The organism is Mycobacterium sp. E802, from assembly GCF_001666875.1.
Lineage (GTDB): Bacteria > Actinomycetota > Actinomycetes > Mycobacteriales > Mycobacteriaceae > Mycobacterium.
Genome location: NZ_LZJD01000015.1, coordinates 1 through 56741 on the forward strand (window position 1 = coordinate 1; position 56741 = coordinate 56741).

Here is a 56741-nt window from a genome sequence, read left to right on the forward strand (position 1 = left end):
AACGTCGAGGTCAAAACCATTCTCGACGCGCTGGCATCCGAGAAATCAAGGCACTAAGGCAAATGACCCAACTCGGGAGCCCCCGTGGCCCGAGGATGCATGGGAACGCGGCGTTGAGAAGATGCTGGCCTCGGGCAGCACGGAATTCACGCTGTTCGAACCGTGGCACCTGGCAGCCCCACCCATTGTGGACTTTCTCGATTCGACCAGGAACAGCTGATCGGCGCTCGTTGACGCACCTCGGAATCCTGCAAGGGCAGTTTGAGCGACAACCCGCGGGCAACTCCGTGCTACCCGAATCGTAGGTTACCTGCAGGCGACAGGTGGCACCCGTTTGTCCGGTTCCGATCGAACTCACCTCGACCGTGCGTACGGCGACTCGCCCCGCTTGTGTCTGCCGAGCCGGTCAGGACGGCGACGAGCCACGCGGGTACGACGTTGAAAATACGGCTCTACGATCTGGAAATGCTGCTTCCACCTCGGGGACCGTCCGTGTGGGCACAGTTGGGCCATCGGCGGCCCGCGGGGGAAGTGCGCTCAGGCCGGCAGTTCCAGCGGCTGGGGCTCGCCTTCCAGACGGCGCAGCCAGTCCTCACAGAACTGCAGCACCTCGGTGTGCCCCGCGGACATGCCCAGCGCCTGTTCCATCACCATCACCCGCGACACGCTGGCCGCCATGAACGTCCAGACGACCGGCGGTACCTCCGAGGCGTCGATGCCGTAACTGCCCAGGGCCGCCGTCATCGCCTTCGTCTGCTCGTCACGGAACATCTCGGAGTAGCGCGCGATCTCGGACCGCAATGCCTTGCGATGGTTGGCCATTCCCATGATCTCCATGGTCAGGCGCGTCGCACTGGGGTCGATACCCAGACGCCACAACGCCCAGAGCGGCTGCGGCGACTTCAGGGCCCGAGCCTGGATCGCCAAACCCTCCTCGGCACGCCGGACGAAGACCGCGAGAAACAGATCGTCCATCGTGCGGAAGTAGTAGTGCACCAACTGGGGTTTGAGACCGGCCCGCTCGGCCACCCGGCGGGACGTCACCGCAACGTATCCCTCTTCGACCATCAGCTGTTCGGCGGCGTCGAGCAATACGATCCGATTCTTCGCGTCCGGCGCCCCGATTCTTCGCGCCGATGCCATACCCGGTCCTCCTCACGGACTTTCCCCGACGACGTCGGAGCGATCGTAACCGCCGCTCCGCCAGGTGATCTTGACCCCGACTCTAGCGTCATGCTAAGCAGGTGCTCAGCAATTTTCGAAAATTCTTCGCGCGGTGCAGCCCGTCGCGAAACCACCGCAGCGCATCTCGATTTCGGAAGGCAGTGCACACGATGACCGACACCGGCACAACCGATTACGACACCGTCGACTATTTCACCGACCAGTCGCTGGTGCCAGATCCGCACCCGTACTTCGACCACCTGCGCAGCAAGTGTCCGGTGGTGACGGAGCCGAACTACGGCGTCATGGCGATCACCGGGTTCGAGGAGGCCACCACGGTCCTCAAGGACACCGACACCTACTCGTCCTGCATCGCGGTGGCCGGCCCGTTCCCGCCGCTGCCCTTCACCCCGGAGGGCGACGACATCACCGATCAGATTGCCGCGCACCGGTCACAGATGCCGATGTTCGAGCACATGGTCACGATGGACCCGCCCGAGCACACGGATGCCCGTTCCCTGCTCAACCGCCTGCTCACGCCGAAGCGGTTGAAGGAGAACGAGGACTTCATGTGGCGGCTGGCCGACCAGTGCCTCGATGATTTCATCGCCGACGGCAAGTGCGAGTTCCTCAGCGCCTACGCGAAGCCCTTCTCGCTGCTGGTGATCGCCGACATGCTCGGCGTGCCGGAGGAAGACCACGAGGAATTCCGCACGGTGCTGGGCGCACCGCGGCCGGGTGCCAATGTCGGCTCGCTGGACCACACCGACCTGGTCAGCGAGAACCCCCTGGAATGGCTTGACGAGAAGTTCATCCGGTACCTCGAAGACCGGCGCAAAGAGCCCCGCGACGACGTGCTGACGGCACTGGCCACCGCGAACTATCCGGACGGTTCCGTCCCACCGGTCATCGAGGTGGTGCGGTCGGCCACCTTCTTGTTCGCCGCCGGCCAGGAGACCACCACCAAGCTGCTCTCGGCGTCACTGCGGGTGCTCGGCGACCGCCCGGACATCCAGCAGGCCCTGCGCGACGACCGCAGCCGCATCCCGGTCTTCGTCGAAGAGGCATTGCGGATGGACGCCCCGGTCAAGAGCCAGTTCCGGCTGGCCAAGAAGAACACCAAGCTCGGTGACATCGACGTCCCCGCCGGCACCACCATGATGGTCTGCCCGGGTGCGGTGAACCGCGACCCAGAGCGATTCGAGGACCCGCACACCTTCAGCCTGGATCGCAAGAACGTGCGTGAGCACATCGCGTTCGGCCGTGGCGTGCACAGCTGCCCGGGCGGCCCGCTGGCCCGCGTCGAGGGCCGGGTGTCGCTCGAGCGGATCTTGGACCGGATGGCCGACATCGCCATCGACGAAGAATTCCACGGCCCGGCCGACGACCGTCGCTACACCTACGAGCCGACGTTCATCCTGCGTGGCCTGACCGACCTGCACATCACGTTCAAGCCGACGCGCTGAGCCATCTCGCACGACGAATAGCATCCTCGGCCCGAGCGGCCGAGGATGCTATTCTCTGCGCGAGAGAATCTTGCTCTCATAGTTGAGTGCGAGATTCCGATTCTGGCTCGAACAGGACGCGATCAGTTCTATAGTCAGCCGAACAGCTGAATCCTGGAGGGACGCGGTGAAATCCGGCTTGCTAAGCACTGTCATGGGTGTCGTCCTGGCATCGGCGACGATCACGGTGGCCCCGCCGGCATCGGCGTCGATGCCGTTCGGCAACTATGAATTACACATCCCCGACCGCCGGGATTTTCACACTTGGGTGATGGCGGCCCTTGCCCCGTGTCGTGGCGAGAACAACTCGAAACGGCACGACTGTCTCAACGTCGGGCTCATCCCCCGGCCGGTCGCCAAGGCCGCGCAGCCCACGGGTGACGCCAACCTGGTCGACGGTCGCTACACGTTTACCGTCGATGATCCCTTCGGACTGCGCTGTGGCGACATCTATTACGGTCCCACCATCCCGACCCACGACGTCTACAGCTGGGACGCCAACACCTTGGCCGGGGAGATGGTTTCGACCTTCGACGTCGGATGCGACAACGCTCCCGGCGGTTCCTTCACCTACCCGTTCACGCTCACGAGGATGTGACCGATGCGGCCTGAATCAGCCCTCGCCACAGCCGCCACCGCGCTGACGTTGCTCGGCGGGGGGTTGGCGACCGCAGCCCCGGCTGTAGCTGACGACCCGATCTTGCACCACGTCCGTTACACCGTGACGGCAGACGCTCCATTCTGGACCACCATCTACTACCGCGACGTCGACCCACCCAGCTGGTCCGACTACAGCCACAACCCTTACGAGTTCAGCCCCCGCGCCGATGCGGACGTCGGGCCGAACCAGCCGTGGGTACACGACACCACTCTGGCCGATCCGAATTCGTGGGCGATGGTCACTGTGCAGAGCGGCGACGCACCGAACATCGCCCCTCCGACCTTCCACTGCACGCTTGAGGTCGACGGCACGGTCGTCAGCACCAACAGCGGCAACAAGGGCGCTCTGTGCTCGTTACGCAACTGGTGAGCCCAGACCGAACACCAAAACGCCTGAGCCCGCCCCACGGCTCAGGCGTTTTGCGTAGTTATGGAAGAAATCAAGTATCCCCACGGCGCCACAGCACGTCGCCGCTCATCGGAACGCAGGTGAGGAACAGACCGTCCGGAGCCTGAGCAACCATGTTCAGCTCGGTCGGGCAGGGACTGTTCTCATCTCGGATACCCGCCATCGGCGGAGACCGGAACCAGCGTGGCTCATACCGCCGTGGCGAGCCGCAGAACACCAGCCGGCCAGGCCGGATCGAGGGTCCGGCGACCGCAACTCCGAATGCAAAGTAGGTGGTGTTGTCGCAGGGTGCGCCCAGCACCACGTTCGGCCTGATACCCGGCACGCAAAACGCGTCATTACAGGCTTGAGGTCCCGCATTCGCCTGCGGGGCAGCCAACATTCCGGCGACAATAGTCGAAGCAGCCGTCGCCGCTACCATCACACGCACCATGTCACTTTCCCACACTTGAAAACTAAATTCTCGAACTCGGAGAATATTACTTCATTCAGAACACACTGAGTCGCAGGCGGAATCGGGTCACCGTCGACGTCCACCAAATCCGACGGGGCGACTCGCTCGCGACTGATATTCTCCTATTCTGAGAATCGCACTACCCCACCAGAGGAGTTGTTGCATGCCGGCAACCAAGAGGATTGCGGCCGCGGCGGTAGTCGCCTCGGCGACGATGGTCGGCTTCGGCGCAGCACCGGCTGAGGCCCAGGCGGACTGGGGCATCAACGGAACCTTCGCCACATCGGTCAACGGTGATTGGGCGAAAGTCAACGAACGCTACGAGGACCAACCCTCGGAACGTGCTACGTGGACCATAACCACCCAGTGCACCTCGCCTACCGACTGCGCCGGAACGGTGAACAGCGACCAAGGTTGGTCCGCGCCGATCTACACCACAAACGGTCTCTATTACGTCAAGCGGGCGTTGCCAGAGTGGCGGTTCTGCGCCGACGGCACTCCCATCGCGGGTCTCCAGATATACAAGATCTATCCGGTGGGTTTCGACGGCCATTACGACAGCGCTTCCGACGAGTACACCGGTGAGCAGCAGACCACCGGTCCGAGCGGATCTTGTGGCCGCAATCAGTGGCCGGCCATCCGCGCACCGTTCTACATGAAGCAGATCTAGCGGAACTCACTCCGCCAGAACGCAAAACGACACCAGAACCGGCCACAGGCAATGCCTGTGGCCGGTTCTCGTCGAGGCCGGTCAGATCGGCAGCATGTCCTGCCAGGTATCAGCCTTGGCGGCCAGGCCAGTCTGCTTGTAGAGCTTGCCGTCCTGGCCTTGGTACTCACCGGTGCGGGGGTTGTACTTGCTGATGGCCAACGAAGGGCCGGTGGATTCGCCACCGGAATATGCGGCGGGCGCAGCGCCTGGGTCCATCGGCGACCCGGCAGGCGGGCCGTGGGGTACTGGCACTTCCTGCGGGAGATCTGCGGGAGGCACTGGAACGACATTCAGGTCCGGAGCTGGTGCCGGGGCTTGGCCCGGGACCGGAGGTTCGGGGAACGTCACCGGGCCGGGGGGCAGCGCACCCGGGCCCATCGCCGGGAAACTCGGGGGCTGTTGCGGTTGCGGGAGCGGCGCATTGGGTCGCACCGCCACACCCGGCGGGAGCGCTGTCCCGTCAATCGGCCCAAAGGTGTTGTCGTCCACTTCCACTCGTGAGTCCGGTGGAATTCCCTGCGAGACCAAGTTCGGATCAAAGGGGTAGGGGCCGAGGGTGTGCTGACGCTGCGCCAGGGGTTGGAAACCCTTGGGGTCGTTGCACAGTTCCACGGTGGGGGCGCGCTTACCCGGATGCTCCATGCATGGATAGTTACGAGCACCACGCACCGCGATCGGAGAATCCTGCGGCAGTTTGCAATAGATGTTGTCCGGAGTGTCGATGACAGACTCATCGGTCGGCGCCCGCCACGCCGACGGTGGCAGGAATCCGACGGTGCATGAGTTCGGATCGCCTAAGCCCAAGGAGAATTCGCCGTCGGGCATACCCGCCGGGCTGTTGCCCGGCAGATAGGTCTGTGTCTGAGCCACATAGGGCGGGAAGAGAACTAGCACTTGCTCGACCGATGCGTGGTAAGTCACCAGCACCTGGCCGAGGGTGGTCATGTTGGCCAGCAGCACCGGCAGGGTGGGCTTGATCTGATCCAGCAGACGAGAGGTCTCCTGCGCGAAGCCGGGGCCGTTCTGCAGGACCGACCGGAACTGCGGGTCGTCGTTGACCATCTGGCCGGTGATGCCGGCCAGACTGGCGGCCCAGGTACGGATCGAATCACTGGTCTGTGCCTGGGCATCCAGGAACGGACCGGAATCGTCGATCAGCTGGCGGGTCTGGTCGGAAACCTTGTTCGCATCGTTGGTGATGGTCGACGCCGAATCGAGCAGCGAACCGAAGTCGTAGCCCGTGCCGTTGAACGCGTTGTACGACTCGTCGAGCAGCTTGCTAAGCGAATCTTTCGGAATGGTATCCACCAGGGCACTGAGCTGATCCAGCATCGGACCGACCTGCTGAGGCACCTCGGTGTCGTCCCTGCGGATCACCGAACCGTCCTCCAGATACGGACCAGAAGCAGTGCGGGGCAACAGATCCACATACTGCTCCCCCACCGCCGACATGCTGCGGACGGCAGCGTGCAGGTCGGCCGGGACTTTCGGGGAGCGATCCAGCGACAACGTCGCCTCGGCGCCATTCTCGGTCAACTCCACTGCGGTGACTTTGCCGATCTGCGAACCGCGGTAGGTCACGTTGCCGAACTGGTACAGACCACCGGTCGAGGGCAGCTCCATCTTCACCGTGATGCGGCCGATGCCGAGCAGGGTGGGAACCTGCATGTAGGCGAACAACATCACTGCCACACCGACCACTGACGCGATGGCGAACAGAATCAACTGAGTTCGGATGAAACGCGTAAGCATTTATCCGCCACCCCCTGTCGTCGGAGCTGGTGGGGCTGCAGGAGCCGGTCCCGGCGAATTTGACTTAGCTGCATACGGGCCGGCGAAAATCGAGCTCGGCTGGTCCGCAGGCACCGAGGGCGCCGGTGCGCCGCCAGCCACCGAGAGCGGTTGCTGCGGGACCACCGGGAGCACCGGTCCTGCATACGGCGGCGGCGGGCCTGCCGCAGCCGTATCGAGAGGCGCCGACGCCGGTGCCGGCGGGAACGCGTCCGGCGGTGGCGGGGTCACACCCGTCTTGAGCGGGTCGTAGGTGTAGTTCAACCAGGACGGGTCGCCCGGCGCGGGAACCAGTTCGGCGTTCTCCTGCTCCCATCGCGTGCCGAGCATGAAGCTGCGCTTCAACCGCGGGATGGTGAGGTCGATAGTGGCGAACAGGTTGAAGTAGTCACCGCGGATATCCCGGTCGATGAAGCCCTGGGGGAACGGATAATGCGCGGCGAACTCGAGAACGGCGGGCAGTTCCGGTCCCACATCGGCCAGCGCCGCGATCGCCGGTTCCAGGTTGCGCAGGTTGCGCACCAGATCCTCCTGTGACTCGTTGGCCAGCTTGTTGGCCGTGTCACTGAAAGTTCCGAGTTTCTGCAGGGCGGTGGTCAACCGGGGACGTTCCTGGATCAGGACATCCATTGCCGGCGGGATCTTCTCCAGCGCACGGGTGATGACGTCACGCTGACCGGCGAAGGTGGACGCCAACCGGTTCAACGACTGAATCGAGTTCACGATGCTGTCGCGCTGCGTATCGAGCGTTCCGACGAACGTGTCCAACCGGGTGAGCAGGTTGCGGAAGTCGGTGTCACGGCCGTTGAGAGCGGCACTGAAATTGTGGATGATCTCGCCTGCCTGGCCCAATCCGCCACCGTTCACGACGGTAGCGAGCGAGGACAGCGTCTGTTCGGTGGTGGGGTAGGTCGAGGCGTTGTTCAGGGGGATCGTCGACCCCGGTGGCAGGCTGCCTGCCGCCGCCTTGCCGGCCGGCGGTTTGATGGCCAAGTGCATCGAACCCAACAGGCTGGTCTGTCCGATGCTCGCGACCACATTTGCCGGTACCACCACATCCGGTTTCACCGAGAATTCGACGTCTGCATGCCAGTCTCGGACCGACATGCTGCGCACGCTGCCCACGACGACGTCGTTCATCATCACGGGCGAATTCGGTTCCAGCGTCGCCACATTCCCGATCTCGACGTGATAGACGCTGGACTCCGGCCCACGGCCCACCGCACCGGGGAGCGGCAGCGAATTGACGCCCTGGAAAGCGCAACCGCTGACCGTCAGTGCAACGCATGAACTCGCGGCCAGCGACGACCGCAACCGTTTTCCGCTGATCATGCCGGTGGCATCCCTTCTGCCGGAAGCGGCGGTGTATCCGACGGAGCAGGCCCGGCATCAGGGGCCGGTCCGGCCGCCGGCGCCAACGGAGCCTCGGCCGGCAGCGGCCCAGGCGCGACAGCCGCCGGATTGAGCATGTCCCGCAGCGAGGACGGCACATTGGGCTGGACCACCGGCGGCGCACCCGGAAGCATCTGCTGGGCACCCGGGGGCGGTGTGCCCGGGGGACGGCCGGTGAACGGCGGCGGCGGGGTCGGACCGGGCACATAGGCGGACTGCGACGGCGGAATCGGAATATCCGGTGCCTCTGGGCTTCCGCCACCGCCCCCGGGGGCCAGGCCCGGCTCCGAGTAGACAATGTTTTCCGGGTTGGCCGACGGTGCCAGGTACGGCTGAATCGGGAACGGAACGTTGTTGAAGCTCAGCAGTCGCAGGGCGGGGCCGAGATACTGCGCGCACAGTTTGGCGGTCTCGGGTGCGGTCGTGTTCTCTACCGCTCCGATGGCACCGCAGATGAACTGGACCGGGTTGGAGAAGCCGTGCAACACGAACTGGCCCACCGGGCTACCGGTGTCGGGGTTGTAAATGTTGTACGCGTTGACCAATGCGTTGGGCGTTATATGCAGCAGGTTCTCCACGTTGATCTTGTTGTCGACCAGAATCTGCGTCACGTTGGCCAACCGCTGCACCTGCTCAGAAGTCTGGGCGCGGCTGCCCGCGACGAACCGCTGCACCTCGACAACCGCGGTCGACAGTTCGGTCAACGCTGCATCCAGATCTGAGCGGCTACCGTCGATAACGCTGGTCAGCGTCGCCAGTCGATCCTGGAAGGAGACCACCTGAACGTTGCTGTCACGAAGCGCAGTGACGAAGACCTGCAGATTCTTGATGACATCGACGATGTTGCCGCTGCCCTCGGCGAGGATCCGTGCAACCCCCGACAGCTGAGAGATGGTGTCGTGCAACTTCACCCCGTTGCCATCCATGGCATTGGCAGCGCTGTCGATGAAACGTGACATCGAGGTGCCATCCACCCCGCTCTTCGGCCCCAGTTCGGTGGACAGGCGCATTAGCTGCTGTTTGACCTCGTCCCACTCGACCGGGACCGCCGTGTCATCGAGTCCGATGACCGCGCCGTCAGCCATGGCCGGCCCCTCCGACCGATAGGGCGGCGTGAGCTGCACGTAACGAGCGGCGACCAGGTTCGGCGCGACGATGATGGCCTGCGCCTCCGCCGGAATCTGCACACCCCGGTCGACCCCGAGCGTCAGCCGGGTCTGGGTGCCCTCTGGCTCGATCGACTTGACGGTGCCGACCTTCACCCCAGACACCCGGACGTCGTCACCTGGATAGATACCGGTGGCCGAGGTGAACAACGCGGAGATGGTGTTCTGGCCGAAGAACCTCTGCCGCAACAACACTGCGGCCCCGACCACCAGCAGCGCCACCAACGCCACCGCGAGCCACTTACCGAGACGACGACGGTTCATCAGCGCGTACCTCCGGGAATACCGTTGTACGGGAACGGGAATTCCGCTCGCGGCCCTGCGTTGTCGGGCGGTTGTCCGGCATCGACACCGCGCCGGAACCCGAACGCATAGTCCATGAAGGGCTGCAGCGCCGCCTGGCTGATCAAGAGGTTGGGCACGAAGGCGTTGTAGTACGGACCGTTGGCCAGAGTTTCGGCCTGGGCCAGCCAGAACTTCTTCATGTCCGGAAGCATCTTGTTGATGTTGTCGCGGTTCTTCTCCAGGATCTCGGTCACGCGGTTCAACCGTTCCAACGTCGGCGCCAATTCCTGTTCGTTGTCGGCGACCAATCCGGTCAGTTGCCGGGATACCGCGGCGGTGTTGGCCAACAGGTCCACAATCGCCTGGCGTCGGTCGTTCAGTACGCCGAGCAGATCATTGGCGTTGAGAATCAAGGTGTTCAGCTGCTGACTGCGTTGCGAGAGCACACCTGTGATGTCGGCAGCGCTCTTGAGCAGACTGGACAGACTCTCGTTTCGACCGTTGATCGACTTGGACAGCCGACTCAGACCGTCGAAGGTCGGCCCGAGCTTCGGCGCCAGCTGGTCGATGGTCGCCGACAGGGTGTCCAGCGACTGGTTCAGCGACGCGGTGTCGGTACCGGCGGTATTGGTGGTCAACTCGCTGACCGCATCGGTCAGCGAGTACGGCGACGAAGTCCGCGAGGTCGGGATGACGTCGGTTGACCGGAGCGTTCCACTGCCATCGGACTCCAAGGTGAGCACGCGCTCACCCAGCAGGGACCCGGTGCGGATGTGCGCGGTGGTCAGTGACCCCAGCGAGTACTTGCCCTCGGTGGTAAAGGTGATGAGCGCGTCACCGTTCTGCAACGAGATACCGGTGACCGAGCCGACTTTGATTCCCGAGATGGTCACATCGTTGCCGACGGAAATGCCGCCGGCCTCGGTGAACAGCGCCTGGTGACGCACGGAGCTGGCCCACTGCGTCAAACGCTCGGGCTGTAGTCCGACGGCGATCACCAACACCATCAGCACAGTGCCGATGAAGCCGGCCTTGATCAGGTTAGATTCGCGGTACTTAAGCATCAGGGCTCTGCGCACCTCCCGCCTTCTTGTTTGATCCAGGGGAAGACTGCGGTCCGACCCTGAAGATCACTGACGCGCAAGTTGATTCCGCATACGTAGTACATGATCCAGCTGCCGTATGCCCCGAGTCGCGCCATCTTGCGGTAGTTGTCCGGGCCCTTATGCAGACCTCGATCAAGGACAGCTTTGTTGTCATCGAGCAGTGGTGCGAGTCGATTGAGCTGATCGACGGTGCCGGCCAGCGGCGGGCGCGCCTGCGTGAGCAGGCTGGCCATCGATGCGGTGCCGTTGTCGATGGACGTGATCGCTTTTCCGATCGGATCACGGTCCTCGGACAGACCGCTCACCAACTTCTCCAACCTATCGATGGTGGCCGAGAACTTGTCGCCGTCTTTGTTCAGCGTGCCGACCACGACGTTGAGGTTGTCGATGAGCTGCTGGATGATCTCGTTGTTGTCACCAAGAGTGTTGGAGAACGACGAGGTCTTGCCCATCAGCGAATCCAGGGTGTCCCCCTGGCCCTGAAAGATGTTAATCAGCGAAGAGGTCAGCGCGTTGACGTCCTGTGGATTGAGTCCCTGGATCACCGGACGCAGGCCTCCGAGCAGCAGATCCAGATCCAGAGCGCTCTGGGTCCGGTCCACGGGGATCTGGGAACCAACTGCCAACAGTCGGGTCGAGTCTGGCGTGTCGAGCAATTCCAGGTAACGGTCGCCCACAAGGTTGAGATACCGCACGGCGGCATTGGTTCCGGTGGTCAATGCGACGTTGCGGTCGGTGTCGAACTCGACCAACACCGACTTGTCCGGTTGCAGCGACACACTTTTGACCGTGCCGACCCGAACGCCGGCGACACGCACGGAATCGCCGGACTCCAGTCGAGAGGCATCCTTGAATACCGCCGAGTAGGTGGAGTAACTGCCACCGCGGTACTCCGAGAACGTCATGAACAGGAACGCGGTGAGTACCGCCATCACGACGGCGAACGCGCCGAACTTCAGCAATGTGCTTCTGCCGCGTTTCATCCCGGTTGTCCGATCTGTGCGGTGTTGCGCGGCGGACCATCCAGCGGACCGAACAGCAACTGCTTGAGGCCGTCGGAGTTGAGCAGGATGCCCTGGTTGCCGTACTGCCAGGGGTTGGCATTGGTGTCGGTGACAAGGTATTTCGCCCGATTGCCGAAGCCCACGTTGGGCAGCCCCATGCAGTGTGGTCCACCCTTGGCCGCGACCTTGGGTAGGTTCTGCGGATAGCGGTAGCGCTCCACACCGAGAGTGAACGCCAACTGGACGACGATGCCCGGATCCATTGCCGGCGGTTGGTTTTTGACCGTGATCATGCCTTGTAGCGCGCACCTGAGCGCCGGCGAGTACTCGTTGAGCAGATCGGTAGTCGGTACCAGCAGGTTCAAAGTCTTACTCAGCGCCGGTTGGTTGCTGCCGATGACATCGTTACCGACGTCGGCCAGACCGATCATGCTGACCAGAAAGCCGTCGAGATTCTTCTGCTCGTCGACGATGGTGTCGCTGAGCTTGTTGGTGTTGTCGACGGTTTTGAGCAGGTCCGGAGCGGCATCGCCGTAGGCGTCGGACACCGCAGCCATGGCATCGATGTCACGAGACAGGTTCGGCAGGCTCGGCTCCAGCTTGTCCAGCAGAGCCTCGAAGTCGGTGACGGTCTGGCCCATTTTCTCGCCGCGTCCGGAGAAGGCCGACGAGATGGCCCCAAGGGTTTCGTTCAGCTTCACCGGGTCGATCTTGTCGAGCACCCGCGTGAGCTGCTGGAAGACCGTGTTGATCTCGACGGTGACGTGGTCACCCTGGAGCACCCGCCCCGCCTCGATGGTGCCTTCTGGATTGCTCGGGGGCACCAGGTCGACGAACTTGGCGCCGAACACCGTCGAGGACGCGATGTCGGCGGTGACGTTCGCCGGGATCAGGCGGAGTTGAGAAGGGTTCATCTCCAAGTGCAGCGCAGCCCTGCCGTCCGGCAGAGACTCGATCTTCCCGACTTTCCCTACCTGGACGCCACGCATCTTGACCTTGGCATCCGGGTTCATCACGAGGCCCGCCCGATCGGAAATCAGGGTCAACGGGACGGTCTTGGTGAAGCTCCCCCGGAAAAGCGCGACGGACAGCGCCACGATCAGGCCGATCACGACGACGGTCGCCAGGCCGGCCAATGGTCTGGTCGACCCGCGGGCGCCGAAGCTGCGGCCGGGACGCGCCGCCACGGGCGCTGCGGTACTTGTGGTTTCGGACCGGTGAGCCGGACCGGGACCAACGTTTCGTGTCAACTCTTCTCCCTAACCCGACAGGTTGAAGTTTCCGTTGGAGCCGTAGACCGACAGTGACACCAGCAGGGTCACCGAGACCACGACGATCAGCGAGGTACGGACGGCGTTGCCGACGGCCACTCCCACACCGGACGGTCCGCCCGAGGCGAAGTATCCGAAGTAGGTGTGGATCAGCAGGATCGTGAGCGCCATCAGGATCGCCTGGAGGAAAGACCACAGCAGGTCGATCGGATTGAGGAATGTATCGAAGTAGTGGTTGTAGAGGCCACCGGACTGTCCGAGCAACACCACGGTGGTGAACTGCGACGCCAGGAACGACAGGATCACCGCGATCGCATAGAGCGGCGTGATGGCGATCATGCCGGCCACGATGCGGGTGGACACCAGGTACTCGACGGGCCGGATGGCCATGGCTTCCAGCGCGTCGATCTCCTCGTTGATGCGCATCGCCCCCAGCTGGGCGGTAACGCCGGCACCGAAGGTGGCGGCCAGGCCGATACCGGCCACCACCGGCGCGGCGATGCGCACGTTGATGAACGCCGACAAGAACCCGGTCAACGCCTCGATGCCGATGTTGCCCAGTGACGAATAGCCCTGGATGGCGAGCACGCCGCCGGTGGCCAGGGTCAGGAACCCGACGATCACCACGGTGCCGCCGATCATCGCCAATGTGCCTGCGCCCATCGAGATCTCGGCGATCAGCCGGATCAGTTCCTTGCGGTAGTGCATGGCCGCGTGCGGGGTGCCGGCCAGCGCCTTGAGATAGAACAGCGTGTGATCGCCGATCCGGCCGAGCGTCGACACCGGCTTGCTGAACTGCCGGGTCACCCGCGGATAGTTCGTCCTCAGGATCGTCATTGTGCCCATGTTCGCCGCCTATCCCGACGTCATCCGGATACCGATGGCCGTGACGACCACATTGATCACGAACAGCGCCATGAAGGCGTACACCACGGTCTCGTTCACCGCGTTGCCCACCGCCTTGGCGCCGCCGCCGGTGATCGTCAGCCCGCGGTAGCAGGCCACCATGCCGGCGATCAGCCCGAACAGTGCAGCTTTCACGCACGAGATGATCACCTCGGGCACACCGGTCAGCAGCGTGATACCGGCCGCGAACGCGCCGGGGTTCACGTCCTGGATGAACACCGAGAACACGTAGCCGCCGAGGATGCCGATGATCACCACCAGGCTGTTGAGCAGCAGCGCCACCAGGCCCGAAGCCAGGATGCGCGGGGTGACCAGGCGCTGGACCGGGTTGATGCCCAGCACCTCCATCGCGTCGATCTCTTCGCGGATGGTGCGGGAACCGAGGTCGGCGCACATCGCCGTGGCGCCGGCGCCGGCCACGATCAACACCGTCACCATCGGCCCCAGCTGGGTCACCGCGCCGAACGCCGCACCCGCGCCCGACAGATCAGCCGCACCCAATTCCCGCAACAGGATGTTCAAGGTGAAGCTCACCAGAACGGTGAACGGAATCGCCACCAGCAGCGTCGGCGCCATCGACACCCGGGCCACAAACCAGCACTGTTCCAAGAACTCCCGTCCCTGGAACGGCCTCTTGAAAATGAACCGGATGGCGTCCAGCGACATCGCGAACAGGGCACCGACGGCCTGCATCGGACCCGACAGGTTCCGTGCCAGCGATACGCCGGTCGACCATTTATCTGCCATTGGCGAGTGGTCCCTCCAGGCTTGTGGCTGCGGACACCGCAGTCGGTGCGCCGATGTTAGGTGCTCCAGTGCGCGGGTGCTCGAACGGGTCGATTACATGCGTGCTGACCTCTGGCCCGAGCCGGGTCATGCCGCAACCTCCGACTCAGCGCGTACCAACCGGACGGACGGGAAGGCGAAGCCGCCGATATCAACCGAGGCATGCTGAGCCGCAACAACTTTCAGATACAAAGCCGCTCGGGATGCGGTGGGGCCGCCCTGGATCGGCAAATACGGGGTACGTTCGGACATCTGACGCACCTCCCGCTTTCTCTGGAACATCTTCACATCACCGGACCTACCGGTGATGCCGGACAGACTTGTCCATTCGACCGCCCCCCGACTGACCGATGCTATCGGACTCGGCAGTCCTCGCGAGGGCAAATACCGCAGAACTTGCTCAGCTGGTTGACAATTCGGGCGCAGCCCGTCGACCACCGGTAGCGGATGACCGTGGGCTGCGCGGCAGGCAGCCCACGGCGAGCGGTTTCCGGTGGAGGCGACGATGGACATGGCGACGACGAACTTAGGTGACGGCGCCGGCGGTCTTGAGTTCGATGATGCGATCCCAGTCCAGGCCGAGTTCTACCAGGATGTCGTCGGTTTGTTCGGCGAATCCCGGTGCCGGGCCGGTGCTCGGCGCCGCGACGTCGAATTGCACCGGGTTGGCCACCAACTCGAGTTGGCCGGCCTGCACCAGGTATTCGTTGGCCCGGATCTGGGCGTCCTGAGCGGCCTGCAGCGTGTCCTGCACCGGAGCCCACGGACCGGCCAGCGTGGCAAATCGCTCACTCCACTCTGGCAAAGTCCGCTTCTTCATCGCCTCGGTGAGGATCTCGACCGCGTCGGGCGTGTGCTCGGCGAACGATTCGGCAGTGGCGAATCGCGGATCGTCGATGTAATGCTCCAGGTCCATGTGCCGGCAGACGTCGGCCCAGAACTTGGTCGGTTGCATCATCACGAACGAGATGTAGCGGTCGTCGGCCGTCCCGTACAACCCGACCAGGGGGTTGATCGGCGAGCCGTGGACACCCGGTGGCGGGGTCACCATCAGCTGGTTCAGATGCTGGGTCAGGGCCACGGTGTGGCCCATCGACCACAGGCCACTGCCGAGCAGCGAGACGTCGACGATCGACGGCTCACCGCTGCGCTCGCGCTTGAGCAGCGCGGCGGCGATGCCACCGGCCAGGTTGGTTCCGGAGATGGTGTCGCCGTAGGCCGGCCCGGGGGGCGCGATCATTCCCGGCATACCGGCCGGGGTGATCGTCGCGGCGGTTCCGGCCCGGCACCAGAAGGCGGTCATGTCGTAGCCGCCCTTGACCGATTCCTCACCGCGGGGACCCAACGCACTGCCCCGGGCGTAGATGATGTTCGGGTTGACGGCGCGGATGTCGTCGACGTCGATGCCGAACTTCTGCCGGTGCCCCGGCAGGAAGCTGGTGAGGAACACGTCGGCCTTCTTTGCCAGTTCCAGCAGGATCTCGCGACCCTCGGGCACCGACATGTCCAGACCGATGCTGCGCTTGCCCCGGTTGGCGTGCTCGATGTTCGGGTTGGGATCGCCCTCGACCTTGAGTGGCCCGGTCTGTCGTAACCCGCGCTGCGGGTCGCCGGTCACCGCGTGCTCGACCTTGATGACGTCGGCGCCCCACTCCCCCAGCACGGCACCGGCCGAAGGAACGAAGCCGTACATCGCCACCTCGAGGACCCGAATGCCGGCCAGCGGGCCGTTACCAGCGCTCATGACAACACCCGGGCGAATGTCTTGGTTTCCATGAACTCCTCGAGTCCTGCCGCACCCATCTCGCGACCGATGCCGGACTGCTTGTAACCGCCGAACGGGCTGTCCGGGCTGAAGTAGTTTCCGCCGTTGATGGAGAACGTCCCGGTCCGGATCCGGCGGGCCACGGCCAGCGCCCGGTCCTCGCTGCCGAACACCGCGCCGGACAGCCCGTAGATCGAGTTGTTCGCGATGCGCACCGCGTCGTCGTCGTCTTCGTAGGCGATCACCGCCAGCACGGGCCCGAAGACCTCGTCCTGGGCGATCTCACTGTCCGGATCGACATCGGCCAGCAGGGTGGGCGTGTAGAAGAAGCCGGGGTCGACCTTCTCGCCGCCGGTCACCAACGTCGCGCCGGCCTCGACCGCGCGCTTGACCATGCCGTCGACCTTGTCGCGCTGCTTCTCGCTGATGAGCGGACCCATGTAGGTCTTGGGATCGGTGGGGTCGCCATACCGGACCATCGCGAAGTTGTTCTTGATCAACTCGACGATCTCGTCCTTGTGTTTGGCCGGCACCAGCAGGCGCGAGGTCAGGGCGCAGCCCTGACCGGCGTGGGTGACCATGCTGAATGCCGAGAACAGCGCGGCGCTGTTGAAGTCGGCATCGTCGAGGACGATCGCGGCCGACTTGCCGCCGAGTTCCAGGAACACCTTCTTCAAGGTCTCGCTGGCGGCGGCCATGATGCGTCGGCCGGTCGGGGTGGAACCGGTGAAGGTGACCATGTCGACATCGGGGCTCGTGGTCAGCACCGCGCCGACTTCCGGGTCGGCACCCGACAGTACGTTGACGACGCCGGCCGGGATGTCGGTGTGATTGGCGATGATCTCGCCCAGCGCGAGCGTGATCAGCGGGGTGTCGGGGGCGGACTTGAGCACCACGGTGCAGCCGGCGGCCAGTGCCGGCGCCAGCTTGGCCAGCGCCAGCTGGTTCGGATAGTTGTAGGCGATGATCGCCGCGACGACGCCGCCGGCTTCCTTCTCCACCCACCGGTGGTGCTGCATGCCGCGACTCTCGATGTTCCCGAGGTCTTCGGTCAGCGGGTAGGTCTTGAGCAGGTCCGCGTAGTACCGCACGATGTCGATCGGCCCGTCCAGTTGCGCACCGGCACACAACGCGGCGGTGGCGCCCACCTCGGTGGTGGTCAGCGCGGCGAGTTCATCGCGGTGCTCGACGAGCGCGGCGTGCAGTTGATCCAGGCAACGGATGCGTAGTTCGGTGTTGGTGGACCAGTCGGTGTTGTCGAACGCCTGGCGAGCCGCAGCGACCGCAGCCTCGGCATCGGCCACCGTGGCATCCGGCGCATGGCCGAACACCTCACCGGTCGCCGGGTTGACGGAAGGAAACGTCCGCGGCGTCTCGCGCAGCTCTCCGCCGATCAACAACTTCCGGTCAGCCCGCTGTTCTTCCGCGATGGTGGGCGCTTCCTGCATCATCCTCCTCAGGGGATTCCCTAGTGTGATGGAAACTGCATTCTCATCACCGGCGAATCATACATTCGCGCGATGAGAACTCAAGTGAAAGATAGATTGGCTAGTCATGCCCCATTCGGTGCAGATCAGGCCCCTGAGCCGCGGGTGTGCAGGTTGTACACAGATCTTGCGGTTCACACCAGTCCGAGAGTACGGTTCTCATAATCGGAAGGATGATTCTTGAGCCATGAGAAAGCCCGGCACCGCCCGGCGACCGGAGAACTGTCATGAAGAATGCCGTCGTCACCGGAGGAAGTTCAGGCATCGGCGCGGCCATCGCCGCCCGCTTGCGCGCTGACGGTCTCCATGTCGCGACCCTTGATCTGCAGGCCACCGACGACGAGTTCGCACACGTCGCCGATGTGACCGACCGTGCGGCCGTCGACTCCGCGCTCGACGCCATCCGCGCTCAGCTCGGTCCCATCTCGGTGTTGGTCAACGCCGCCGGCCTCGACTGCTTCAAGCGCTTCAGTGACGTCTCGTTCGAGAAGTGGCAGCAGATCATCGACGTCAACCTCAACGGCGTCTTCCACTGTGTGCAGGCGGTACTGCCCGACATGCTCGAGGCGGGCTGGGGTCGCATCGTCAACATCTCCTCGTCGAGCACACATTCGGGCCAGCCCTTCATGTCGCCGTACGTCGCGGCCAAGTCCGCGGTGAACGGTCTGACCAAGAGCCTGGCGCTGGAACTCGGCCCCAGCGGCATCACGGTCAACGCCGTGCCCCCGGGCTTCATCGACACCCCCATGTTGCGCAAGGCCGAAGGCAAGGGCTTCCTCGGCGACACGGACAAGCAGATCGAGCAGACCCCGGTGCGCCGCATGGGCAAGCCCGAGGACATCGCCGCGGCCTGCGCCTTCTTCATCTCCGAGGAAGCCGGCTACATCACCGGTCAGATCCTCGGCGTCAACGGCGGTCGTAACACCTGACGCGCACCTGCGCACGACACATCCATCAGCGAAAGGACAATTGTGGGAAGCAGCGTAGAGGGCCGGGTTGCCGGGAAAGTCGCCTTCATCACCGGTGCCGGTCGGGGTCAGGGCCGCAGTCACGCGATCCGGTTGGCCGAAGAGGGCGCCGACATCATCGCCGTCGACATCTGTAAGAACTACGACACCGTCGGCTACACGATGGCGACGGCTGAAGACCTCGAAGAGACCAAGAACTACGTCGAGAAGACCGGCCGGCGCATCGTCACCGCCCAGGCCGACGTCCGTAACGAGGCCGAACTGCGGGCCGCGCTGGACGCCGGTCTTGCCGAATTCGGCAAGGTCGACATCGTCGTGGCCCAGGCCGGCATCGCCGCGATGAAGGGCCAGCCCGCCATGCAGGCCTGGACCGACGGCATCAACACCAACTTCGTCGGCACCATCAACGCCATCCAGGTCGCGCTGCCTCACCTCACCGAGGGCGCGTCGATCATCGCCACCGCGTCGGCCGCGGCCCTGATGGACGCCCACAGCAAGCCCAACCCGGGCGCGGATCCGGGTGGCATGGGGTACATGATCTCCAAGCGCCTCATCTCCGAGTACGTCCACGCCCTGGCCACCGAGTTGGCCGTGCGCGGCATCCGGGCCAACGTCATCCACCCCACCAACTGCAACACCAACATGCTGCAGAGCGAGCCGATGTACCGCTCGTTCCGGCCGGATCTGGAGAACCCGACCCGCGCCGACGCCGAGCCGGTGTTCGGGGTGCAGCAGGCCATGAAGGTCAACTTCATCGAACCCGAGGACATCAGCAACGCGGTGCTGTGGCTGGCCTCCGACGAGGCCCGGTACGTCACCGGCATGCAGCTGCGTGTCGACGCCGGCGGCTACCTCAAGTGGTACGACTACCACGTGTGATGTCGCATCCACTGAACCGAAAGGACTTGGTGTAGTGAAGGTTTCGGTCGACGGCAGCCGCTGTCAGGGCCACACCCTGTGCTCGATGATCGCACCCGATTCGTTCGTCCTCGACGACGTCGACGGTCACGCGTCACCGGTGTCCGAGGTGGTGCCCGCCGATCAGGAGGACGCGGTCCGCGAGGCCGCGCATTCCTGCCCCGAGCAGGCCATTGTCATCGAAGATTGACTCCGACCGATTACCAAGGGAGACAACGCCGTGAGCATCGACGAGAGTGTCGTGCCTGACGACGAGCGCAAGAAGAACAACTACCACTTCGACCGGCACACACCGGAATACCGGCTGCAGTTCGAGAAGATCACCGAGGAGATGCAGTCCCGCTGCCCGATGGCCTGGACTGACACCTACGACGGTCACTGGGTGGCGGCCGACAGCAAGCATGTCTTCGAGTTGGCCCGTTGCCCGGTGGTCTCCAACCATCACGACATCAGCGGTGAGACGCCCTACCAGGGAATCACGATCCCGAAAGCCAGCCGTGCCACCGTCGTCCGCGGCGGCATCCTGGAGATGGACGAGCCCGAGCACAGTGCCTACCGAGGGGCACTGAACCCGTATCTGTCCCCGGCTGCGATCAAGCGCTGGGTACCGTTCGTCGACGAGATCACCCGCGCCGCACTCGATGAGCACATCGAGTCGGGCCGCATCGACTTCGTCGAGCACCTGGCCAACGTGGTGCCCGCGGTATTCACCCTGGCCATGATGGGCATCGAGCTCAAGAAGTGGAACGTCTACAGCGAGCCCACCCACGCCTCGGTGTACACCCCGGAACACTCCCCCGATCGCGAGAAGATCAACGAGCAGCACCGCGAGATGGGCATCGACATCATCAACAACATGATGGAGATCCGGGAGAACCCGCGGCCAGGTCTGGTCAACGCGATGCTGCAGTTGCGCATCGACGGGGAACCGGCGCCCGACATGGAGATCCTGGGCAACCTCGGCCTGGTGATCGGTGGCGGGTTCGACACCACCACCGCGCTCACCGCGCACGCCCTGGAATGGCTGGGCCAGCACCCGGATGAGCGCACCCGGTTGAGCAATGAGCGGGCCACGCTGCTCGACCCGGCCACCGAGGAGTTCCTGCGTTTCTTCACCCCGGCTCCCGGGGACGGACGCACGTTCTCCGACGACGTCGAGGTCGAAGGGCAGCAGTTCAAGCAATACGAGCGGCTGTGGCTGTCGTGGGCGATGGCCAACCGTGACCCCTCGGTGTTCGAGAAGCCCAACGAGATCATTCTCGACCGAAAGGGCAACCGGCACTTCAGCTTCGGCATCGGCGTGCACCGGTGTGTGGGCTCCAACGTGGCCCGCACGGTGTTCAAGTCGATGCTCACCGCGGTGCTGGACCGGATGCCCGACTATGTGTGCGATCCCGAGGGAACGGTGCACTACGACACCATCGGCGTCATCCAGGGCATGCGCAACCTGCCGGCCACCTTCACCCCGAGCAAGCCGCTCGGCCCGGGTCTCGACGAGACCCTGGAGAAGTTGCAGCGTATCTGCAACGAGCAGGAACTTGCCCGCCCGATCACCGAGCGCAAGGAGGCCGCCGTCATCGACTGATGCGGCTCACCTGTTTTTGCGAGGACGCCTTGCGCGACTGCCGCCTGTTAACCTCGAATGAGGTCGGGTCCGGCAATCGTGCAAGGCGTCGCCATTTGAGGCGACCAACCTGGGGGTTTTCACACATGATCACATCGTCTCGGAAGTATGTCGTCGGCGCGCTCGCCGGACTGGCCCTGGCCTTCCCGTTGTCGACCGGCGTGGCCTCGGCTCAACCCGACTTCAGCGCCGTCGTCAACACGACCTGTACCTACGACCAGGTGATGGCGGCGCTCAACGCGCAGCGCCCGGACCTGGCCCAGCAGTTCAACACCTCGCCGTTCGCCCAGGGCGCGCTGCGCAACTTCCTGGCGTCCGGCCCGGCCGAGCGCCAGCAGACCGTGACCCAGTTGCAGGCCAGCCCGGCGGCTCAGCAGTACTTCGGACCGATCAACATGATCGCCAACAGCTGCAACAACTACTGAGCCGACGCGGCCTGACACTCGAGGTCCCGCTAGCGGGGTTGGTTGGGCACGCCTGGGAAGAGTTGCTCGGTCGGCCCGACGGTCACCCACCCGCCCAGCTTGGTGACCAGGTGCGGGGCGAAGACCGACGCGTACACCGCGTGGCCGACCACGATCACGGCGATCACCGACACCACAGCCGAGGCCGGCCGGGTTTTCGTCACCTTGTCGGCCCAGATCTCGATCACGTTGCGGCCCTGTGAATCGGTGCGGCCCAACAGGTACGTGAACACCATCATCTGCACGCCCATCGCGATGGCGTCGTAGATCGGATACTGGTTCTTGGTCCCCTCCCACAGGCCCAACCCCTCGATCACGTAGCCGTAGTAGAACAGGCCGAGCCGCGCACCGATGATCGCGTTGAAGACGAATGCCCAGCAGAACCCGACGGCGAAACCCACCGCCAACAGCGTCTGCGGCCGGCGCAGGTTCCACTTCGCGCTCACCCGCCGGCCGAGTGCAGCACCGATGATGGCGGGGAGCACGAAGTACCCCATGTAGCCCACCGGGACCGCCGAGGGCAGCCCACCCCAGGTGAGGTTCAGCGGCCACCACGACGGCATCCGGGGTAGCTCCGGCGGAAACTGCGCGTACATCGCCCAGTCGTACGGTGCTTCGATCCAGGAGAACGACAGCGCCGAGATGCACAACAGCAGCAGCGGGTGCAGACGCCCACGCCGGACACTCAGATAGATGCCCACGGCCAGGAATCCCAGGCCGCTGACATACGCGAACGTCACGCCGGCGTTGATCAGAAACTGCACGTTCATGCCTCGGCCTCCGACGCCGCCCCGGACCGCGGCGGGGTGCGACGCGCCTCCGGATCGAAGTACAACACCAGACCGACGATCAGGACGATCAAGCCAAACAGGGTGCCCAACATGATGATTGCGCCCACTGCCACCTCCGGGGATTCGATGTTCGAAATGGTCAGGTCTACTGAGGACCGTTGGGCCACTTGAGTAGTGAGCCTGCGTCGACGCGGATGTGCTGACCGGTGATGTACCTGCTGTCGTCGCTGGCCAGGAACACCCCGAGGTTCGCCATGTCCTCCGGTTCGATGTAGGGAATCGGCATGGCCTGGAACAGATTGAACAGCGGCTCGGCGTCTTCGCGAGTGGCCGTCTTGCCTGCGGCCTTGAGATCGGGGCGAAACACCCCGTACATGCCCTCGTTCTGCAGCAGGTGGGTGTTGCAGTTGGTCGGATGGATCGCGTTGACCCGAATCATCCTCGGCGCCAGGTGAAGACACATCTCGTCGACGTACTCCATCACGATCCGCTTGCTCCAGCCGTAACCGGCACCGCCCGGGCCCATGTCGGGGCTCGTGGTGGTACCGCGGATCATGCCGGCCGTGGATCCGGTGACGATGATCGAGGCGCCGTCGGGCAGGTGCGGAATCGCCACCGCCACGGTGTTCATCACCCCCAACAGGTCGACGTCTGAGGCGTCGATGAAACCCATCGGGTCGGGGTTGCCCATCGCCATCGGGAGGATGCCCGCGTTGGCGACCACGATGTCGACCTTGCCGAGGTCGGCGATTCCGGCCTCGATGGCCTCACGCAGCTCGTGGCGTTCGCGGACGTCGGCCACCCGCGCGACGACACGACGGCCGAGTTCCTTGACCTTGCGTTCGGTCTCGGCCAGATCCTCCGGTGTGGCCAGCGGGTAGGGATTGGTGGGGATGTCGCGGCAGATGTCGACCGCGATGATGTCGGCGCCCTCCTTGGCCATGGCGACCGCGTGCGCGCGGCCCTGCCCGCGGGCCGCGCCGGTGATGAAAGCGACCTTGCCGTCGAGCTTTCCGGTCATAGTGTGCTCCTTGGTGTTTGCGGCTCAGCCGAGCGGAGTGAAGGTGATGTGCAGTTCGGCGAGACCGCGCATGATGAACGTGGGCTCGTAGGCGTAATTCCGGTCGTCAACCGGCCCGTGGTGTTCGGTGGAGATCGTGATGTCGCTCATCCGGTCGAGAATCCGGTTCAGCGAGATGCGGCCCTCGGCTCGGGCCAGCGGTGCTCCCGGGCACGAGTGGACGCCGCGAATGAAGGCGATCTGTTCGCGCACATTGGCCCGATCGGTCTGGAATGTGTGGGGGTCCGGGAACTTTCGTTCATCGCGGTTGCACGCACCGGGCAGCACCATGACCGTCGTTCCCGCCGGCACCTCGACGTCACCGATGCTTGTCGTCCGGCTGGCCATTCGGAAGTGGCTCTTGACCGGGCTCTCCAGGCGCAGGGTCTCCTCGAGGAAAGCCGGGATCTTGCTGCGGTCGGCACGCAGCAGATCTTCGAAACCGGGGTTGTCGCCGATGAACCGCACTGCCGAGCTCACCAGCTTCGTCGTCGTCTCCGTCCCCGCGGCGAACAGGAACGTCGACAGGTTCATCACGTCTTCGATGTCGGGTGTCGAACCGTCCTCGTATTTGGCTTGCGCCAACCCGGTCAACACGTCCTCACGCGGGGCGCGTCTGCGATCCTCGATGTAGGCGTAGAACTTCTCGTTGAGCCACTCCAACGGATTGTGTGTGGTCGGCGCTTCCTTACCGAGTTCACCGACGGTCTCCCCCAGGGCGAACGCCGCCTTGAACTCCTGGTGATCTTCGGCCGGCACACCGAGAAGATCGGCGATCACCAACAGCGAGAACGGCTTTGCGTAGTCGGCGAGGAACTCGCAGCCGCCCTTGTCGAGGAATGTGTCGAGCTGCTGGTCGGCCAGCCGCCACATGAAGTCCTCGTTCTCCTTGAGCCGTTTGGGGGTGATGAGCTTGTTCATCAGCCCACGGGTACGGGTGTGCAGCGGCGGGTCCTGCGAGGTGATGTGTTCACTCATCGGGACTGCGAGGCGGTGCTCCTCGATCAGGTCGGTGACGTCGTCGCTCTCCCCCGGCCCGAACGGCAGCCCCGAGAACGGCCCCGCCACAGAGTTGCAGGACGAGAACGCGGGGTCCTTGTAGACCGCCAGCGCCTCCTCGTACCCGGTGACCGCCAGCACGTTGAACGGAGTCGCCTGGGTCACCGGGCATTTGGACCGTAGGTGATCGAAGTAGGGGTACGGGTCGGGAATCAATGCCGGGTCAGTGAAAAAGTCGATGGTCTCGAAGTCGGTCATCTCAAGCTCTCCTGGTCACTTTTCGTTGGCGAGCAGACAGAGATGTCCCCCGAGGCACGGCGTGTCGCGTACATCTGTGTCTGCTCGCCGGAGTCGTCATCCGAACAGAACCGGCAGCGAAGTCGGCGAGCGGAACACCTGCCCGCGGATGTGGGGATCGTCGCCGTCGGGGTCCATCCGCAGATTGGGCAGCCTGTCGAGCAGAAGGTTGACGGCCGTGCGCATTTCCAGCCGCGCCAGATGCATACCGAGGCACACGTGGACCCCATGTCCCCAGCCCAGATTCGCCTTGGCGGTGCGGAAGATGTCGAACTCGTCCGGATTCTCCCACCGGTCCTCCTGCCGATTCGTCGAACCGAGCATCGGCATCACCGAACAGCCCTCGGGGATGTGGACCCCACCGAGTTCGGTGTCGCGGGTGGTGGTGCGGGTGATGGTCAGCAAGGGCGGGTTCCACCGCACCGCCTCCTCGATCGCCTGGGGTAGCAGTGAACGGTCGGCGCGGATCGCATCCAGTTGTGATGTGTCCGAGAGCAAGCCGAACAGCAGGTTGCCCAATGACCGATACGTGGTCTCCACCCCGGCCGGCAACAACAGCCGCAGGAACGAGAAGATCTCGTCGTCGGTGAGCTTCCCGCCGTCGATCTCGGCCTCCGCGAGGAGGCTGATCATGTCCTCTTTCGGCTCGGCGCGGCGGGCTTCCAGTATCGGCGCGAAGTATTCGCACAGTGCCGCTGCCGCCGCCAGTCCCCGCTCCGGGTTCATGATCCAGCTCAGCAACGAGATCGACCACCGTTGGAACTGCGGGTAGTCCTGTTCGGGTAGGCCGAGCAGGCCCGCGATGATCCGGCTCGGATAGTCGAACGTGAACTGCTTGACCAGATCCGCCTTGCCGTCCGCGGCGAATTTGTCGATGAGTTCGTTTCCGACCCGGCCGACGAGCTCGTCTTCCCAACGGGCCAATACCTTCTGCGAGAACGCCTTCGACACCAGCGACCGCAGCCGGCCGTGCACCGGCTCGTCCATCCCGAGCATCACCCGCTCGCCGAGTACCGGTCCGAAGGCGGCGATCACCCCGGACGACGAGAACGTCAGATTGTCCCGCAGCATCTGCTGGGCGTCCTCGTAGCGGTAGACGATGAACACGGGTTTGCCCGCTTCCCCGGGCATCGCGGACATGTCGATCCGCTGGACCGGCTCCTCGCGTCGAAGCCTGGCCAGTTCGGGATAGGGGTCGCGCACATCACCGGATACCGCGTCGTCGAAGGCGCCGAAGTCCTCCAGGTCGTCGAAAAGCTGTTCCACGCGTGAACTCCTAGAGTGCTGGTATCAGATCGCCGGGTAGGCGACGGACTTGACCTCGGTGTACTGGTGAAATCCGGCGAGGCCGTTCTGCCGGCCGACGCCGCTGTCCTTATAGCCGCCGAACGGTGTGTCGGCGCCGTACCCCGCGGTGCCGTTGAGGCCGATGAACCCGGCGCGAAGCCGACGCGCCACGGCAAGCGAACGTTCCAGCGAGCCGGACATCACGTTGCCGGCCAACCCGTATGCGCTGTCGTTGGCGATCCGTACCGCATCGTCTTCGTCCTCGTAGGGAATCACGGCCAGGACCGGCCCGAAAATCTCCTCCTGGGCGATCGTCATGGCGTTGTCCACATCGATGAAAAGCGTTGGACTGACCCAGAATCCCTTGGCAAACTGTGCCGGGGGCTCCGTGCTGCCGACGAGCATCGTGGCGCCTTCGTCGACACCCTTTCTGATGTAGCCCAGGATCCGGGCCTGCTGTTTGGCCGAGATGACCGGCCCGCAGATCGTGGCCGGGTCCTGCGGGTCGCCGGCGGCGATGTTCTCGTAGAGGCCTTTGAGGATCGCCACGCCGTCGTCGTAGCGCGAGCGTGGCAACAGCATCCGGGTGGGTGCAGCGCACCCCTGCCCGGCGTGCATGAGTGGTCCGATCCCGATCAGACAGGCGGAGGCGAACGCCGTGTCATCCAAGTCGTCCAGGACGATGGTGGCCGACTTGCCGCCCAATTCGAGGAACAGCCGCTTCATCGTGGCGGCGCCCTTCTCCATGATGCGTTTGCCCACCACGGTCGAACCGGTGAACGAGATCATGTCCACTTTCGGTGAGAGCGTAAGTTCTTCGCCGACCAGGTGATCCGAAGCCGGCACGACGTTCACCACACCGGGTGGGATGTCGGTGCCCTCGGCGATGAGCCGGCCCAGGCGGGTGGCGTTGAAGGGCGTGTCCGGTGCGGGTTTGAGCACCACGGTGTTACCGGTCGCCAATGCCTGACCGAGCTTGTTGAGGGCGACCTCGAAGGGAAAGTTCCACGGGGTGATCGCGCCGACCACACCCACCGGCTCATGCCACACCTTGCGCGTGGTGTTCACCCCGGTGACGGAGACGACGGTGTCGCCCAGATCCGTTTCCCACGGGAAGGTGTCGATGAGCCGGGCCGGGTACTTGAGGCCGTCGGCGAGCGGAGCGTCGAGTTGCGGTCCGTGGGTGACGGCCCGCGGGGCACCGACCTCGGCGATGAGCTCCTCACGCAGCTCCTCCAGCTCCCCCTCGATGGCCTCGTGGAGTTGTTCCAGGCAGCGCTTGCGGAGTCGACGGTTGGTCGACCAGTCGGTCTCGTCAAACGACCGACGGGCGGCGTCGATCGCCCGGTGCATGTCGGCCGTCGAGGCATCCGAGACCTCGCCGAGGACCTCCTCGTTCGCCGGGTTGATGTTGGTGAACGTGCCGGCCTCACCGTCGACGAGCTTCCCGTCGATCAACATTCGCGTTTCGTGGGTCGTCGACGCGTCAGGCATCGGTGGTGCTCCCTTGCTGTGGTGGGGCGTTGCGCGACGCGCGCCGCGCCGCCAGGGCCGCCAACCGGGTCAGCACCGGCTGCGGAAGTGCCTTGGCGGCCAGCACCATTACTTTCTGGGAGGTGGTCAACGGGTAGGCGCCCCCTCGCATGCTGCCGTGGCGCGGGATACCCATCATCAGCCGCGTCATCTGGTGCAGTCCCGATGGCGGAAGTAACCGGTTGGCGATCAACAACATCCGCGCGTCCGGGCCAACCGCGGTCTTGGCGAACGGCTTTGTGCTGTCGAGCGCCTTCACCAGACCTTCGGCGAACTTCTCGGGTGGTCGCGCGGCATGCTTCATCATGGCCCGGCCGCGCTTGTCCATCGTGTGGTGATGGCGGGCGTAGGGCCCCCCCAGATCCCGGTCGTCGGTGGTCCCCGCATCGGTGATGATGTCGGTGTCATAGGTTCCGGTGACCAGGACGCTGACGCCGATCCCGAAGGGCGCCACCTCCCCCGCCATCGCTTCACCCCACCGCTCCAGCGCGCCCTTCACCGCCGAATACGGTGCGGTGGCCGGCATTCCACGCACACCCGCCGCACTGGAGATGAGCACGATGCGGCCGTGCCCGGCTTCACGCATGGCGGGCAGCAGCGCTTTGGTCAGTGCCACCGGACCCAGAACGTTGGTGGCGAACATGCGCTCCCAGAGATCCGACGACGTCTCCTCGACCATCCCGGCCGCCGAGATGCCGGCGTTGTGCACCAGTGCATGCGGTGCACCGACGGTCTCATCGATGGTCTTGGCGGCGGCTGCAATCGACGCCGCGTCCGTCAGATCGAGTTGAACACCGACGAGCCGATCGTCGGATTCACCGACTCCCAGGGCTTCGCGCAGTAGCGGCATACCTTTCTCCGGTGAGCGCATCGCCGCGACCACGCGCCATCCATCGCGGTACAGGCGCACAGTCGAGGCGAACCCCAATCCGCGCGATGCGCCGGTGATGACGGCGGTTCTGATCGGGTCACCCATTCGCGTTCTCCGATGCGCACCGGTCACCCTTCGAACCCACCTCGACGTCGAGGTCGGCGAACGGCCCCTGCTGCCAGGTGGCCCACTTGCCGACCGAGTACGGCCCCTCGGCACCATTTGCGCGGTAGTAACCCTGCGGGTCATAGACTTTCGCCTCGGGATAGGGCCACGGGCAGGCGACCGCGGTGGCCGCGCCGCTGGCCTTGATCACCCAGAACCAGCTGCCGTAGGCGAAGTAGGCGACGTTGATGATCACGAACATCACCAGGAAGGTGCCCAGCACCGGCTTCTTCGGGAACAGCCGGGCCTTGGCGGCGAGCTTCTCCGCGACCGCCTTGCCGGTGTCGTCGCGGTAGCACAGCACCGCCGCCGGAACCATCACGAAGGTCACCGCGAGTGACTCCCAGATCAGCGGGAACTGGAATGTGGTGCCCGGGAACAGCGATCCGAACGGGATCACCTGCGAGTAGATGTACAGGCCGGTGCGCACCAGGCTCACTTCGAGGATGGCGTCGAAGATGAAACCGATGACCAGGGTGATCGAGCCCAGGCTGACCAGCGGGTGCCGCGAGACGAATGAGGTGGGGCCGTACTTGGCTTGCAGCTTGCGGAGGATCCAGATCGCCGGGAAGAACGGGGCGAAGTAGAACGCCACGTAGCCGAACACGATGAACGGTTCGACCGTCGGGGACAACATGATCAGCGGCCAGTTCTCCGGCCAGTGGATCAGCTCGGGGTTGTAGACCGCGAACGGCGCCCAGTTCATGATCGGGTCCTGCCACACGATCAACGTGGTGCACAGGAACATCAGCATGATCGGGCTGCCCGGGTCCCGCCGCCAACCGCGGACGAAGATCACCACCAGCACGATCAACAGGATCACCGTGCCGATCTGGTGCACCCACAGCCAGCCGTCCCAGCCGAGCAGGAACTCAACCGGGCGGGGCCGGCCCTCGACGTCGGGGTTGGCCACCCGGGGGTGCACCTCGGTGCGCGCGAATGCGATGAACAGGCTGAAGAAGGAGATGAGCGCGAAGGCGCCGGCCCAGCGTCCCCAGTTCGGACCCTTACGGGGCGCCTTGCTGTTCTGGGTGCCCGCCGGCGTCACGACGCCCGGCGGTGCGGCCTTCTCCGTGGTCATCGGGATTCCTCTCCGAAACGGTCGACCAGGTGAGAGTTCACGCCGTCTTCGTCGAGGGTGCGGGCCACCAGATACCCCGCGCCCATCCAGGCCCGGCGGGTCCACTTGCCCAGGGACACCCGGGTGCCGGGGGCACCGGAGGCGGCCGGCATCATCTTCACCCGCTCGAGTGCCTCCTTGACGCCGCGCGGGCTCAGGGGATGTGCGTCGGTGAAGGCCCGGACCAACGTTGCTGCCACATCGTGGTTGACCACCGATACGCAGTACTCAGGACGACTCCCGTTGTACCGCTTGGCATATCGGTCCAGCCAGGCCTGCCCGACCGGGTTGCCCTCGTCGTACTGGTCGACCCCGATCCAACCCAGGAACGCCCGCCACATGATCGGGTTGACCCAGGCGTTCTGAAATGCGGTGGTGGTGAAGCGCGGCGGATCCCAGTCGACGGCCTCCAACGCCGGATTGATGAACACGATGCCGAAACCGAAACCGAGGTGCACGATCGCCTCGGCCTTCGCCTCATGCAGCGTGCTTACCGCGGCGTTGATGTCCTGGGCGGTCTGTGCGATCGCAGCCTCGGCGACGATCCGAATTCCCTTGCGGGTACAGGCGGTCCGCAGGTTCTTCAGATAGCTTTCGCCGATCAGGTTCTGCTCGACCAGTACACCGATCTCGGTCAGGCCTCGCTTGGCGACGAGATCCGCCAGAAAGATCGGCTCGTCGGTCATCGATCCCTGAGGGAAGGCGAACGTCCACTCGCCCAACCAGTCGTCAGTGCCGGTGACGCTGACCGCCGGCACCTTGAAGCGTTCCTCGATCGCTTCTCGCAGCGGCACACAGTTGTCGGTGATGTTCGGGCCGAATACCACCAGGCAGCCTTCGTCCACCAGCTCGCCATATGCGTCGATGACCGCCTTGACCGAACCTTTCGGCAGCCCCTCGACCTCGCGGTAGATCATCTGCACCGACCGGTCCATCAGGCCCTGTTCAACCGCCTCTTCGAACACCAGGTCAAAGGTCCGGGTGAACGACGCCTTGAGTTCGTCCGGGAACCCGGGCGGCAAGGTGAAATCCATCAGATAGCCCACCTTGATGGGCTCGGCGGTGCTCTCGTACGACATCTGACCTCCGGTAGCCGGCGTTCATCGCGGGCGCATCACTGAAACCTAATATTTGTTCTGAACCTAAACCCGGTCGGCCGGCGCGTCAATCACCGACGGCCGATCCACCGAGGTAGACGTCGATCAACTCGTGGAGCCCGCGGCTCACCGCGACGTCGTCGGTCAGTGGTCCGGCGACCGCCACCCGGGCGGCCACCGCCACCGGCAGCCCCTCGGCGATCAGCCGCCCGGCGGCGATCAGCACTCGCGTCGAAGCCACCTCGCGCAACCCACCGGTCTCCAGGCGCCGGATCGCCTGTCCGAACCGGACCAGCTCGGCCGCCGTGGCACCGTCGACGCCCGCCTCGTGGGCGATGATGCCCTCCTCGACATCGGGGGCCGGAAACCCGAACTCGATGGCCACCATCCGTTGCCGTGTCGAGTCTTTGAGGTCTTTGAGCACGCTCTGGTAACCCGGGTTGTACGACATCACCAGACCGAAGCCGGGCGCCGCATCCAGGGTGATGCCGAGGCGCTCGATGGGCAACTGACGGCGGTAGTCAGAGAGCGGGTGCAACACCACGGTGGTGTCCTGTCGCGCCTCGACCACCTCGTCGAGGTAGCAGATCGCGCCCTCGCGCACGGCCCGGGTCAGCGGCCCGTCGACCCAGACCGTCTCGTCGCCGCGCAGCAGGTAGCGGCCGACCAGATCGGCGGTGGTGAGATCGTCGTGGCAGGAGACGGTGATCAGTGGCCGTCCGAGGTCGTGTGCCATGGCTTCGACAAAGCGCGTCTTGCCGCAACCGGTCGGACCCTTCAACATCAGCGACAGCCCCTGGCGGTATGCCGCCTTGAACACAGCCTCCTCGTCACCGACGGGCTGGTAATAGGGACGTGCGTTCGGAGCCTGCGAATCGACCCCGTTCTGATAGGCGAGCCCGGATTCGTTGGCCATAACGCACCTTTCGTCGTGTCCGCCACGTTGCGGCACTTTCGCAGCGTAACCGGAACAGATGTTTGTTTCAAGCCCTTACAGCGACGTGTGGTGCTGCGACGATGTTCCCAATAAGCTTCTGGCGCTTGGTATCACGACACAGCTTCGGCTCAGGACACGCGGCGGCGAACCTCGCCGGAGCGGATCGCCGATCGGAACATCGGCCCGATGACGCCGGCGAGTTGGTCGGGGCTGGAGATGGTCGCGTGCGCAGTGCTACCGAACACTCGGCGCAGTGACTCCACATCGGTACTGGCGCCGATCGTCAGGCAAACGCAGCCGGTGCCACGACGCCGCGCCTCGCTCAGGGCGCGACGGGCATCGGCGGCGCCGTAAGCCCGTTCGTAGCCGTGGTCGTAGGCCAGTCCGTCGGATAGCACGACCAGCAGCCGGCGCGAGGTGCCGCCACGGTCCTCCAAGACCGCCGAACCGTGCCGGATGGCCGCCCCGAGCCGCGAGTACGCCCCCGGCTCCAGACTGTTCAGCCGTCGGAACACCTGCGCATCCAGGTGGTCGTCGAACCGCTTCACCGGCACCATGGTCACCGCTGACCGGCCCTGGGAATAGTAGGCGTACAACGACACCCGGTCCCCCAGATCGTGCAGCGCCACCATCAAGTGCGCGACGGCGGTGCGCTGCTGTTGGTGCACCGTACGCCCGACCGTGCCCGGTTCCGCCGTCGAACCCGAGACGTCCAGCAGCAGCAACACCGACAGATCCCGCCGCCGGCGCAGGCTATCGAGGTACACCGCCTCGTCGGGCACGGAGCCGGCCCGCACTTCGACGCGCGCCTCCAGAGCGGCGTCGATGTCGATGTCGTCACCCTGCGGCTGGCGATGCCGCCGATGCAGGCCCATGCCGAGGCGGGCCAGCGGGCGCCGCACACTGATCGCGTCCTCGATCTGCTGGGTGGCGTGGGGCTTGATCTCCGGGTCGGTCTCACGAACGGTGCACCAGTCGAGTCGATAGACGCCACGTTCGGCGTTCCATTCCGGGTACTTGATTCCCTCGGTCTTCACGTCGACGACATCCTCGGTGGCCACCGAGGCCAGCGACGACACCGCATGCAGTCCGCGTCTGGTCGAGTTGGTGCGATGCGTCGGGGAGTCCGCGCCGGGAGGGCCGCTACCGTTCGCTCCGGCCTTCCGCGCCGAGGACAGAAGCTTTTTCAACCATTTGCCGATGGCTCCCCCGCCACCGACCGGACTGGAAAACAGATCGGGATCATCGGAGTCGTCCCAGTTGTCGGGGTTGTCCTCGTCGAGCTGTTCAAGCTCCTGGCGGCCTTGCTTCCGCGGCACATGACCCACCGACTGTTGGCTCTGCTGCCTGGTGGCCGCGGCGTACACCTTCTTCGCCTGAATTACCCCGAAACTTGCCGGCGGGTCCGGCAACGCGTCGTTGCCGCGAGCGATCAGCAGGGACGTCGCAGGCGAGTCACTCCGCTCGCCGATGCTGCGATTTGGCAAGGCGCCCAACATGTTCGGCAACAGCGCCGCATTGGCTGACAGCGCCCGGTGCGCCTCCACGGCCAGATAGCGTTTGGCGAGTTTACGGCGTCGGCGGAGGCCGCCGACCACCTCTGGAGCGAGGCTTCCGGCCGCAATCAGCGAAGCCTGCACCGCCACCGATTCGAGCCGCGTCCGATCAGCGGCGGCCGGATCGACGAAGATCGTCTGCCCATCGGTCCACGCCGGCGCACCCGCAGCGGCCGGGGCCACCGCAACCGGACGGCCCGCGAGCGCTGACGCCAGCATGCCCAACCCGGAGTGCCGGCCATCCCCGGCGTCCCCACCGTCTCCGCCGTCAGCCACCTGACACCTCCGCGCCCACCTCCGGACCACGTTGACCAAATATCTGTTCCACCGTAGAGTTCGGCTGCACCGGAGTCAATGAACGATCCGGGAAGTCAACGGGTAAGGGCTACACAGTGATCGAGTTCAACGAACAGGTCGCCGTCGTGACCGGCGCCGGTCGCGGCCTGGGCCGGGTGTACGCGCTGGAACTGGCTCGGCGTGGGGCTGCCATCGTGGTCAACGATCTCGGCGGAACGATGACCGGCCACGGCGCGGACGCTGCGGTGGCCGATCAGGTTGTCGAAGAGATCACGGCGGCCGGCGGTACCGCGGTCGCGTCCTACGATTCGGTCGACAGCGCCGAGGGAGGCGAGGCGATCGTGCGCACGGCGGTCGAACGATTCGGCCGACTCGACGCGGTGGTGAGCAATGCGGGCATCTTCAACAGCATCCCGTTCGACGAACTGACGCCCGACGACTGGCGACGCATGTTGAGCGTCCATCTCGACGGCGGCTTCTACCTCACCCAGCCCGCCTACCGCGTGATGAAGCGACAAGGCTACGGCCGGTTCGTGTTCATCGCCTCGTCGGCGGGCATGTTCGGCCAACATCTGGAGGCACACTACGCCGCCGCCAAGGCGGGCCTGGTCGGGCTGACCAACGTGATCGCCCTCGAGGGTGCTCCACACGGCATACTGGCCAACACCGTGCTGCCGTTCGCCGTCTCGCGAATGGTCACCGAAACCTTGGGCGATCCGAAAGTCCTTGAGGACAACGGCTTTTTCAGGTCGATCCGGCCGGAACTCGTCGCTCCGTTGGTGGTGTACCTGGCCAGCCGCGACTGTAGGTCCAGCCACCAGAACTTCTCGGCCTGCGCGGGTCGCTTCGCCCGCGTTTTCATCGGCTTGGGTCGGGGCTGGATGGCACCTCCGGACAGCGACCTCAGCGCGGAGGACATCGCGAGGCACCTTTCGGAAGTGTCTGCGACAGAGCCGTTCACGATCCCCGGGTCGATCTACGACGAGGTGTTCGACGTGACCGAACGGCTCGGCGTCACCTGACCCGGGCGACGGCTCCACGGGATCCCCGGCGTACCAGCGCTGTTCTGGTAACCTCTAACCAAATATTGGGTCGGACACCCAAATCGCATGACGGGAGCCAGCAATCATCGTGGAGCCGCTGTGGGCCGTCCCCAGGTGACGCCTGGGGAGCGTAAGACGCTCAAGCGCACCCCAGGTCGCGCAATCGACGCTGGCTCCGCAGCTGAGGATCGGACGCGCCGGACCGAGATTCTCGAGACCGCGGCCACGTTGATCGCCACGTCGGGCCTGCGCACGTCGCTGCAGGAGATCGCGGATGCGGCAGGCATCCTGCCCGGCAGCCTGTACCACCATTTCGAATCCAAAGAAGCGATCCTGGTCGAACTGCTCCGGCGGTACCACGATGATCTCGATCGCATCGCCGAGACGGCCCAGAAGCGGCTGGACGGCCCCGATCCGGCCTCGCCGTTCGACCGGATCGCCATGATCGGTTCCGATATCGCTCGATGCGCGGTCGCCCACCGGGCCGCGCTGCAGATGTCGTTCTACGAGAGCCCGAGCTCCAACCCGGAGCTCATCGCGCTGGCTCAGCGCCGCCCGACCGCGACGCTGGAGGCCATGCAGCAGACCTTGCGGGCCGCGCGATGGGCCGGTTACCTACGGTCCGACGTCGATCTCGCGGTGCTGGCGGACCGGATCAGCCAGTCCATGCTCCAGGTCGGTCTCGACGTCATGCGCCACAACGCCGCCCCGGAGAAGGTCGCGACCCTGCTGTGCCGGATTCTTCTGGAAGGCTTGTCCACCGGCGACCCCAGCGACGCCGAACTCGACGCATCCGTGCCGTTCAGAGCGGCCGACGCCGTGGTGCGGAGCTGGACCGAGGAGACCGCCTCCGAAGCCGACGACAAGACCGCCCATATCCGTGCGGTGGCGCGGGCCGAGTTCGGCCGGCGCGGCTACGAGGGTACGACGGTGCGAGACATCGCCTCGGCAGCCGGCATGGGCACCGGTACGGTCTATCGGCTCATCGGGTCGAAGGACGAACTGCTGGCGGCCATCATGCAGTCTTTCGGAGAGAAGATCGCCGTCGGCTGGACCGAAGTCCTCGGGTCCGAGGGCACGACGATCGAAAAGCTCGATGCGCTGAGCTGGATCCACACCAACGCGCTGGACCAGTTCGGAGACGAGTTCAGGATTCAGCTGGCGTGGATGCGCCAGTCGCCGCCGGACACGCCCAACCCCGGCTGGCTGTTCATGCAACGCGTCAAACAGGTCAAGTCACTTCTCGCGGCAGGGGTGAAGTCCGGCGAGATCAGTATCGACAGCCCGTCGAACGAGACGCTGGCCCGGTCGGTGATCGGCGTGGGCTGGATCCCGGAGAACATCCTGCGGCAGTTGGGCACCCGCGCATCGCAGATCCACGTACGGGACACCAGCCTGCGCGGTGTGATCGCACGGTAGCTGCCGACTAGTCGAAAGCGTACCGCGGCAACGTATTCGGGATATCGAGCGAGCTCAGCAGACCGGCCGGCGCATCGACGACATAGGGGATGGCGTTGACCACCCGCATCGCGGTGGCCGCCATCGCCGCCCGGCCGGCACCATGCCCTTCGTCGGCGCCGAGGTTCATCGCGCAATGGATGTCGGGTTCGCCTTCGATGTTCACCCGGTAGGTGGCGTCGAACTCCGATGCGGGCCAATCGGGTGCGACGTCGCGGGACATCCGGATGATGTGCTCGATCACGATGGCCTCGCGTCCATTCACCACCCCGGCCGCGCGAGTGCGCACCGCCCCGCAGGTCCCCGCCTCGATGGTGCCGAACGCCACCTCGATGTCGTGGTCGGTGAGCTGCCGGTCGAGTGTGCCGCGGACCTCGGACAACTCGGCGCCCATGGCCTCGGCCATCAGGTATATCGGTGCCTGCCAAGCCATCTCGATAAAGCCGGGCGTCTTGAGCATCGGTTCGAAGTCCAGCGGACGGCCAAAACCCATACCGTCCATCATCACGTCGGCCACCGGGTAGTGATCGTTGAGGGAAACCTCGGTGACCGTAAGGCGGTCGATCTTCTTCGATTGGGTGGCCAGCGTCAGGGCCAATGCGTCGGAACCGAAGCCGGGAAACACACCCGAGGCGTAGAACGAACAGTTGCCCGTCTTGGCCGCCTCCTCCAACTCGTCGCGCCAGGCGGCCGAGTAATACGCCGGCGGATAGATCAGACTGGTCGATGTCGTTGAGACCACGTTGATGCCGGCCGCCAACAACCGCAGGTAGTCGGGAACCGCGGCGGCATCTCGGTCCGGCCCGCTGGCGGTGTAGACCACGCAGTCGGGCCGCAGGGCGATCAGCGCGTCGGCATCATCCGTGGCCGTCACACCGAGTGGATCACGCCCGGCCAGGACGCCGGCATCCTGACCGACCTTCGCCGCCGAGTGCACCCAGACGCCGACCAGTTCGAGATCGGGTCTTCCGGCGATCGCGTCGACAGCGATGGACCCGACACCCCCGGTCGCCCACACGACGATGCGCAACGGTCGATTCATGTTCGGCTCCTCGCGTTTACGTTTGTGCCGTCGCGGTGACGGCCCGTTCCAGATAGGGCCAGGCCATGTCGGGCGGCACCCCACCGCACAGCGGTAACAACGGCAAAGGTCTGCCCTCGCGAACAAAGCCGACCGCCTCGTCGGCCGTCAGGATCCGATATGGGCCGTCGGCCTGCCGCAGCGTTGCGACGGTGTCGGCACGAGAGATACTCGCGACCGAATCGTCCCCGTGCCGGTAAGCGGCTGCCGTGATCGCGTCATGAAGAATGAAGGGGCCCAGCTCATCCCATGCCCGGTCGACATCGTCTGCGACGAACACCGCGGTCGGGGTGTTCGGCACGGGAAACTGGACCAGTCCTGGTTCGTGTCCGTTCGCGCGACATTCCGCGTCGTAAAAATCCTTGAGTTCGGGCGCAGCGACCTGCGAGATGAAGCCGAGTCCGTGCCGTGCGGCCCGGCGCGCCGCGGCCCGGGTGCCACCCGCGACGAGCATGGTGGGACCCGCGGGCGTCAGACATCCGGGTGTCACCGTGATCCGGCGTCCCTCGTGTTCGACGGTCTGCCCGGTGAGCAGACGTAGCACCAGCGCCAGCCGCTCGTCGGCCAACTTGCCGCGGATGCTCATGTCCACGCCGAAGTGTTCATACTCCTCGGCGCGGTGTCCGATCCCGAACGCAAACCAGACCCGGCCCCGGCTGATGATGTCCAGGGCGCAGATCTCCTCGGCCAGCCGGACCGGATCCCAGAACGTGATCGGCACTGCGGCAAGGAGAATCGCCAGCTGCTCGGTCCGGGCGGCGATCGCCGCGGCGAGGACGTGGGGCGCAGCGAGATGTCCGTCGGCCGTGCCGTGGTGTTCGGACAAGACCGCCATCACCGCACCCCGCGTCTCGGCCCAGGCGCACATGTCGATCGCGGCCCGGTAGAGGTCGGCGGTCGGGGTGTGCGGCGCCCGCAGGTCGAAGCGCATGGTGAACACCCGCCGACTCTAACCTAACGTTTGTTCCGCCGTCATTTCTTCGCCGAGCAGACGTAAACCCCCCTATTTCAGGCCGGAAATAGGGGGGTTTACGTCTGCTCGCGCAGGAAAGGTCAGCGCCGGGGCAAGCCCAGCACCTGGGTGGCGATGATGTTGCGCTGAATCTCCGAGGTGCCACCGGCGATCGTGCCGCCGAAGCTGCGGGCGTACCGCTCGAACCAGCTGGCGAAGTAGTGGTCGAGGTTCATGTGTGCGTACGGCCCACTGGTGGACGGGTGGATCAACCCGTCCGGCCCGGCCGCGGTCAGTGCGTTCTCGAACGCGTTGCGCTCGGCTTCGGAACCGAACAGCTTCAGCACCGATACCGAGGCGGTGTCCGCCTCGCCGCGCGACGCCTTCGCCAGCGCCGCGGACCCCATGGCGCGCAAGGCCTGATAGTCCATGATCGTGGTCGCGTACTGGTCGCGTTCCAACTCGGTCTTCGGGTGGAAATCGGCCAACATGTTGTCGATACGGTCGGCGAACCCGAGCCACATCATCGTGCGCTCGTGCCCGAGTGACCCGTTGGCCACGCCCCAACCGCCGTTGAGCGGGCCGACCAGGTTCTCGGCCGGCACCCGGGCGTCGGTGAAGAAGACCTCGTTGAAGTCGAGGTTCTCCTCGCCGGTCATGTCCGCGAACGGCCGGCACACCACGCCGGGGGTGTCGGTCGGGATGATCAGCACGCTGATTCCCTTGTGCTTTGGCGCATCTGGATCGGTACGCACGAAGGTCAGCAACCAATCGGCGTCGTGGGCGCCCGAGGTCCACACCTTCTGGCCGTTGACCACGAACTCGTCGCCGTCCCGTACCGCGCGGGTGCGCAGCGAGGCGAGGTCGGAGCCGGCGCTGGGCTCGCTCATCCCCAGCGAGGCGGTCTTCTCACCGCGCAGTACCGGAACCGCCCAGCGTTGCTTCTGCTCCTCGGAGCCGAACGTCAGTAGTGAGGCCGCAATGATGTTGACGCCCTGGGGATTGAAGCTGTGGTAGATCCGGCGCCGGCAGAGCTCATCCAGGTGCACGAAGGTCTGCACGACGGTGGCGTTGCGGCCACCGAACTCGGGCGGCTGGGCCGGCAGCAGCCAGCCGTTGTCGAACAACAGCCGCTGCCAGTCGCGCGCCCATTGCGGCATGTGCGACACGGAGGTGGGCCGCTCCAGCGTCTGGGCTTCTGACGGCAGGTTGGCGTCGAGGAATGCGGAGAACTCGGCGCGGAACTCCTCGACGTCGGAGTCGTATGTCAGCTGCATGTCACAGTCCCCTGTAGGTGGTGCGGTACTCGGCGGCGATCTGCGCGCGGTGCTCGGCGGCGCCGCCCAGCAGCAGCTCCCCCGACTTGGCCCGCTTCAGCGCGAACTGCACGTCGTTCTCCCAGGTAAAGCCCATCGCGCCGAACAGCTGCAGGCCGTGACGGAAGACGACCGCCTGGCATTCCCCGGCCGACGCCTTGGCCATGGCCGACGCCAGCCGCCGCCGCGGATCGTCGGCGGCGATCGTCAGCGCCGCGAAGTAGGAAAGTGCCCGCGCCCGTTCGATCGCGACGTGCATGTCCACGGCCTTGTGCTGCACGGCTTGGAACGACCCGATCGCCACACCGAACTGCTGACGCTGCTTGACGTGCTCGAGAGCGAGGTCGAGCACCCGCTGGCAGGCGCCGACCATCGTGATCGCCATCCCGGTCAAGGCCAGATGGCGCGCCTTCTCGAGGTCGACGTGCACGCGGTCGGTGTCCTCGACGTGCACACCGTCGAAGGTCACCTCGGCCACATGCAGCACCGGGTCGAAGACCGCGGTGCGACGGGCGACCGCCTTGGCCGCGTCGACCAGGAAGACCCCGGCATCGGTCACCACGGCCAGGTTCTCGGCCCGGTCACCGTCGAGCACATGGTGGGCGGTTCCGGTCAGCACCCATCCGGCGGTATCCCGGTTGGCCGTCACTCCGCTGTACACCGCGGTGCCGGCAGTGCCGGCGTCGAAGCGTTCCCCCGCCAACGGCGCGTACTGCGTCATCGTGGCCAGATACGGCGTCAGATCGGTGGCCCGGCCGAGTTCTTCCAGCACGATGGCCAGTTCGACGGCGTTCTCCGAGTCGGTGAGCTCGGTCCAGCCCTGGTCGATATAGCTCTGCCACAGCGGTGTCGGGTCGACACCCTGCTCGGCCACCTCGCGGACCAGCGTGGCCGGGCACTGCTTGGTCACCGCATCGCGCACGGTTTCCTGCCACAACCGCTGATCGGCATCGAATTCGAGAAGCACCCGCCGCCTCCTGCCGCACTGTCAGATTCGAAAGGAGAATAGCATTCTCCTCCGACGTCTCGACGTTCTCCCCAGGCAAGTATCGGTTCTCCCAATTTCGGCGCCGGGCATCCGACCAGCACCGCCGCCGACCTGCAGCGAAGTGCTTAAGTTGTCCGAGAACAATGTTCTTGATATCGAAGAATATGGATCTAGACTGGCGGTGAGGTCCGGCGGCACGCGCCCGTCGCCACCGACCGTGCGTTCCGGACGAACATCGGAGGAAGTTTTGGCTTTGAAAGACCCGGCCCAGCCCGACGGGACGCAAACGCCGCTGATCGATGCGAGCGTGCACATCTTCTTCGGATCAAACAAAGACCTGCGGCAGAACTTCCTCAAAGAGCCGTTCGCCAGCCGCGGTTTTCCCGACTACGAGATGAACTGGTACGGCGCACCGGGTGGCGAATATGCCAAGGGCACCAAGGGACCTGACCGTCAGTATCCCGGCTCGGATCCGGACATCGCCGCACAGCATCTGTTCGTCGACCGCGGCGTCGACCTCGCGATCCTGCACCCGATGACCCGCGGCATCATGCCCGACCGTCACCTCGGCACCGCGCTGGCCGCGGCGCACAACGCGATGATGGTGCAGCGCTGGCTCGAACACGAGACCTACGGCGACCGCTTCCGAGGCACCATCCGGGTCAATCCCGACGACATCGCCGGTGCCCTGCGCGAAATCGACAAGTACAAGGACCATCCCCGCGTGGTGCAGATCGGCATCCCGATGCAGTCGCGCGAACTCTATGGAAAGCCACAGTTCTGGCCGTTGTGGGAGGCGGCCGCCGCGGCGGGGCTGCCCGTGGCCGTCCACATCGAGGGCGGTGCCGGAATCCAGTTCGCGCCTACCCCGTCCGGCAAGACCCGGACCTATGAGCAGTACCTGGGCTTCATGGCGCTCAACTACATCTATCACCTGATGAACATGATCGCCGAGGGCGTATTCGAGCGGACCCCCGAGCTGAAATTCGTCTGGGCCGACGGGGCCGCGGATCTGTTGACGCCGTTCATGTGGCGGATGGACTGCTTCGGACGACCGCATCTGGAGCAGACGCCGTGGGCGCCCAAGATGCCGAGTGACTACCTGCCGGGCCATGTCTACTTCGTCCAAGGCGCGCTCGACGGTCCCGGTGACGTCGACTTCGCCGGGGAGTGGCTGAGTTTCACCGGCAAGGAAGACATGGTGATGTTCGGCTCCAGCTACCCGCACTGGCAACTGAACGAGCCGACCATCCCCGGCGCACTGAGTGCCGAGCAGCGCGAGAAGTTGTTGTGGCGCAACGCCGCCGAGCTGTACGGCCTGGAAGACGCGCTGACGACCACTGCCGTTGCGGCACAGTAACGCCTGACCAGGGAGGTAATCATGTCCGTAACGACGAATCCACGGGTGCCGGCACAAGAGCGGATCGCGATCCGGTGCGTCGACTCCGACGTGCACCCGATGCCGCGCCGCGGTGAACTACTCGACTACATCCCCGAACCGTGGCGCAGCAAGTACTTCCTGAGCCACAAGGTCGGCGAGCAGATCTACTACGACGCACCTGATTACGCGCACGCCTACGCCATGCGGGTCGACGCGTTTCCGCCGGACGGGGAGTTTGCCTGCAGCGATCCCGACATGGCACTGCGTCAGCTCATCATGGAGGCGGGCTCCGACATCGCCATTCTGGAGCCGACGCACTCCGAGCACCGGCTCAGTGAGGCCACCGCGGCATACTGCACCGCGGTCAACCGTTGGCTGGCCAACCACTGGCTCGATCCGCACAACAACTGGCATGAACGTTGGCGCGGGTCCATCTGCATCGCCATCGAGGAACCGCAGAGCGCGGTGGCCGAGATCGAAGAGTGGGCCGAACATCCCTTCATGGCCCAGATCCTGATGAAGGCCGAGCCGCGGCCGTCTTGGGGGGATCCGAAGTACGACCCGATCTGGGCGGCGGCCACCAAGCACGACATCACGGTGAGCTGCCATCTGTCGCGCGGCGAGTTCGAGACGCTGCCGACGCCGCCGGTCGGATTGCCCAGCTACAACCACGATTTCATGGTCAGCTATTCGTTGTTGGCGGCCAACCAGGTGATGAGCCTGATCTTCGACGGGGTGTTCGACCGGTTCCCGACGCTGCGCATCGTGTTCGTCGAGCATGCGTTCACCTGGATTCTGCCGCTGATGTGGCGCATGGATGCGATCTACGAGGCGCGCAAGAGCTGGATGGACATCAAGCGCAAGCCCTCCGAATACGTCAAAGACCACATCAAGTTCACCACCCAGCCCCTGGATTACCCCGAGGACAAGACCGAGTTGTCGCGGGCCTTCGAGTGGATGGAGTGCGAGAAGATCCTGCTGTACTCCAGCGACTACCCGCACTGGACCTTCGACGATCCACGGTGGCTGGTCAAGCACCTCCCCGAGCATGCGCGTGAGGCCATCATGTTCCGCAACGGCATCGAGACGTACAAGCTGCCCGAGACCGTTCCGGTCCTCGAGGGGCAGGTACGGGTTTTCTGATGAGTGAACCGGACAAGCGCCCCCGGCTCGCGCAGGGACGCGAGCACGTCGTCGCCACCGTCGACGAAATCCCGCCCGGCACACACAAACTGGTGCCGATCGGCCGCCACGGTGTCGGCGTGTACAACGTCAACGGCACGTTCTATGCCATCGCCAATTACTGTCCGCACGAAGGCGGTCCACTGTGCTCGGGCCGGGCGCGGGGCCGCACCGTGGTCGACGAGAACGTCCCGGGCGACGCGGTGATGGTGCGCGACATGGAGTACATCTACTGCCCCTGGCACCAATGGGGTTTCGAGTTGGCAACCGGCACCACCGCGGTGAAGCCGGAATGGAGCATCCGTACCTACCCGGTGCGGGTCGTGGACAACGAAGTGTTGGTGATGGCGTGACTAGTGAGCTGGTTCTCGGCGCCCCGGAACTCAAGCCGGGCGAAAAGACATTGGAGATCAACGGCGGCAACGTCGTCTACGAAATTTTCGGAGAGAAAGGCGATTTCATCGCCCTCACCCCGGGCGGCCGGTTCAGCAAGGACATCCCGGGCCTGCGACCGTTGGCCGAGGCGCTCGTCGAGGGTGGCTACCGGGTGCTGCTGTGGGACCGGCCCAACTGCGGCCGCTCCGACGTCCAGTTCTACGGGCAGAGCGAATCGCACATGCGCGCCGAGACGCTCTACAAGCTCATCACCGGACTCGATATCGGGCCGTGCTACATCCTCGGTGGCTCCGGCGGAGCGCGGGATTCGATGCTGACCACGATGCTGTATCCCGAAATCGTGCGAAAGCTGGTGGTGTGGAACATCGTCGGCGGGGTGTACGGCTCCTTCGTCCTGGGCGGGCATTACGTGACGCCGAGCATCCTGGCGGTGCGCGGTCTGGGCATCGAGGGGTTGCTGAACGTGCCGGAATGGCGCGAACGGATCGAGCAGAACCCGGCCAACCGCCAGCGCCTGCTCGATCTCGACCCCGACGAGTTCCTCAAGGTGATGTTGCGCTGGCTCAACGCCTTTGTGTCGAAGCCCGGCCAGACGATTCCCGGCGTACCGGACGAGATGTTCGACAACATCACCGTTCCCACGTTGATCATCCGGGGCGGCGAGAACGACTGGGATCATCCCAAGCGCACCTCGCTTGAGGTGAGCTGTCTGATCAAAGGCTCCACGCTCATCGACCCGCCTTGGCCGGAGGATGCCTGGGAACGTGCCGGTGAGAAATTCGCCCAGAGCGGCGGTAAGACGTTCTGCCTGTTCGACACCTGGGTGCAGGCCGCCCCGGCGATCATCGAGTTCCTGAGGTCGTCATGAGCCCCGCACGCGCGGGCTCAAACCGTGGTGATGTGGACTTCGCAGTTCAACGAGGCCTCCAGCGCCGTGTGGATGCGGCTTTCCGGAATGCGGGCCAGGCCGGCCTTTTTCAGGGTGACCGTGACGACGTCCCACCCGTCGCCGCCGGTGGCCCGGCTCACCTCGCCGCTCAGGCCGAAGCCGGCCAGCACACCCAGTGCGTCCTCATCGGTTCCCCGGCTGACGAACGTGACGACACCCGGGGTGGGCGAGGTACCAAAGGCCTTGGCGCACAGCTGGACAGCGAGGGCCTGCAGCTCTGGCGCATCGTCACCGGCGATCAACACCTCGACCTCGCGGCGATGCGCGGGCAGTCCGGCGAGCTGGTTGTCCAGCACCTCGGCGCCGCGTTCGGCCAGCAGCTCCCGGAGCGTTGCCATGCCTTCGGATAGCTGCTGTGGCCCGAGCTCCCCAGCCGGGTCGACACCGACGCGTACCACCGCAGTTCTCATGCCGGTAAGCCTAACCGGGGACGGGATGTGACCATGACTGCCGAACTGACCGTTGCGGCCTGGCCGGGGATCACCGCGCGCCTGCTACGCGACGGGCCCGAACACCTGGCCGACTACCGCCAGAGCGGAGGCTATGCGCCCCTTACCGATCCGGACCACCTGTTGTCCGAGGTGCAGGCGAGCGGTCTGCTCGGCCGTGGCGGTGCGGCCTTTCCCCTGGCGGTGAAACTGCGCGCGGTACGCGACAACGGGCGCCGCGGCGCCACAACAGGCACCGTGGTGATCGCCAACGGCGAAGAAGGGGAACCGGCCTCGATCAAGGACCGTTGGTTACTGCGCCACCGTCCCCATGCCGTCCTCGACGGCCTGCGCCTGGCGGCCGGGGTCGTCGGCGCCGATCGCGCCGTGATGTACGTCTCAGATCGGCAGGCGGCCGCCTGCGTCGAACGGGCACTCGCCGAGCTGCCCGCCGAATTCGACGGGGTGGCAATCGAATTGCTCACCGTCGCACCGGGTTACGTCGCCGGTGAAGAGACCGCCGCCGTCCATGCCGTCAACGGCGGCCCGGCCAAACCCACCGACAAGCCTCCACGCCCGTTCGAGGAAGGGGTGGCCGGCAAGCCCACACTGATCAGCAACGTCGAGACGCTGGCCCACCTGGCCTATGTGCACCAGCACGGCGCACAGACCTTCCGGCAGCTCGGGACCGAGGGCTCCCCCGGTACGTTTCTGGCCACCATCACCGGGGCCGGTCGTCCGCCGGCGCTGTACGAGGTTCCCCACGGCATCCCCTTCGCCGATCTGCTGACGCTGCACGGGGTGGCGCCGGACAGTGTCCGCGGGGCGTTGATGGGTGGGTACTTCGCCGGCCTGATCAACCGGGACATCGTCGGCACCACACTGGACCACGAGTCCGTTCGGGCTCTGGGCACCGGGCTGGGCTGCGGTGCGATCGGGATCCTCACCGACGACTGCCCGGTGGCGGTCGCGGCGTCGGTGCTGTCCTACTTCGACCGAGAGAACGCCGGCCAGTGCGGATCGTGCTTCAACGGCACCGCCGCGATGGCCGCGGTCGCCGTCGGGTTGCGCGACGGCGTGGCCACCCAGGAAGACCTCGACCGGCTCAAGCGCTGGTCGGTGGTGTTGCGTGGCCGTGGTGCCTGCGCGACGCTCGACGGCGCGGCCAACGTGGCGGCCAGCCTTCTGACACAGTTCCCCGACGTGGTGGCGCTCCATCTCGAAAATGGTTGCCAGACCTGCCGTTACGGTGCCTTCACCGCGGCACGCCCGTACGAAGTGGAGTCTCTGGAGGCGGTGGTGACGGTATGAGGGTCAAGCTGGATCGCACGTTGTGTGACGGCTTCGGATTGTGCGCCAAGCACGCGCCGGAGTACTTCCCCCTCGACGACTGGGGGTATGCCGTGCTGAAAGGCGACGGCAACATCCCGGCGGCGGACGAGGAGGCCGTACGGCGCGCGCTGCTGGACTGCCCGGTGCACGCGATCATCGAGCTGAAAGAGGTGCGGGGCGAGCGCGAGGCAGGTTGACACCCGGGGCTGGATCACCGCTCCCGCAGACTGGTAACGTGATTCTCCACACAGAATAACCTGCTTACCACCGGAGTCGAGTTGTCACAGATACGGGGACGTCCGCTCCCGACGGTCACCACGCTCAACGAGTACTTCTGGACCGCGGGCGCCGATGGCGTCCTGCGTATCCAGGAGTGCCAGGACTGCAGCGCGCTCATCCACCCGCCGCAGCCGATCTGCCGCTACTGCCGCAGCCACAACATGGGGGTACGCGACGTCTCCGGCCGCGGCTCGCTGGCCGGGTTCACGGTCAACCACCGGTTCGGTTTCCCCGACCTGCCACCGCCGTACGTGGTGGCCGAGGTGGCCATCGCCGAGGATCCCCGGGTCCGGTTGACCACCAACATCGTCGAATGCGACGCCGACGACCTGAAACTGGGCATGCCCGTGGAGGTCGACTTCCAGCATCTCGAAGACGTCTGGCTGCCGGTGTTCAAGCCGTCGACCGACACCACCGCCACTCCCCCCGTCGCCGAACCGATCGCTCCCGCAGATGTCGCCAAGTATGTGCGGCCGATGCTGACCAAGGAGAAGTTCGAGGACCACTCGGCCATCACCGGCATCGGGATGTCCACCATCGGGCGTCGGCTCATGGTGCCGCCGGTGAAGCTGACCATCGAGGCTGCCGAAAAGGCGGTCGCCGATGCGGGTTTGACGTTCGACGACATCGACGGCCTGTCGACGTATCCGGGGCTGGCCATCGCCGGGATGGGCGAGGGTGGCGTGAGCGCCCTGGAGGGCGCGCTGGGCCTGCGGCCGACATGGATCAACGGCGGCATGGACACCTTCGGTCCGGGCGGTTCGGTGATCGCGGCGATGATGGCAGTGGCCACCGGGATGGCCCGGCACGTGCTGTGCTTCCGCACGCTGTGGGAGGCCACGTTCGGCCAGTTGGTCAAGGAGGGCAAGATGTCCCCTCCGATGGGTGGACGCAGTGACAACTGGCAGCACCCGTTCGGCGCCACCTCCGCGGCACATACGTTGGCGCAGAACGCCGGCCGGCATTTCGACCGGTATGGCACCACCCGGGAGACACTCGGCTGGATCGCACTGAACCAGCGCGCCAACGCAGCGCTCAATCCCACGGCGATCTACCGTGATCCGCTGACCATGGACGACTATCTGTCGGCCCGCATGATCACCACGCCGTTCGGCCTCTATGACTGCGACGTCCCGTGTGACGGTGCGGTGGCCGTCATCGTCTCCGCGGTGGACGTCGCGCGGGATCTGGCAAAGCCGCCGATCCTGTTCGAGGCCGTCGGCACCCAGATCATCGAACGGCTCGACTGGGACCAGACCACCCTGACCCACGAACCGCAGGTGCTCGGTCAGAGCGCTCACATGTGGTCACGAACCTCGTTGCGGCCCAGCGATGTCGACGTCGCCGAGCTGTACGACGGATTCTCCTTCAACTGCCTGTCCTGGCTGGAGGGCCTGGGCTTCTGCGGTATCGGTGAGGCCAAGGATTTCCTCGACGGCGGTCACAACATCGCCCGCGACGGCGTCATCCCGCTCAACACCCACGGTGGTCAGCTCTCGCACGGCCGCACGCACGGCATGGGCCTGATCCACGAGGCCGTCACCCAGCTGCGCGGGGAAGCCGGGGAACGCCAGGTCTCCGGCGCGCGCGTCGCGGTCGCCAGCAGCGGCGGCCTGACGCCCAGCGGCGTCCTGCTGATGCGTCGGGACGATTGACGCGTGTCCCATGAGTAAGGCAGTTCCGCATCCCCGGGTGGTGATGGTCGACGGGGTCCCGATGTCGGCGTTGGTCGCCGAGTCCCCCGACCCGCGCGCCGTCGTGGTCGCACTGCACGGCGGGGCGACCATGTCGGCCTACTTCGACTGCCCCGGTCACCCGGAACTCTCACTGCTGCGCCTTGCCGTCGCCCAGGGATACACCGTGATCGCGCTCGATCGCCCGGGCTACGGCGCGTCGGCGGCCTACCCCGATGCGATGGTGTCCCCCGACCAGCGGGTGGCCCTGACGGTCGGCACGATCGAGCGCATCGCCGGGCTGTCGAATCTGTTTGTCCTGGGCCATTCGTTGGGCTGCGAACTGGCGTTGCACCTGGCCGTGCAGCGCCCCGAGGTGCTCGGCGTCTCGCTGGCCGGGACCGGCCGCCGGTATCACGAGAGCGCACGCGCGGTCCTCGCCGGCGCCTCGACCGAACGTCCCCGGCCGCGTGGTCTGCGCGATCTGCTGTGGGAGCCGGCGCGGTTGTACCCGGCCGACGTGATCGGGGCCGGCCTGGCGGCCGGCGGGACGGCCTACGAAGGTGAGATCGTCAAAACCTGGGCACGCCAGGACTTTCCGGCGCTCGCTGGGCAGGTCCGGGTCCCGGTGCAGTTCCTCGCGGGCGAATACGAGAACGTCTGGGAATCCGATCCCGAGGCGCTGTCCGCCATCGCGGCGATGTTCTCGGTCGCACCACGGGTGCAGACCGGGGAGCTACCGGAGGGCGGCCACAACCTCAGTGTGGGTCTGACAGCCGAAAGCTATCACCGCAAGGTGCTGTCGTTTGCCGATGAATGCCTGGCCGATCGAGCCGGCACCGAAGTGGAAGTGGAGGCAGGTTGATGCGAGTCGGATTTATCGGGCTGGGCAGCCAGGGGGCGCCGATGGCTCGGCGGATCGTCGAAGGCGGGTTCGAGACCACCCTGTGGGCACGGCGTCCGGCCTCTTTGGAACCGTTCGCCGACACCGCGGCGAAGACGGCGGGCACCCCGGCGGAACTGGCCGCCGCCAGCGACCTGGTCTGCCTGTGCGTGGTCGGTGACGACGACGTACGTCAGGTGCTCGACGGCGAGACGGGGGTGCTGGCCGGGTTGGCCCCGGGTGGCGTCATCGCCATCCACTCGACGGTGCATCCCGACACTTGTCGCGAGCTGGCGGAAAAGGCTGCGGCACAAGGCGTCACCGTCATCGATGCCCCGGTGAGCGGTGGCGAGCCCGCGGCCTCGGCCGGCACCTTGCTGGTGATGGTGGGCGGTGACGAGGAGACCGTCGAGCGGGTACGCCCGGTGTTCGCCACGTATGCCGATCCGATCGTGCACCTCGGTGCCGTCGGCGCCGGCCAGGTCGCCAAGATCCTGAACAACCTGCTGTTCAGCGCCAACCTGGGTGCGGCCATGAGTGCCTTGGAACTCGGTGAGGCGCTTGGTGTTCCACGCACCGCGCTGTGCGAGGTCATCAGCCGTGGTTCGGCCACCAGCAAGGCCCTCAACAGCATCGCGATGTTCGGCGGGACACTGGACAACCTGGCACCGATCGCCGGCGCGCTGCTGCAGAAGGACTGCCGGCATGCCGCCAGCCTGGCCGACGACGCGGCGGCCCCGCACGGCGCAGTCTTTACCGCCGCCGACAATGCGTTGACCATCATGGACCATCCCCGCTGATGCGCGTCGGGTTCATCGGGGCCGGACGGATGGGCGCACCGATGGTGCGCCGCCTGGCCGACGCCGGCCACCTGGTCCGGGCACTCGGCCGGGATGACGACAAACGCGCCGCGGTGGCCGAACTCGGTGCCGAGCCCGTGGATTCGGCGGTCGCCGTCGCGGCCGGGGCCGACGTGGTGATCGTCTGTGTGTTCACCGACGATCAGGTCCGCGACCTCTGCCCGGGTCTGATCGATGACATGCCGGAAGGTTCGGTGCTCGTGCTGCACACCACCGGCAGTCCACACACCGCCGAGGCGCTGGCCGAACGCGGGGCGGCCCGCGGCGTGGCGGTCATCGACGCGCCGGTCAGCGGCGGGCCGCACGACATCGCGGCCGGCGCCGTCACGGTGTTCGCCGGCGGCGCCGACGACGCCGTCGCCCGCGCCCGCGAGGTGCTGACCGCGTATGCCGATCCGGCGCTTCACGTGGGTCCGGTCGGCGCCGGGCAACGGGTGAAGCTGGTGAACAACGCGGTGTTCGCGGCACAGATCGGCGTGGTGGCCGAAGCGGTGCGCCTGGGCGATCGGCTCGGCGTCGACGAGAAGACGCTGTTGAACGCGCTCACCCACGGCAGTGCGGCAAGCCGGGCGCTGGGCGGAATCGCGGCGACCGGCTCGGCCGACGCCTTCATCGCCAGGGTCGGCGAATTCATCGGCAAAGACGTGGCCGTGGTGCGTCGAACCACGGCTGAACTGGGCAGCGACCTCGGCCGGTTGGAGAGCCTGCTCGACGCCGCGCTCAAGTGACCTCGTTGACCAGAACATAACCTGATCAGCACCTATTTTGTGCTTTTCAAACACCGCCGATCGGTTTACTGTTAGCGTTACAGTTCCACAGTTTCCCGTAACGTTTCACTGCGCTTCCGGCACAGCCCGCCGCGAAGGAGGAGCCAGCCAATGACCAAGGCCCAGGTGATCTTCGATCCGTTCTCCGACGAGTTCTTCCAGAACCCGTTCGACATGTACCGACGGATGCGCACCGACGCGCCGCTGTACTACAACGACGAGCTCGACTTCTACGCGTTGACGCGGCATGAGGACGTCGCCGCGGCGCTCAAGGACCACGAGGCGTTCTCGTCGTCGCGCGGGTGCGATCTGGCGATGGTGCAGAGCAACGAGCCGCCGCAGAAGTCGATCATCTTCATGGATCCGCCGGACCATCGGCACATGCGCAGCCTGCTGAACAAGGCGTTCACCCCGCGGATGATCCAGTCCCAGAAGGACACCGTCATCGAGCAGATCGACCGCTACCTCGGCCAGATCGACGGCGACGAATTCGACGTGGTGCAGGACTTCTCCGGGCCGTTCCCGGTCGAGGTGATCACCCGGATGGCCGGGGTGGAACCGGAGTACCGCCAACAGGTTCGGCACTGGATCGACACCAGCCTGTCGCGTGAGCCCGGGCAGATGGGCTACTCCGAAGCCGGTATGCAGGCCAACATCGACACCGGCATCTACTACTACGGGCTGGTGCAGAAGCGGCGGGAGAACCCGCAGGACGACATGATCAGCCGTCTGATCGCGGCCGAGATCCCCGGCGAGAACGGTGAGATGCGCCGGCTCGACGACATCGAGATCACCGGCTTCGCCACCCTGCTCGGCGGAGCCGGCGCCGAGACCGTCACCAAGCTCATCGGTACGGCCGTGGTGTTGTTCGCGAAGAATCCCGAGCAGTGGCAGAAGCTGCTCGACGACCGCGAGAAGGTGCCGGCCGCGGTCGAGGAGCTGCTGCGTTACGAAGGCCCGGTGCAGTACAACGTCCGGTACACCTTAAAAGAAGCCCATGTGCCCAGCGGCACCATCCCGGCGGGCAAGCCGGTGTTCCTGATCAGTGCGGCGGCGAACCGGGATCCCGACGCGTTCACCGACGCCGACACCTTCGACATCGAGCGCGACCGCACCGAGGCCCAGAACCTCGGGCTCGGGTACGGCATCCACAGCTGCCTCGGCGCGGCGCTGGCCCGCATGGAGAGCGTCATCGCCCTGGAGAAGCTGCTCGATTTCATGCCTCGCTACGAGGTGAAATGGGATGGCCTGCAACGAGTTCAGATGCAAAATGTGGCAGGGTATTCGAATGTGCCGGTAAGGGTTCTGCGGTAATGACAAAGAAGATTCACGTCGACTTCGAGATCTGCGAGAGCAACGCGGTCTGTATGGGGATCATCCCCGAGGTGTTCGACCTCGACGATCAGGACTACCTGCACGTCCTGCAGGAAGAGGTGACACCGGAGAACGAGGCGCAGGTCCGCGAGGCGGTCCGGCAGTGCCCCCGACAGGCCATCTCGATCGACGAGGAGTAACCGCACGCATGCGCTTCGTCTTCGTCCACGGCGGTTTTCATGCGGCGTGGTGTTGGGAGCGCACGATTGCCGAGTTGCGGGACCTCGGTCATGACGGTGTCGCGGTAGACCTGCCGGGACACGGTGCCCGGGTGGCCGAGGAGTCGACGCTGGATAACCGGCGCGCGGCGATCGTCGAGGTGATGCAGCCCGGGGATGTGCTGGTGGGGCATTCCGGCGGTGGGTTCGATGCCACGCTCGCCGCGGATGCCGCCCCAGACCTGGTGGGCCACATCGTATATCTGGCCGCTGCGCTGCCCCGGGAAGGCCGGACGTATCCCGAAGCCATGGCGATGCGCTCGGCCGGCGATGAGTTGGGAAGCGAGTTCGACGGTGACGTCGGCGAGATGCTGGGCTATCTGAAGTTCGACGACGACGGCGCGATGCACTTCGCCGACTTCGACGGGGCCTGGCGCTACTTCTACCACGACTGCGACGAGGTCACGGCCCGTTGGGCTTTCGAACGCTTGGGACCCGAACGCTTCGGTGACACCACCGTCACACCGGTGTCGGTGCCACAGTTCTGGGCGGCTGATCTGCCCCGCAGTTTCATCCGCTGCACCCAGGACCGCTCGATGCCGCGCTGGTTGGCCGACACGGTCACCCAGCGTCTCGGCGTCGAGCAGTTGACCATCGACGCGTCGCACTCACCATTTCTGAGCCGTCCGCGCGAGCTGGCCGAATTGCTGGTGCACGCCACCACGACCACGCCCATTGGCGCACTGACGCCCGCTTAGGTTCCCTGCCACTACGCCGTTTTCGACGCCTGGGTCGCTTCGAACGAAGAATCACGACCCCAGCGTCGAAATCGGCGGCCCGCATGCCCGCGCCCGGCCCTGGCTAGGCAGCGATCACCGTCTTACCGAATTTCTCCGTCGCTTCCAACGCATGCGCCAAACTGTCGCCGGGCAGGGTGACGTGCAGCCACGTCACGCCGAGCGCGGCCAGCTTCTCCACGCCCGCCAGGTAGGCGTCGGCGTCGAAATCGTCGTCGCCGGGATTTCCACCCTCGAAGTTGTTGAACACGATGTCGATTGCGTCCGGATCGCGACCGGCCGCGGAAAGCCGGGCCCGCAGATCCTCGATACCGGCGGCCAACGCGTCCAGCGAGTCCATCGCCGCGGTTCCGGCGGTCTTCGCCAGACCGGCCGGCGCGGCGAACGGGCACCAACCGTCACCGTGTTTGGCCACCCGGGCTCGCGCCGCTGAGGTGTTGCCGCCGATCCAGATCGGCGGATGTGGGCGTGCCGTCGGCCGAGGGTGCGCGGTGATACCCCGAGCGGTAAAGTTCTTGCCCTCGAAGCTGTAATCGTCGGTGGTCCAGATACCGCGGATGACTTCGAGGGCCTCGTCGAACAGTGCGGCCCGCTCGTCGTAGGACACCCCCAGCGCGGCGAATTCCCGCTTGAGATAACCGACTCCGACCGCCAGCGTGAACCGGCCACCGGACAGCAGGTCCAGGCTGGCGCCGGATTTCGCCACCACGAAGGGATTCCGATACGGCAGCACCACGATGTTGGGCACCAGCCGCAGGGTGGTGGTGTGCGCCGCGGCAAAAGCCATGGCCACGAAGGGGTCCAGTGCGTCGTGGCCGCCGGCATCGAGCCAGCGCTGGGACGGGGCGGGATGGTCGGTGAATCCGAAACCGTCGAACCCCGCCGCCTCGGCCGCAGCGGCCATCGCGGTAACCCCACTGCCACTCACCAGATCCGGGTGGTACGGATGGGTGTGCATCGGGTAGGTGATGCTGTACCGCACTGCGGCCGGCCCGATCAGGAGGGGAAGCCGGAGAGGATGACGCCGTTGCACTCAGCGGCGCCTTGGCGAACCTTGGCGGCCGCCTGGTAGGCATCGGAGTAGTACCACTCGCGCGCAGCGTCGACCGACTCGAACTCCAGCACCACGGTCTGGGTGCCGTGCCATGCGCCTTCGATCACCTCGGGCTTCTGATCGACAGCCACGATGGTGGCCCCGCCCATCGCCTTCGACGCCAGCTTCGCGTACTCGCCCATGCCGGCCGGGTCCTTGATGTCCTCGGTGATGATGACGTACCCCTTGGCTGATGCCATGTCCACAATCCTTCTCTACTAGTCGATTTCGCTGATCGCCCGTTCCGGGCAGTTGTCGATCGCCTCGCGTGCCGCATCCTCGAGCCCGGCGGGAACCTCTTCCGGATCGGCCACCGCCCAGCCGTCATCTGACATCTCGAAGACCTCGGGGCACAGCGTCAGGCACATACCGTGCCCGGCACAACGGTCCTCGTCGACCTTGACCCGCATCAGGTATCGAACTCCAGGTGCAGCTCGGTCAGGCCGCGCAGGATGAACGTCGGGATGTAGTTGTAGCGCCGATCGCCGTCCGAGCCGTGCTTGGCCTCGGAGATGCGGATGTCGGTGGTGCGGTCCAGCAACCGTTCGATGCCGACGCGGGTCTCGGCCCGGGCCAGTGGGGCGCCCGGGCAACTGTGGATGCCACGGCCGAAAGCCAGGTGCTGGCGGGCGTTCTTGCGGGCCGGGTCGAAGGTGTCGGGGTCTTCGAAGCGGCGCGGATCGCGGTTGGCCGCACCGTTGAGGACCATCACTGTGGTGCCCGCGCTCAACTCGGTCTCACCGACGGTCACCGGGCAGCGGGACAGCCGGAAGTCGCCTTTGACCGGGCTCTCGATCCGCAGCGCCTCTTCGATGAAGTTCGGGATCAGACTGCGATCGTCACGCAGTCGCTGCTGGATTTCCGGCTGCTCGCCCAGGACCTTCAGCGCGGTGCTGAGCAACCGCACCGTCGTCTCCTGCCCGGCCGAGAACACGTTGGTCGCCACCCGCGCGACGTCACCGACGTCGGGAATGCTGCCGTCGGGGAAGGTGGCCTGCGCCAGACCGGTCAGGACGTCGTCGCGCGGGTTGGCCCGCCGATCGGCGGTGTAATCGGCGAACTGGCCGTAGAGGAACTCCAGCGGGCTGTGCGACAGCGACTCACTGCTGGTGCTACCGATACCGCCACCCGAGTTCTGCTTGATGCCGTTGACGAATGCTTCCCGGTCCTCGTCGGGAATGCCCAGCAGGTCGGCGATCACCAGCAGGGTGAACGGCCCCGCGAAGCCCTTGATGAATTCGCCATGACCGGGTTCGAGGTAGCTGTCGAGTACCTCATCGGCCAGCTGCCACATGGCGTCCTCGTTCTCCTTGAGGCGCTTGGGCGTGATCAGCCGCATCAACAACGAGCGGTGATCGGTGTGGGTGGGCGGATCGAGCGTAGGCAGTTGATCGCTGAACGGCAGCTCGTTGCGGTGCTTGTCGATGAGCGCCGTGACTTCTTCGGTGCTGCGACCCTCCAATGGCACCGGGAAACCCGGGAACGGGCCGGTGACCGACAGGCACGAGGAGAACGTCTCCTCGTCGTTGTAGACCTGGACGGCTTCTTCCCAGCCGGTCACCATCGTCACGTTGTAGTGGTCTTCACGGGTGACCGGGCATTTGTTCCGCAGCGCCTCGAAGAACGGGTACGGGTTGTCGACCAATCGTTCATCGCGGAAGAAATCGATACCGGTTGGGTCGATCGCCATATGCTGCTCCCGTTCCAGCCGCGACTAGGAGAATGCGGCTCTCATCTATGAATAACAGATTTCCACAGCCGCCGTTGTGTCGTCAACGCTGGGGCCCGACACCAGCGACAAACAGCAAGAATAAGATTCTCTGCCCCACATCTCCAGACCGCTGAGCTCGGCCGCCGTCGGGCGATACGTGCCTCCGATAGTTAGACAAACGTCAACTATTCCCAATCGGCGAATCCCTGGCTACTCTGGCGAATATGCCCAAGACCTCGGCGGCCGGCACTGCTGACACCAGTCAGCGCCGTGCGTCTTTTCAACGGGCACGCTCACACCAGACCAAGCGCGACCTCGTCCAGGCCGCGATGGCACTGTGGCGCACCAACGGTTACGCCAAGACGACGGTTGCCGACATCTGCCGGGCGGCGGGGGTCTCCCGAGCGTTGTTCTACTTCTATTTCCCGGCCAAAGAGGACGTGCTGTTCGAGGTGGGGCTGACCTCCACCCGGCTGGCGCAGCAGCGGGTGAAATCGCTGCTGGTGGGCGACTACGACGTGATGAACGTGATCACCGAGGCACTGCGCAGCCTGGAGCGGTCGATGGCGCGCAACCCACCTGACCTGATCGTCGAGACGATCCTGGAGGGCTACCGCCACGAGCATCGGATCCTGGCCGGCGACGGCGACTCGGCTGCGCAGGACGCCGACATGTTCGGCGAGTTGTTCGGTCGGGCCCAGGCCGACGGCAAGCTCGGTTCCCACGTCGATGTGAACCACCTGTCTCGGCTGGCGCAGGTCCTGGTCAGCGAGGGCGTCCGGCATTGGGCGGG

Annotated in this window: 58 protein-coding genes (1 of these 58 running past the window's edge); 25 read left to right on the plus strand and 33 right to left on the minus strand. The window is 65.4% G+C overall.

The annotated features are described in order from the left end of the window. Window positions 1-537 precede the first annotated feature (537 nt). The gene (locus tag A5699_RS02220; protein WP_067764728.1) at window positions 538-1143 is read right to left on the minus strand and encodes a TetR/AcrR family transcriptional regulator; all 606 of its coding nucleotides are present in this window, start codon (window positions 1141-1143) and stop codon (window positions 538-540) included. Window positions 1144-1334: 191 nt separating this feature from the next. Between A5699_RS02220 and A5699_RS02225 the strand changes: the two genes are divergently transcribed. From A5699_RS02225 to A5699_RS02235, 3 genes are all read left to right on the plus strand, one after another. Further along, window positions 1335-2630 carry a cytochrome P450 gene (locus tag A5699_RS02225; RefSeq protein WP_067765037.1) on the plus strand — a complete coding sequence of 432 codons (1296 nt, stop codon included), beginning with the start codon at window positions 1335-1337 and terminating at the stop codon, window positions 2628-2630. Window positions 2631-2823: 193 nt separating this feature from the next. Further along, a complete protein-coding gene (locus tag A5699_RS02230) occupies window positions 2824-3267 on the plus strand; it encodes a hypothetical protein (protein WP_157561047.1) in 444 nt (147 codons plus the stop codon). Between the two features lie 3 nt (window positions 3268-3270). Then, window positions 3271-3699, plus strand: a complete 429-nt coding sequence (locus tag A5699_RS02235; RefSeq protein ID WP_067764732.1) for a hypothetical protein — start codon at window positions 3271-3273, stop codon at window positions 3697-3699. Between the two features lie 70 nt (window positions 3700-3769). On the opposite strand, the gene A5699_RS29790 is transcribed toward A5699_RS02235, so the two are convergent. Further along, window positions 3770-4159, minus strand: a complete 390-nt coding sequence (locus tag A5699_RS29790) for a hypothetical protein (protein WP_082957538.1) — start codon at window positions 4157-4159, stop codon at window positions 3770-3772. Window positions 4160-4355: 196 nt separating this feature from the next. Between A5699_RS29790 and A5699_RS02240 the strand changes: the two genes are divergently transcribed. Next, complete coding sequence (locus A5699_RS02240; protein WP_082957533.1) at window positions 4356-4862, plus strand: hypothetical protein; 507 nt, start codon at window positions 4356-4358, stop codon at window positions 4860-4862. Window positions 4863-4943: 81 nt separating this feature from the next. On the opposite strand, the gene A5699_RS02245 is transcribed toward A5699_RS02240, so the two are convergent. The 11 genes from A5699_RS02245 to A5699_RS02295 all read right to left on the minus strand — a co-directional run bounded on the left by A5699_RS02245 (window position 4944) and on the right by A5699_RS02295 (window position 17824). Then, window positions 4944-6656, minus strand: a complete 1713-nt coding sequence (locus A5699_RS02245) for an MCE family protein (RefSeq protein WP_067764734.1) — start codon at window positions 6654-6656, stop codon at window positions 4944-4946. After that, entirely contained in the window at window positions 6657-8027 is a 1371-nt protein-coding gene (locus A5699_RS02250; protein ID WP_067764736.1) for an MCE family protein, read from the minus strand. After that, entirely contained in the window at window positions 8024-9517 is a 1494-nt protein-coding gene (locus A5699_RS02255) for an MCE family protein (protein WP_067764739.1), read from the minus strand. The genes A5699_RS02250 and A5699_RS02255 overlap by 4 nt, the downstream gene beginning before the upstream one ends. Next, entirely contained in the window at window positions 9517-10602 is a 1086-nt protein-coding gene (locus A5699_RS02260) for an MCE family protein (protein ID WP_067764743.1), read from the minus strand. The genes A5699_RS02255 and A5699_RS02260 overlap by 1 nt, the downstream gene beginning before the upstream one ends. Beyond that, window positions 10602-11627: an MCE family protein gene (locus A5699_RS02265; RefSeq protein WP_067764745.1), complete on the minus strand. Its 1026-nt coding sequence runs from the start codon at window positions 11625-11627 to the stop codon at window positions 10602-10604. Before A5699_RS02265 ends, A5699_RS02260 begins: the two co-directional genes overlap by 1 nt. Beyond that, complete coding sequence (locus A5699_RS02270) at window positions 11624-12898, minus strand: MCE family protein (RefSeq protein WP_067764747.1); 1275 nt, start codon at window positions 12896-12898, stop codon at window positions 11624-11626. The genes A5699_RS02265 and A5699_RS02270 overlap by 4 nt, the downstream gene beginning before the upstream one ends. A gap of 9 nt (window positions 12899-12907) precedes the next feature. Next, a complete protein-coding gene (locus A5699_RS02275; RefSeq protein ID WP_067764749.1) occupies window positions 12908-13765 on the minus strand; it encodes an ABC transporter permease in 858 nt (285 codons plus the stop codon). A 9-nt stretch (window positions 13766-13774) separates the two neighbouring features. Beyond that, window positions 13775-14572, minus strand: coding sequence for an ABC transporter permease (locus tag A5699_RS02280; RefSeq protein ID WP_067764752.1), 798 nt, complete (start codon window positions 14570-14572; stop codon window positions 13775-13777). Window positions 14573-14698: 126 nt separating this feature from the next. Further along, window positions 14699-14863 (minus strand): hypothetical protein, encoded by a 165-nt coding sequence (locus A5699_RS02285; RefSeq protein WP_157561049.1) that lies wholly within the window; start codon window positions 14861-14863, stop codon window positions 14699-14701. Window positions 14864-15137: 274 nt separating this feature from the next. Next, entirely contained in the window at window positions 15138-16355 is a 1218-nt protein-coding gene (locus A5699_RS02290; RefSeq protein WP_082957534.1) for a CaiB/BaiF CoA-transferase family protein, read from the minus strand. Beyond that, a complete protein-coding gene (locus A5699_RS02295; protein WP_067765046.1) occupies window positions 16352-17824 on the minus strand; it encodes an aldehyde dehydrogenase family protein in 1473 nt (490 codons plus the stop codon). The genes A5699_RS02290 and A5699_RS02295 overlap by 4 nt, the downstream gene beginning before the upstream one ends. A gap of 266 nt (window positions 17825-18090) precedes the next feature. Here A5699_RS02295 and A5699_RS02300 point away from each other — a divergent pair, with 266 nt between their 5' ends. From A5699_RS02300 to A5699_RS02320, 5 genes are all read left to right on the plus strand, one after another. Beyond that, complete coding sequence (locus tag A5699_RS02300) at window positions 18091-18792, plus strand: SDR family NAD(P)-dependent oxidoreductase (protein ID WP_067764756.1); 702 nt, start codon at window positions 18091-18093, stop codon at window positions 18790-18792. 42 nt (window positions 18793-18834) lie between these two features. Continuing rightward, entirely contained in the window at window positions 18835-19710 is an 876-nt protein-coding gene (locus A5699_RS02305) for a mycofactocin-coupled SDR family oxidoreductase (RefSeq protein WP_067764759.1), read from the plus strand. Between the two features lie 34 nt (window positions 19711-19744). Next, a complete protein-coding gene (locus A5699_RS02310; protein ID WP_067764761.1) occupies window positions 19745-19939 on the plus strand; it encodes a ferredoxin in 195 nt (64 codons plus the stop codon). Window positions 19940-19969: 30 nt separating this feature from the next. Further along, window positions 19970-21334, plus strand: coding sequence for a cytochrome P450 (locus tag A5699_RS02315; RefSeq protein ID WP_067764763.1), 1365 nt, complete (start codon window positions 19970-19972; stop codon window positions 21332-21334). Window positions 21335-21459: 125 nt separating this feature from the next. Next, window positions 21460-21798 carry a hemophore-related protein gene (locus A5699_RS02320; protein ID WP_067764765.1) on the plus strand — a complete coding sequence of 113 codons (339 nt, stop codon included), beginning with the start codon at window positions 21460-21462 and terminating at the stop codon, window positions 21796-21798. Between the two features lie 29 nt (window positions 21799-21827). Here the strand turns inward: A5699_RS02320 and A5699_RS02325 are convergent, their stop codons facing one another. The 11 genes from A5699_RS02325 to A5699_RS02370 all read right to left on the minus strand — a co-directional run bounded on the left by A5699_RS02325 (window position 21828) and on the right by A5699_RS02370 (window position 33769). Continuing rightward, the gene (locus A5699_RS02325) at window positions 21828-22607 is read right to left on the minus strand and encodes a spirocyclase AveC family protein (protein WP_067764768.1); all 780 of its coding nucleotides are present in this window, start codon (window positions 22605-22607) and stop codon (window positions 21828-21830) included. Continuing rightward, complete coding sequence (locus tag A5699_RS30125) at window positions 22604-22735, minus strand: hypothetical protein (protein ID WP_255378746.1); 132 nt, start codon at window positions 22733-22735, stop codon at window positions 22604-22606. Before A5699_RS30125 ends, A5699_RS02325 begins: the two co-directional genes overlap by 4 nt. Window positions 22736-22773: 38 nt before the next feature. Beyond that, window positions 22774-23649, minus strand: coding sequence for a mycofactocin-coupled SDR family oxidoreductase (locus tag A5699_RS02330; protein WP_067764770.1), 876 nt, complete (start codon window positions 23647-23649; stop codon window positions 22774-22776). A gap of 24 nt (window positions 23650-23673) precedes the next feature. Continuing rightward, the gene (locus A5699_RS02335; protein ID WP_067764772.1) at window positions 23674-24945 is read right to left on the minus strand and encodes a cytochrome P450; all 1272 of its coding nucleotides are present in this window, start codon (window positions 24943-24945) and stop codon (window positions 23674-23676) included. 96 nt (window positions 24946-25041) lie between these two features. Then, window positions 25042-26250, minus strand: a complete 1209-nt coding sequence (locus A5699_RS02340; RefSeq protein ID WP_067764774.1) for a cytochrome P450 — start codon at window positions 26248-26250, stop codon at window positions 25042-25044. 24 nt (window positions 26251-26274) lie between these two features. Then, window positions 26275-27765, minus strand: coding sequence for an aldehyde dehydrogenase family protein (locus tag A5699_RS02345; protein ID WP_067764776.1), 1491 nt, complete (start codon window positions 27763-27765; stop codon window positions 26275-26277). Further along, window positions 27758-28780, minus strand: coding sequence for an SDR family oxidoreductase (locus A5699_RS02350; RefSeq protein WP_067764778.1), 1023 nt, complete (start codon window positions 28778-28780; stop codon window positions 27758-27760). Before A5699_RS02350 ends, A5699_RS02345 begins: the two co-directional genes overlap by 8 nt. Beyond that, on the minus strand, window positions 28773-29921 hold the full coding sequence (locus A5699_RS02355; protein ID WP_067764780.1) for a spirocyclase AveC family protein: 1149 nt from the start codon (window positions 29919-29921) through the stop codon (window positions 28773-28775). Before A5699_RS02355 ends, A5699_RS02350 begins: the two co-directional genes overlap by 8 nt. After that, on the minus strand, window positions 29918-31039 hold the full coding sequence (locus A5699_RS02360; protein ID WP_067764783.1) for an ABC transporter substrate-binding protein: 1122 nt from the start codon (window positions 31037-31039) through the stop codon (window positions 29918-29920). The genes A5699_RS02355 and A5699_RS02360 overlap by 4 nt, the downstream gene beginning before the upstream one ends. An 85-nt stretch (window positions 31040-31124) precedes the next feature. Beyond that, entirely contained in the window at window positions 31125-31973 is an 849-nt protein-coding gene (locus A5699_RS02365) for a CbbQ/NirQ/NorQ/GpvN family protein (protein ID WP_067764785.1), read from the minus strand. A gap of 149 nt (window positions 31974-32122) precedes the next feature. Continuing rightward, window positions 32123-33769: a nitric oxide reductase activation protein NorD gene (locus tag A5699_RS02370; protein WP_067765049.1), complete on the minus strand. Its 1647-nt coding sequence runs from the start codon at window positions 33767-33769 to the stop codon at window positions 32123-32125. Between the two features lie 173 nt (window positions 33770-33942). Here A5699_RS02370 and A5699_RS02375 point away from each other — a divergent pair, with 173 nt between their 5' ends. Further along, the gene (locus A5699_RS02375) at window positions 33943-34869 is read left to right on the plus strand and encodes an SDR family NAD(P)-dependent oxidoreductase (RefSeq protein ID WP_067764787.1); all 927 of its coding nucleotides are present in this window, start codon (window positions 33943-33945) and stop codon (window positions 34867-34869) included. Between the two features lie 87 nt (window positions 34870-34956). Beyond that, window positions 34957-36309 carry a TetR/AcrR family transcriptional regulator gene (locus tag A5699_RS02380; RefSeq protein ID WP_082957535.1) on the plus strand — a complete coding sequence of 451 codons (1353 nt, stop codon included), beginning with the start codon at window positions 34957-34959 and terminating at the stop codon, window positions 36307-36309. 7 nt (window positions 36310-36316) lie between these two features. Here the strand turns inward: A5699_RS02380 and A5699_RS02385 are convergent, their stop codons facing one another. From A5699_RS02385 to A5699_RS02400, 4 genes are all read right to left on the minus strand, one after another. Beyond that, window positions 36317-37390, minus strand: coding sequence for a dihydrodipicolinate reductase (locus A5699_RS02385; protein WP_067764791.1), 1074 nt, complete (start codon window positions 37388-37390; stop codon window positions 36317-36319). Between the two features lie 16 nt (window positions 37391-37406). Further along, window positions 37407-38369 carry an LLM class flavin-dependent oxidoreductase gene (locus A5699_RS02390; RefSeq protein ID WP_067764793.1) on the minus strand — a complete coding sequence of 321 codons (963 nt, stop codon included), beginning with the start codon at window positions 38367-38369 and terminating at the stop codon, window positions 37407-37409. Window positions 38370-38482: 113 nt separating this feature from the next. Continuing rightward, window positions 38483-39658 (minus strand): acyl-CoA dehydrogenase family protein, encoded by a 1176-nt coding sequence (locus tag A5699_RS02395; protein WP_067764795.1) that lies wholly within the window; start codon window positions 39656-39658, stop codon window positions 38483-38485. Window position 39659: 1 nt separating this feature from the next. Then, the gene (locus tag A5699_RS02400) at window positions 39660-40664 is read right to left on the minus strand and encodes an acyl-CoA dehydrogenase family protein (RefSeq protein WP_067764797.1); all 1005 of its coding nucleotides are present in this window, start codon (window positions 40662-40664) and stop codon (window positions 39660-39662) included. A 268-nt stretch (window positions 40665-40932) separates the two neighbouring features. Here A5699_RS02400 and A5699_RS02405 point away from each other — a divergent pair, with 268 nt between their 5' ends. The 4 genes from A5699_RS02405 to A5699_RS02420 are packed head-to-tail and all read left to right on the plus strand — an operon-like array spanning window position 40933 to window position 44512. Further along, window positions 40933-42045, plus strand: coding sequence for an amidohydrolase family protein (locus A5699_RS02405; RefSeq protein ID WP_067764800.1), 1113 nt, complete (start codon window positions 40933-40935; stop codon window positions 42043-42045). 21 nt (window positions 42046-42066) lie between these two features. Beyond that, window positions 42067-43209 (plus strand): amidohydrolase family protein, encoded by a 1143-nt coding sequence (locus A5699_RS02410; protein WP_067764802.1) that lies wholly within the window; start codon window positions 42067-42069, stop codon window positions 43207-43209. Next, a complete protein-coding gene (locus A5699_RS02415; protein WP_067764804.1) occupies window positions 43209-43601 on the plus strand; it encodes a Rieske 2Fe-2S domain-containing protein in 393 nt (130 codons plus the stop codon). The genes A5699_RS02410 and A5699_RS02415 overlap by 1 nt, the downstream gene beginning before the upstream one ends. After that, window positions 43598-44512: an alpha/beta fold hydrolase gene (locus A5699_RS02420; protein WP_067764805.1), complete on the plus strand. Its 915-nt coding sequence runs from the start codon at window positions 43598-43600 to the stop codon at window positions 44510-44512. Before A5699_RS02415 ends, A5699_RS02420 begins: the two co-directional genes overlap by 4 nt. A gap of 17 nt (window positions 44513-44529) precedes the next feature. Here A5699_RS02420 and A5699_RS02425 read toward each other — a convergent pair whose 3' ends face one another. Then, entirely contained in the window at window positions 44530-45003 is a 474-nt protein-coding gene (locus A5699_RS02425) for a hypothetical protein (protein ID WP_067764808.1), read from the minus strand. Window positions 45004-45030: 27 nt separating this feature from the next. Here A5699_RS02425 and A5699_RS02430 point away from each other — a divergent pair, with 27 nt between their 5' ends. The 9 genes from A5699_RS02430 to A5699_RS02470 all read left to right on the plus strand — a co-directional run bounded on the left by A5699_RS02430 (window position 45031) and on the right by A5699_RS02470 (window position 53105). Further along, complete coding sequence (locus tag A5699_RS02430; RefSeq protein WP_067764810.1) at window positions 45031-46332, plus strand: NADH-ubiquinone oxidoreductase-F iron-sulfur binding region domain-containing protein; 1302 nt, start codon at window positions 45031-45033, stop codon at window positions 46330-46332. Next, window positions 46329-46550, plus strand: coding sequence for a ferredoxin (locus tag A5699_RS02435; protein WP_067764812.1), 222 nt, complete (start codon window positions 46329-46331; stop codon window positions 46548-46550). The genes A5699_RS02430 and A5699_RS02435 overlap by 4 nt, the downstream gene beginning before the upstream one ends. An 81-nt stretch (window positions 46551-46631) precedes the next feature. Continuing rightward, window positions 46632-48287, plus strand: a complete 1656-nt coding sequence (locus tag A5699_RS02440; RefSeq protein WP_067764814.1) for an OB-fold domain-containing protein — start codon at window positions 46632-46634, stop codon at window positions 48285-48287. Between the two features lie 10 nt (window positions 48288-48297). Continuing rightward, the gene (locus A5699_RS02445) at window positions 48298-49170 is read left to right on the plus strand and encodes an alpha/beta fold hydrolase (RefSeq protein ID WP_067764816.1); all 873 of its coding nucleotides are present in this window, start codon (window positions 48298-48300) and stop codon (window positions 49168-49170) included. Further along, entirely contained in the window at window positions 49170-49988 is an 819-nt protein-coding gene (locus A5699_RS02450; protein WP_067764818.1) for an NAD(P)-dependent oxidoreductase, read from the plus strand. The genes A5699_RS02445 and A5699_RS02450 overlap by 1 nt, the downstream gene beginning before the upstream one ends. Then, the gene (locus A5699_RS02455) at window positions 49988-50776 is read left to right on the plus strand and encodes an NAD(P)-dependent oxidoreductase (RefSeq protein WP_067764821.1); all 789 of its coding nucleotides are present in this window, start codon (window positions 49988-49990) and stop codon (window positions 50774-50776) included. The genes A5699_RS02450 and A5699_RS02455 overlap by 1 nt, the downstream gene beginning before the upstream one ends. A 150-nt stretch (window positions 50777-50926) precedes the next feature. Further along, complete coding sequence (locus A5699_RS02460; protein WP_067764824.1) at window positions 50927-52129, plus strand: cytochrome P450; 1203 nt, start codon at window positions 50927-50929, stop codon at window positions 52127-52129. Further along, window positions 52129-52329 carry a ferredoxin gene (locus A5699_RS02465; protein ID WP_067764827.1) on the plus strand — a complete coding sequence of 67 codons (201 nt, stop codon included), beginning with the start codon at window positions 52129-52131 and terminating at the stop codon, window positions 52327-52329. Before A5699_RS02460 ends, A5699_RS02465 begins: the two co-directional genes overlap by 1 nt. 8 nt (window positions 52330-52337) lie before the next feature. After that, a complete protein-coding gene (locus A5699_RS02470; protein ID WP_067764830.1) occupies window positions 52338-53105 on the plus strand; it encodes an alpha/beta fold hydrolase in 768 nt (255 codons plus the stop codon). A 103-nt stretch (window positions 53106-53208) separates the two neighbouring features. On the opposite strand, the gene A5699_RS02475 is transcribed toward A5699_RS02470, so the two are convergent. Genes A5699_RS02475 through A5699_RS02490 form a run of 4 tightly spaced genes read right to left on the minus strand, consistent with a single transcriptional unit; the run spans window position 53209 to window position 55927 of the window. Then, entirely contained in the window at window positions 53209-54126 is a 918-nt protein-coding gene (locus A5699_RS02475; protein WP_067764833.1) for an LLM class F420-dependent oxidoreductase, read from the minus strand. A 14-nt stretch (window positions 54127-54140) separates the two neighbouring features. Further along, on the minus strand, window positions 54141-54437 hold the full coding sequence (locus A5699_RS02480) for a DUF1330 domain-containing protein (protein WP_003880116.1): 297 nt from the start codon (window positions 54435-54437) through the stop codon (window positions 54141-54143). An 18-nt stretch (window positions 54438-54455) separates the two neighbouring features. Then, window positions 54456-54647, minus strand: coding sequence for a ferredoxin (locus A5699_RS02485; RefSeq protein ID WP_067764836.1), 192 nt, complete (start codon window positions 54645-54647; stop codon window positions 54456-54458). Beyond that, window positions 54647-55927, minus strand: a complete 1281-nt coding sequence (locus A5699_RS02490) for a cytochrome P450 (protein ID WP_067764839.1) — start codon at window positions 55925-55927, stop codon at window positions 54647-54649. The genes A5699_RS02485 and A5699_RS02490 overlap by 1 nt, the downstream gene beginning before the upstream one ends. Before the next feature lie 245 nt (window positions 55928-56172). Here A5699_RS02490 and A5699_RS02495 point away from each other — a divergent pair, with 245 nt between their 5' ends. Next, a protein-coding gene (locus A5699_RS02495) for a TetR/AcrR family transcriptional regulator (protein ID WP_067764842.1) crosses the window boundary here: on the plus strand, window positions 56173-56741 show its 5' portion. 85 nt of this gene lie beyond the right edge of the window; the window shows 569 of its 654 coding nt (coding positions 1-569); the start codon lies at window positions 56173-56175; its stop codon lies beyond the right edge, outside the window.

Excerpts from the sequence above, each read along its gene's own strand:
- A5699_RS02220 (WP_067764728.1), bottom strand. The coding sequence starts at position 1,143 with ATGGCATCGGCGCGAAGAATCGGGGCGCCGGACGCGAAGAATCGGATC.
- A5699_RS02225 (WP_067765037.1), top strand. The coding sequence starts at position 1,335 with ATGACCGACACCGGCACAACCGATTACGACACCGTCGACTATTTCACC.
- A5699_RS02230 (WP_157561047.1), top strand. The coding sequence starts at position 2,824 with ATGGGTGTCGTCCTGGCATCGGCGACGATCACGGTGGCCCCGCCGGCA.
- A5699_RS02235 (WP_067764732.1), top strand. The coding sequence starts at position 3,271 with ATGCGGCCTGAATCAGCCCTCGCCACAGCCGCCACCGCGCTGACGTTG.
- A5699_RS29790 (WP_082957538.1), bottom strand. The coding sequence starts at position 4,159 with ATGGTAGCGGCGACGGCTGCTTCGACTATTGTCGCCGGAATGTTGGCT.
- A5699_RS02240 (WP_082957533.1), top strand. The coding sequence starts at position 4,356 with ATGCCGGCAACCAAGAGGATTGCGGCCGCGGCGGTAGTCGCCTCGGCG.
- A5699_RS02245 (WP_067764734.1), bottom strand. The coding sequence starts at position 6,656 with ATGCTTACGCGTTTCATCCGAACTCAGTTGATTCTGTTCGCCATCGCG.
- A5699_RS02250 (WP_067764736.1), bottom strand. The coding sequence starts at position 8,027 with ATGATCAGCGGAAAACGGTTGCGGTCGTCGCTGGCCGCGAGTTCATGC.
- A5699_RS02255 (WP_067764739.1), bottom strand. The coding sequence starts at position 9,517 with ATGAACCGTCGTCGTCTCGGTAAGTGGCTCGCGGTGGCGTTGGTGGCG.
- A5699_RS02260 (WP_067764743.1), bottom strand. The coding sequence starts at position 10,602 with ATGCTTAAGTACCGCGAATCTAACCTGATCAAGGCCGGCTTCATCGGC.
- A5699_RS02265 (WP_067764745.1), bottom strand. The coding sequence starts at position 11,627 with ATGAAACGCGGCAGAAGCACATTGCTGAAGTTCGGCGCGTTCGCCGTC.
- A5699_RS02275 (WP_067764749.1), bottom strand. The coding sequence starts at position 13,765 with ATGGGCACAATGACGATCCTGAGGACGAACTATCCGCGGGTGACCCGG.
- A5699_RS02280 (WP_067764752.1), bottom strand. The coding sequence starts at position 14,572 with ATGGCAGATAAATGGTCGACCGGCGTATCGCTGGCACGGAACCTGTCG.
- A5699_RS02285 (WP_157561049.1), bottom strand. The coding sequence starts at position 14,863 with ATGTCCGAACGTACCCCGTATTTGCCGATCCAGGGCGGCCCCACCGCA.
- A5699_RS02290 (WP_082957534.1), bottom strand. The coding sequence starts at position 16,355 with ATGAGCGCTGGTAACGGCCCGCTGGCCGGCATTCGGGTCCTCGAGGTG.
- A5699_RS02295 (WP_067765046.1), bottom strand. The coding sequence starts at position 17,824 with ATGCAGGAAGCGCCCACCATCGCGGAAGAACAGCGGGCTGACCGGAAG.
- A5699_RS02300 (WP_067764756.1), top strand. The coding sequence starts at position 18,091 with ATGAAGAATGCCGTCGTCACCGGAGGAAGTTCAGGCATCGGCGCGGCC.
- A5699_RS02320 (WP_067764765.1), top strand. The coding sequence starts at position 21,460 with ATGATCACATCGTCTCGGAAGTATGTCGTCGGCGCGCTCGCCGGACTG.
- A5699_RS02325 (WP_067764768.1), bottom strand. The coding sequence starts at position 22,607 with ATGAACGTGCAGTTTCTGATCAACGCCGGCGTGACGTTCGCGTATGTC.
- A5699_RS02330 (WP_067764770.1), bottom strand. The coding sequence starts at position 23,649 with ATGACCGGAAAGCTCGACGGCAAGGTCGCTTTCATCACCGGCGCGGCC.
- A5699_RS02335 (WP_067764772.1), bottom strand. The coding sequence starts at position 24,945 with ATGACCGACTTCGAGACCATCGACTTTTTCACTGACCCGGCATTGATT.
- A5699_RS02345 (WP_067764776.1), bottom strand. The coding sequence starts at position 27,765 with ATGCCTGACGCGTCGACGACCCACGAAACGCGAATGTTGATCGACGGG.
- A5699_RS02350 (WP_067764778.1), bottom strand. The coding sequence starts at position 28,780 with ATGGGTGACCCGATCAGAACCGCCGTCATCACCGGCGCATCGCGCGGA.
- A5699_RS02355 (WP_067764780.1), bottom strand. The coding sequence starts at position 29,921 with ATGACCACGGAGAAGGCCGCACCGCCGGGCGTCGTGACGCCGGCGGGC.
- A5699_RS02360 (WP_067764783.1), bottom strand. The coding sequence starts at position 31,039 with ATGTCGTACGAGAGCACCGCCGAGCCCATCAAGGTGGGCTATCTGATG.
- A5699_RS02365 (WP_067764785.1), bottom strand. The coding sequence starts at position 31,973 with ATGGCCAACGAATCCGGGCTCGCCTATCAGAACGGGGTCGATTCGCAG.
- A5699_RS02370 (WP_067765049.1), bottom strand. The coding sequence starts at position 33,769 with ATGCTGGCGTCAGCGCTCGCGGGCCGTCCGGTTGCGGTGGCCCCGGCC.
- A5699_RS02380 (WP_082957535.1), top strand. The coding sequence starts at position 34,957 with ATGACGGGAGCCAGCAATCATCGTGGAGCCGCTGTGGGCCGTCCCCAG.
- A5699_RS02385 (WP_067764791.1), bottom strand. The coding sequence starts at position 37,390 with ATGAATCGACCGTTGCGCATCGTCGTGTGGGCGACCGGGGGTGTCGGG.
- A5699_RS02395 (WP_067764795.1), bottom strand. The coding sequence starts at position 39,658 with ATGCAGCTGACATACGACTCCGACGTCGAGGAGTTCCGCGCCGAGTTC.
- A5699_RS02410 (WP_067764802.1), top strand. The coding sequence starts at position 42,067 with ATGTCCGTAACGACGAATCCACGGGTGCCGGCACAAGAGCGGATCGCG.
- A5699_RS02415 (WP_067764804.1), top strand. The coding sequence starts at position 43,209 with ATGAGTGAACCGGACAAGCGCCCCCGGCTCGCGCAGGGACGCGAGCAC.
- A5699_RS02425 (WP_067764808.1), bottom strand. The coding sequence starts at position 45,003 with ATGAGAACTGCGGTGGTACGCGTCGGTGTCGACCCGGCTGGGGAGCTC.
- A5699_RS02435 (WP_067764812.1), top strand. The coding sequence starts at position 46,329 with ATGAGGGTCAAGCTGGATCGCACGTTGTGTGACGGCTTCGGATTGTGC.
- A5699_RS02445 (WP_067764816.1), top strand. The coding sequence starts at position 48,298 with ATGAGTAAGGCAGTTCCGCATCCCCGGGTGGTGATGGTCGACGGGGTC.
- A5699_RS02450 (WP_067764818.1), top strand. The coding sequence starts at position 49,170 with ATGCGAGTCGGATTTATCGGGCTGGGCAGCCAGGGGGCGCCGATGGCT.
- A5699_RS02455 (WP_067764821.1), top strand. The coding sequence starts at position 49,988 with ATGCGCGTCGGGTTCATCGGGGCCGGACGGATGGGCGCACCGATGGTG.
- A5699_RS02460 (WP_067764824.1), top strand. The coding sequence starts at position 50,927 with ATGACCAAGGCCCAGGTGATCTTCGATCCGTTCTCCGACGAGTTCTTC.
- A5699_RS02465 (WP_067764827.1), top strand. The coding sequence starts at position 52,129 with ATGACAAAGAAGATTCACGTCGACTTCGAGATCTGCGAGAGCAACGCG.
- A5699_RS02470 (WP_067764830.1), top strand. The coding sequence starts at position 52,338 with ATGCGCTTCGTCTTCGTCCACGGCGGTTTTCATGCGGCGTGGTGTTGG.
- A5699_RS02480 (WP_003880116.1), bottom strand. The coding sequence starts at position 54,437 with ATGGCATCAGCCAAGGGGTACGTCATCATCACCGAGGACATCAAGGAC.
- A5699_RS02485 (WP_067764836.1), bottom strand. The coding sequence starts at position 54,647 with ATGCGGGTCAAGGTCGACGAGGACCGTTGTGCCGGGCACGGTATGTGC.
- A5699_RS02490 (WP_067764839.1), bottom strand. The coding sequence starts at position 55,927 with ATGGCGATCGACCCAACCGGTATCGATTTCTTCCGCGATGAACGATTG.